At 62.4% G+C, this 57,671-nt stretch carries 41 protein-coding genes, 1 tRNA gene and 2 pseudogenes (2 of these 44 cut by a window edge); 29 read left to right on the top strand and 15 right to left on the bottom strand.

Features of this window, described 5'->3' with window-relative positions:
* The 8 genes from rfbA to ACVMIM_RS14690 all read left to right on the top strand — a co-directional run.
* Positions 1-274: the 3' end of a glucose-1-phosphate thymidylyltransferase RfbA gene (gene rfbA, locus ACVMIM_RS14655; RefSeq protein ID WP_476112761.1), read on the top strand. The gene continues 617 nt to the left of window position 1, outside the view; only the last 274 of its 891 coding nucleotides appear in the window; its start codon lies off the left edge, out of view; it ends in the stop codon at positions 272-274.
* Positions 267-821, top strand: coding sequence for a dTDP-4-dehydrorhamnose 3,5-epimerase (rfbC, locus tag ACVMIM_RS14660; protein WP_476112763.1), 555 nt, complete (start codon positions 267-269; stop codon positions 819-821). Before rfbA ends, rfbC begins: the two co-directional genes overlap by 8 nt.
* A gap of 14 nt (positions 822-835) precedes the next feature.
* Positions 836-2,005, top strand: coding sequence for a dTDP-glucose 4,6-dehydratase (gene rfbB, locus ACVMIM_RS14665; protein WP_476117229.1), 1,170 nt, complete (start codon positions 836-838; stop codon positions 2,003-2,005).
* The gene (gene rfbD, locus ACVMIM_RS14670; protein WP_476112765.1) at positions 2,002-2,910 is read left to right on the top strand and encodes a dTDP-4-dehydrorhamnose reductase; all 909 of its coding nucleotides are present in this window, start codon (positions 2,002-2,004) and stop codon (positions 2,908-2,910) included. The genes rfbB and rfbD overlap by 4 nt, the downstream gene beginning before the upstream one ends.
* Positions 2,907-5,555 (top strand): glycoside hydrolase family 99-like domain-containing protein, encoded by a 2,649-nt coding sequence (locus ACVMIM_RS14675; RefSeq protein ID WP_476112767.1) that lies wholly within the window; start codon positions 2,907-2,909, stop codon positions 5,553-5,555. Before rfbD ends, ACVMIM_RS14675 begins: the two co-directional genes overlap by 4 nt.
* On the top strand, positions 5,548-7,239 hold the full coding sequence (locus ACVMIM_RS14680; RefSeq protein WP_476112769.1) for a rhamnan synthesis F family protein: 1,692 nt from the start codon (positions 5,548-5,550) through the stop codon (positions 7,237-7,239). Before ACVMIM_RS14675 ends, ACVMIM_RS14680 begins: the two co-directional genes overlap by 8 nt.
* 73 nt (positions 7,240-7,312) lie before the next feature.
* The gene (locus ACVMIM_RS14685) at positions 7,313-8,092 is read left to right on the top strand and encodes an ABC transporter permease (RefSeq protein WP_476112770.1); all 780 of its coding nucleotides are present in this window, start codon (positions 7,313-7,315) and stop codon (positions 8,090-8,092) included.
* Complete coding sequence (locus ACVMIM_RS14690; RefSeq protein ID WP_476112772.1) at positions 8,082-9,635, top strand: ABC transporter ATP-binding protein; 1,554 nt, start codon at positions 8,082-8,084, stop codon at positions 9,633-9,635. Before ACVMIM_RS14685 ends, ACVMIM_RS14690 begins: the two co-directional genes overlap by 11 nt.
* Here ACVMIM_RS14690 and ACVMIM_RS14695 read toward each other — a convergent pair.
* Together ACVMIM_RS14695 and ACVMIM_RS14700 are read right to left on the bottom strand one after the other, a co-directional pair.
* Entirely contained in the window at positions 9,532-11,325 is a 1,794-nt protein-coding gene (locus tag ACVMIM_RS14695) for a capsular polysaccharide synthesis protein (RefSeq protein WP_476112774.1), read from the bottom strand. The genes ACVMIM_RS14690 and ACVMIM_RS14695 overlap by 104 nt on opposite strands.
* Before the next feature lie 92 nt (positions 11,326-11,417).
* Positions 11,418-12,146, bottom strand: coding sequence for a class I SAM-dependent methyltransferase (locus tag ACVMIM_RS14700; RefSeq protein ID WP_476112775.1), 729 nt, complete (start codon positions 12,144-12,146; stop codon positions 11,418-11,420).
* A gap of 269 nt (positions 12,147-12,415) precedes the next feature.
* Here ACVMIM_RS14700 and ACVMIM_RS14705 point away from each other — a divergent pair, with 269 nt between their 5' ends.
* The 3 genes from ACVMIM_RS14705 to ACVMIM_RS14715 all read left to right on the top strand — a co-directional run bounded on the left by ACVMIM_RS14705 (position 12,416) and on the right by ACVMIM_RS14715 (position 16,074).
* Positions 12,416-14,446: a UDP-N-acetylglucosamine 4,6-dehydratase gene (locus ACVMIM_RS14705; RefSeq protein ID WP_476112777.1), complete on the top strand. Its 2,031-nt coding sequence runs from the start codon at positions 12,416-12,418 to the stop codon at positions 14,444-14,446.
* A gap of 176 nt (positions 14,447-14,622) precedes the next feature.
* A complete protein-coding gene (locus tag ACVMIM_RS14710; RefSeq protein WP_476112778.1) occupies positions 14,623-15,534 on the top strand; it encodes a glycosyltransferase family 2 protein in 912 nt (303 codons plus the stop codon).
* Positions 15,535-15,537: 3 nt separating this feature from the next.
* A complete protein-coding gene (locus ACVMIM_RS14715; protein WP_476112780.1) occupies positions 15,538-16,074 on the top strand; it encodes a sugar transferase in 537 nt (178 codons plus the stop codon).
* Positions 16,075-16,190: 116 nt separating this feature from the next.
* On the opposite strand, the gene ACVMIM_RS14720 is transcribed toward ACVMIM_RS14715, so the two are convergent.
* Positions 16,191-17,135, bottom strand: coding sequence for an NAD-dependent epimerase/dehydratase family protein (locus ACVMIM_RS14720; protein ID WP_476112782.1), 945 nt, complete (start codon positions 17,133-17,135; stop codon positions 16,191-16,193).
* Entirely contained in the window at positions 17,132-18,424 is a 1,293-nt protein-coding gene (locus ACVMIM_RS14725; protein ID WP_476112784.1) for an O-antigen ligase family protein, read from the bottom strand. The genes ACVMIM_RS14720 and ACVMIM_RS14725 overlap by 4 nt, the downstream gene beginning before the upstream one ends.
* Before the next feature lie 451 nt (positions 18,425-18,875).
* On the opposite strand from ACVMIM_RS14725, the gene cysD reads away from it, so the two are divergent.
* The 3 genes from cysD to cysQ are packed head-to-tail and all read left to right on the top strand — an operon-like array spanning position 18,876 to position 22,508.
* Positions 18,876-19,781 (top strand): sulfate adenylyltransferase subunit CysD, encoded by a 906-nt coding sequence (gene cysD, locus ACVMIM_RS14730; protein ID WP_476112785.1) that lies wholly within the window; start codon positions 18,876-18,878, stop codon positions 19,779-19,781.
* 2 nt (positions 19,782-19,783) lie between these two features.
* Positions 19,784-21,721: a sulfate adenylyltransferase subunit CysN gene (gene cysN / locus ACVMIM_RS14735; protein WP_476112787.1), complete on the top strand. Its 1,938-nt coding sequence runs from the start codon at positions 19,784-19,786 to the stop codon at positions 21,719-21,721.
* Positions 21,722-21,731: 10 nt separating this feature from the next.
* Positions 21,732-22,508, top strand: coding sequence for a 3'(2'),5'-bisphosphate nucleotidase CysQ (cysQ, locus tag ACVMIM_RS14740; RefSeq protein ID WP_476117231.1), 777 nt, complete (start codon positions 21,732-21,734; stop codon positions 22,506-22,508).
* Between the two features lie 59 nt (positions 22,509-22,567).
* Here cysQ and ACVMIM_RS14745 read toward each other — a convergent pair whose 3' ends face one another.
* The 4 genes from ACVMIM_RS14745 to ACVMIM_RS14760 all read right to left on the bottom strand — a co-directional run bounded on the left by ACVMIM_RS14745 (position 22,568) and on the right by ACVMIM_RS14760 (position 26,548).
* Positions 22,568-23,710 carry a DegT/DnrJ/EryC1/StrS family aminotransferase gene (locus ACVMIM_RS14745; RefSeq protein ID WP_476112789.1) on the bottom strand — a complete coding sequence of 381 codons (1,143 nt, stop codon included), beginning with the start codon at positions 23,708-23,710 and terminating at the stop codon, positions 22,568-22,570.
* Positions 23,711-23,956: 246 nt separating this feature from the next.
* Complete coding sequence (locus ACVMIM_RS14750) at positions 23,957-24,880, bottom strand: carbohydrate kinase family protein (protein ID WP_476112790.1); 924 nt, start codon at positions 24,878-24,880, stop codon at positions 23,957-23,959.
* Positions 24,877-25,323 (bottom strand): RbsD/FucU family protein, encoded by a 447-nt coding sequence (locus ACVMIM_RS14755; protein ID WP_041002310.1) that lies wholly within the window; start codon positions 25,321-25,323, stop codon positions 24,877-24,879. Before ACVMIM_RS14755 ends, ACVMIM_RS14750 begins: the two co-directional genes overlap by 4 nt.
* A gap of 1 nt (position 25,324) precedes the next feature.
* The gene (locus tag ACVMIM_RS14760) at positions 25,325-26,548 is read right to left on the bottom strand and encodes an ROK family transcriptional regulator (RefSeq protein WP_041002308.1); all 1,224 of its coding nucleotides are present in this window, start codon (positions 26,546-26,548) and stop codon (positions 25,325-25,327) included.
* Positions 26,549-26,758: 210 nt separating this feature from the next.
* On the opposite strand from ACVMIM_RS14760, the gene ACVMIM_RS14765 reads away from it, so the two are divergent.
* The 10 genes and pseudogenes from ACVMIM_RS14765 (at position 26,759) to bglA (ending at position 43,014) form a co-directional block, all read left to right on the top strand.
* Positions 26,759-27,787 carry a sugar ABC transporter substrate-binding protein gene (locus tag ACVMIM_RS14765; RefSeq protein ID WP_278049642.1) on the top strand — a complete coding sequence of 343 codons (1,029 nt, stop codon included), beginning with the start codon at positions 26,759-26,761 and terminating at the stop codon, positions 27,785-27,787.
* A 94-nt stretch (positions 27,788-27,881) separates the two neighbouring features.
* Positions 27,882-28,958, top strand: a complete 1,077-nt coding sequence (locus tag ACVMIM_RS14770; RefSeq protein WP_476112793.1) for an ABC transporter permease — start codon at positions 27,882-27,884, stop codon at positions 28,956-28,958.
* A complete protein-coding gene (locus tag ACVMIM_RS14775) occupies positions 28,955-29,737 on the top strand; it encodes an ATP-binding cassette domain-containing protein (RefSeq protein WP_476112795.1) in 783 nt (260 codons plus the stop codon). Before ACVMIM_RS14770 ends, ACVMIM_RS14775 begins: the two co-directional genes overlap by 4 nt.
* 134 nt (positions 29,738-29,871) lie before the next feature.
* Positions 29,872-32,336, top strand: a pseudogene (locus ACVMIM_RS14780) (glycogen/starch/alpha-glucan phosphorylase).
* Between the two features lie 155 nt (positions 32,337-32,491).
* A complete protein-coding gene (glgB, locus tag ACVMIM_RS14785; protein ID WP_476117233.1) occupies positions 32,492-34,705 on the top strand; it encodes a 1,4-alpha-glucan branching protein GlgB in 2,214 nt (737 codons plus the stop codon).
* A 63-nt stretch (positions 34,706-34,768) separates the two neighbouring features.
* Complete coding sequence (gene glgC / locus ACVMIM_RS14790; protein WP_278049639.1) at positions 34,769-36,034, top strand: glucose-1-phosphate adenylyltransferase; 1,266 nt, start codon at positions 34,769-34,771, stop codon at positions 36,032-36,034.
* 74 nt (positions 36,035-36,108) lie between these two features.
* On the top strand, positions 36,109-37,554 hold the full coding sequence (gene glgA, locus ACVMIM_RS14795; RefSeq protein WP_476112797.1) for a glycogen synthase GlgA: 1,446 nt from the start codon (positions 36,109-36,111) through the stop codon (positions 37,552-37,554).
* A gap of 3 nt (positions 37,555-37,557) precedes the next feature.
* Positions 37,558-39,186, top strand: a complete 1,629-nt coding sequence (locus ACVMIM_RS14800; protein ID WP_476112799.1) for an alpha-D-glucose phosphate-specific phosphoglucomutase — start codon at positions 37,558-37,560, stop codon at positions 39,184-39,186.
* A 172-nt stretch (positions 39,187-39,358) separates the two neighbouring features.
* Positions 39,359-41,359, top strand: coding sequence for a glycogen debranching protein GlgX (glgX, locus tag ACVMIM_RS14805; RefSeq protein ID WP_476112801.1), 2,001 nt, complete (start codon positions 39,359-39,361; stop codon positions 41,357-41,359).
* Positions 41,359-43,014: a beta-galactosidase BglA gene (gene bglA, locus ACVMIM_RS14810; protein ID WP_476112803.1), complete on the top strand. Its 1,656-nt coding sequence runs from the start codon at positions 41,359-41,361 to the stop codon at positions 43,012-43,014. The genes glgX and bglA overlap by 1 nt, the downstream gene beginning before the upstream one ends.
* 8 nt (positions 43,015-43,022) lie before the next feature.
* Here bglA and ACVMIM_RS14815 read toward each other — a convergent pair whose 3' ends face one another.
* Positions 43,023-44,774: a TadG family pilus assembly protein gene (locus tag ACVMIM_RS14815; RefSeq protein ID WP_476112805.1), complete on the bottom strand. Its 1,752-nt coding sequence runs from the start codon at positions 44,772-44,774 to the stop codon at positions 43,023-43,025.
* On the bottom strand, positions 44,774-45,139 hold the full coding sequence (locus ACVMIM_RS14820) for a TadE family protein (protein WP_278049633.1): 366 nt from the start codon (positions 45,137-45,139) through the stop codon (positions 44,774-44,776). The genes ACVMIM_RS14815 and ACVMIM_RS14820 overlap by 1 nt, the downstream gene beginning before the upstream one ends.
* A 376-nt stretch (positions 45,140-45,515) precedes the next feature.
* Between ACVMIM_RS14820 and ACVMIM_RS14825 the strand changes: the two genes are divergently transcribed.
* The 4 genes from ACVMIM_RS14825 (at position 45,516) to ACVMIM_RS14840 (ending at position 50,956) form a co-directional block, all read left to right on the top strand.
* Entirely contained in the window at positions 45,516-47,108 is a 1,593-nt protein-coding gene (locus ACVMIM_RS14825) for a peptide ABC transporter substrate-binding protein (RefSeq protein ID WP_476112807.1), read from the top strand.
* A gap of 173 nt (positions 47,109-47,281) precedes the next feature.
* Positions 47,282-48,205, top strand: coding sequence for an ABC transporter permease subunit (locus tag ACVMIM_RS14830; protein ID WP_041002282.1), 924 nt, complete (start codon positions 47,282-47,284; stop codon positions 48,203-48,205).
* Complete coding sequence (locus ACVMIM_RS14835) at positions 48,198-49,322, top strand: ABC transporter permease (protein WP_278049631.1); 1,125 nt, start codon at positions 48,198-48,200, stop codon at positions 49,320-49,322. The genes ACVMIM_RS14830 and ACVMIM_RS14835 overlap by 8 nt, the downstream gene beginning before the upstream one ends.
* A gap of 17 nt (positions 49,323-49,339) precedes the next feature.
* Positions 49,340-50,956 carry an ABC transporter ATP-binding protein gene (locus ACVMIM_RS14840; RefSeq protein WP_476117235.1) on the top strand — a complete coding sequence of 539 codons (1,617 nt, stop codon included), beginning with the start codon at positions 49,340-49,342 and terminating at the stop codon, positions 50,954-50,956.
* 28 nt (positions 50,957-50,984) lie between these two features.
* Here the strand turns inward: ACVMIM_RS14840 and ACVMIM_RS14845 are convergent, their stop codons facing one another.
* Both ACVMIM_RS14845 and ACVMIM_RS14850 read right to left on the bottom strand, forming a co-directional pair.
* Positions 50,985-51,314 carry a hypothetical protein gene (locus ACVMIM_RS14845; RefSeq protein WP_476112809.1) on the bottom strand — a complete coding sequence of 110 codons (330 nt, stop codon included), beginning with the start codon at positions 51,312-51,314 and terminating at the stop codon, positions 50,985-50,987.
* Between the two features lie 180 nt (positions 51,315-51,494).
* Positions 51,495-51,571: transfer RNA gene (locus tag ACVMIM_RS14850), tRNA-Pro, on the bottom strand.
* Between the two features lie 191 nt (positions 51,572-51,762).
* Here ACVMIM_RS14850 and ACVMIM_RS14855 point away from each other — a divergent pair.
* Positions 51,763-54,003, top strand: coding sequence for an AGE family epimerase/isomerase (locus tag ACVMIM_RS14855; protein ID WP_476112811.1), 2,241 nt, complete (start codon positions 51,763-51,765; stop codon positions 54,001-54,003).
* Here ACVMIM_RS14855 and betB read toward each other — a convergent pair.
* The 3 genes and pseudogenes from betB to ACVMIM_RS14870 all read right to left on the bottom strand — a co-directional run.
* A complete protein-coding gene (gene betB / locus ACVMIM_RS14860; RefSeq protein ID WP_476112813.1) occupies positions 53,997-55,460 on the bottom strand; it encodes a betaine-aldehyde dehydrogenase in 1,464 nt (487 codons plus the stop codon). The two genes, ACVMIM_RS14855 and betB, sit on opposite strands and share 7 nt — an antisense overlap.
* Before the next feature lie 49 nt (positions 55,461-55,509).
* Positions 55,510-57,162: a choline dehydrogenase gene (gene betA, locus ACVMIM_RS14865; RefSeq protein WP_476112815.1), complete on the bottom strand. Its 1,653-nt coding sequence runs from the start codon at positions 57,160-57,162 to the stop codon at positions 55,510-55,512.
* A pseudogene (locus ACVMIM_RS14870) lies at positions 57,155-57,671 on the bottom strand (threonine/serine dehydratase) (it continues 489 nt past the right edge of the window). The gene betA and the pseudogene ACVMIM_RS14870 overlap by 8 nt, the downstream one beginning before the upstream one ends.

Consider the following 57,671-nt stretch of genomic DNA (forward strand, 5'->3'; position numbering starts at 1 on the left):
CGAGCGCGGCGAACTGCAGGTGCATCAACTCGGTCGCGGCTATGCCTGGCTGGACACTGGCACGCATGACAGCCTGCACGAGGCATCGTCTTTCGTGCGCACGATCGAGCATCGCCAGGGCATAAAGGTCGCTTGCCCCGAGGAGATTGCGTTCGAGCAGGGCTGGCTCGGCGCCGACAAGGTTCTGGAGCGCGCCGCGCGCCTCGGCAAGAACGAATATGCCGCCTATCTGCGCCGCCGGGTGGCCGATCTGATGGAGGAACAGGGTGCTTGAGGTCAGGCCGCTCGGCCTTGACGGCGTGCTGGAGATCGTGCCGAAGCGGCATGGCGACGCACGCGGTTTTTTCAGCGAGACCTGGAATGCCGAACGCTTCGCCGAAGCTGGCATCGACCTCGCCTTCGTGCAGGACAACCATTCCTATTCCGCCGCGGCCGGCGTGCTGCGCGGCCTGCACTACCAATTGCCGCCGCGCGCGCAAGCCAAGCTGCTGCGCGTCGTCAGGGGCAGTGTCTTCGATGTCGCGGTCGACATCCGCCGTTCTTCGCCCACTTTCGGCAAATGGGTGGCGCTGGAGGTGTCGGCTGAGATGGGCAACCAGATCCTGGTGCCGAAGGGCTTCGCGCATGGTTTCGTCACGCTCGTGCCGGATACCGAGGTGCTCTACAAGGTGACCGACACTTACTCGCCCGGGCATGACCGCTCGATCCGCTTCGACGACCCGGCGATCGGCATCAAATGGCCGGCGCTTCCCGGCGGCTTCCAGCTTTCGGACAAGGACCGCAACGCGCCGCTGCTCGGCCTGGCGGAGGTGTTCGCGTGAGGAAGGACGGCGGCATGAATTTCCTGGTCACCGGCGGCGCCGGTTTCATCGGCTCGGCCGTGTGCCGGCATCTGTGCGCCAATCCGGCCTACCGCGTCACCAATCTCGACAAGCTGACCTATGCCGGCAACCTCGCTTCGCTGAGGCCGATCGAGAACGCGCACAATTACCGCTTCGAGCAGGCCGACATCTGCGATGAGCGCGCGGTGCTGGAGATATTGCGCCGCGACGACATCGACATCGTCATGAACCTTGCCGCAGAGAGCCATGTCGACCGCTCGATCGATGGGCCGGGCGCGTTCATCGAGACCAACATCGTCGGTACCTACCGCATCCTGAACGCGGCGCTGGAATATTGGCGCGGCCTGCCCGAGGAGCGCAAAGCTGGCTTCCGCTTCCACCATGTCTCGACCGACGAAGTCTTCGGCGACCTGCCTTTCGACGGCGGCATGTTCGTGGAGGAGACGCCCTATGCGCCGTCCTCGCCCTATTCGGCCTCGAAGGCCGCCTCCGACCATCTGGTGCGGGCCTGGCACGAGACTTATGGCTTGCCGGTGGTGCTCTCCAATTGCTCGAACAATTACGGTCCCTACCATTTCCCGGAGAAGCTGATCCCGCTGGTCATCCTCAACGCGCTCGACGAGAAGCCGCTTCCGGTCTACGGCGCCGGCGCCAATGTCCGCGACTGGCTGTTCGTCGAGGACCACGCGCGGGCCCTCGAACTGGTGGCCACCAGGGGGCGGCCGGGCGAAAGCTACAATGTCGGCGGCAATTCCGAGCGCACCAATCTCGGCGTGGTCGAGGCGATCTGCGATCTGCTCGACCTGCGGCGGCCGCGCGCCGGCGGCAAGCGCTATCGCGAGCTGATCGCCTTCGTCACCGATCGCCCTGGACATGACCGCCGCTATGCGATCGACGCCTCCAAGATCGCGCGCGACCTCGGCTGGGCGCCGCGCGAGAACTTCGACAGCGGCCTGGCCAGGACCGTCGACTGGTATCTCGACAACAAATGGTGGTGGGGGCCGATCCGCGAGCAGCGCTACGCCGGCGAGCGGCTGGGCCGGACCCCGGCGGAAAAGCGCCCGGCCGAGAACGCCCCGATCGAAAACGCCCCGATCCAAAGCGCGAAAATCGAAAACAGCCCGGCCGAGAGCAAGGCCGGGAGCAGGAAGGTAACTACGTGAGGCTTGCCGTCACCGGACGCGAAGGCCAGGTCGCCGCAAGCCTGGTCGAGGCGGCGCGGGGCCGCGACGATCTCGAAGTCGTCGCCGTCGGCCGCCCGGCGCTCGACCTTGCGCGGCCCGACACGGTGTTCGCGGCCCTTGAAGCGGCTAGGCCCGACATCGTCGTTTCCGCCGCCGCCTACACCGCCGTCGATGAGGCCGAGGACGAGAAGGACCTGGCCTTCGCCGTGAACGCCGTCGGCGCCGGCAAGGTGGCGGACGCCGCGGCAAGGCTCGGCGTTCCCGTCATCCATCTGTCGACCGACTATGTCTTCGACGGCACCAAGGACGGCCCCTATGTCGAGACCGACCGGACCGCGCCGCTCGGCGTCTACGGCGCCTCGAAGCTCGCCGGCGAAGAGGCGGTGGCGGCGGCCAACTCGCGCCACCTCATCCTGCGCACGGCCTGGGTCTACAGCCCCTTCGGCAAGAACTTCGTCAAGACGATGCTGAGGCTGGCCGGCGACCGCGACGAGATCGCGGTCGTCGCCGATCAATGCGGCAATCCGACATCGGCGCTCGACATCGCCGACGCGATCCTGCATGCGGCGCCGAAGCTGGTCGACGGCCGGAATTTCGCCGCCTTCGGCGTCTACCACCTGGCGGGTCAGGGCGAGACCAACTGGAGCGCCTTTGCCCGTCACATCCTCGACACAAGCCGCGCGTTTGGTGGGCCGCACGCGAAAGTGCGCGATATCGCGACGAGCGACTATCCGACCAAGGCCAGGCGGCCGCAAAATTCGCGGCTGTCGAGCGCGAAGTTTCAGGGTGTGTTCGGGTGGAGCGCGTCGCAGTGGCGGGAGGCGGCGGAGAAGGTGGTTCGGCGGCTGGGGGGCAGCGAGACGAAACAGGCGTTGAGTGCATGAACGAAAATCCATCACCGGAGCAACTGCGCGATGCGAGCGCGCAGCCGGCCGATCAATCAGCGCCAAAGAAGCGCGCCAAGGCCAACTCAGGGAAGACCAAGCCGGCCAAGCGCACCTGCATCATGGTGCTCGGCATGCATCGCTCGGGCACGAGTGCGCTGACGAGAGCGATCAGCCTGCTTGGCGCCGAGCTACCGAAGAATTTGCTGGGGGCCAACCCGTCAAATCCGACGGGGCATTGGGAGCCGCAACGCCTTATCGAACTGAACGACCAGATGCTTGCCGAGGGTGGCAGCCGGTGGGACGACTGGCGCGCATTTGACCCCAATGACCTTGGAACCGCGCGCCTGCGGTTCTACAAGGCTGAGATCGCTAAAATAATCGACGAGGAGTATAGCGGCGCCTCGCTTTTCGTCCTGAAGGAACCCCGTATTTCGCGCTTCGTGCGGCTCTATGCGGAAGTTCTCGAACGAATGCATATCGATGTTCGCTACACGCTGGTCTCGCGCAATCCGTTAGCGGTGATCGCTTCATTGAAAAACCGGGACGGATTTACGGCGGGCTTCAGTTCTCTTCTTTGGCTCCGACATGAACTGGATGCCGAGCGCTCGACGCGGGGCAGACCGCGCATCTTCTTGTCCTATGAGGGACTGCTCGACGATTGGCGGCAGGGTATCCAGGGGATTACAAATTCCCTTGGCATCAACTGGCCGCGCCCCCCCACGGAGTGGAAGACGCCGCTCGCTGAACATTTCTCGGCGGATCATCGACATTTTGCCGCAAGTGCCGACTTGCTCGAAGCCGATCCGCGGATTGTGGACTGGGTCAAAGATGCCTATGCGGCTCTAACAACTCTGAAGAACGACGATGCTGACGTAGTTGCGCTCGAAAATCTTGATCGCATCAAGGCCGGATTCGACACCATGTCACCAATTTTCGGGGAAGCGTTCTTTCCCGAAATTGATGCGCGTCTTAGATTGGTAAATCAAGATAGGGCTGCGCAAGAGCATTTGGCTGAACAGCGTGGTGCCGAGCTTGTCAAACTTGCAGCGGAGTACGAGCAAAAAATTCTGGAGATTAGCGCTCAAGTGGAGAAACGGGCGAGTGAACAGGCTGAACTCCAGCGTCTGAAAGAAGAGACAAGAAATATATCGCAAGAACTTCTAAAGGCGAAAAGCCTAATTGACGAAAAAAGCCACCAGATACAAGCTTTTCAGGCCGAAAGACGAGCGCTTCAAATCCAATCTAATAAGACATCGAATGTACTGGGATTCGATGTTAGTTCGCCTTCCTATCAGGCTCTTTCCATAGAGCCAGAGAACCAAGAAGCGATAAGTATAGTTAATGACGAAACGAAGCTTATTGCGTTTTATCTCCCTCAGTTCCACCGCGTGCCGGAAAATTCAGAATGGTGGGGACCGGGTTTTACTGAGTGGTCAAATGTGGCTCGTGCGACTCCAAATTTTGCAGGCCATATTCAGCCAAAGATACCACGAGACCTCGGATACTATGACCTCACTCACCCTGGTGTAATGGGAGAGCAAGTAGAAATAGCAAAACTCTATGGTCTCCATGGTTTCTGTTTCTACCACTATTGGTTCAGTGGCAGAAGAATTCTAGAAAAGCCTGTCGATCTATTTATACAGAGTGACGTAAATTTCAAGTTTTGCTTATGTTGGGCTAACGAAAACTGGACGCGCGCTTGGGACGGTGATACCAAAAACATCTTACTTCACCAGAAATATGCTGAAGGGGACGCCGAAAGATTCATCGATGGGATGGTCGGCTACTTCAGGGATGACAGGTATATCAAGATCAAAGGGAAGCCACTGTTGGTGGTCTATCGGGCGAAGGACATACCCGACCCCAAGCGCTGGTTTTCGATATGGCGAGATCGTGTCGTCGCCCAGGGATTCCCGGGTATCCACATTAGTGTGGTGGATTTTTACGACATCACTTCACCAGAGGAAGTTGAAGCCGATTCTCTCGTCGAATTCCCGCCGCATAAGTTTAACGGGCCGCAAAATCATCCCTCTGAATTTCCTTCGATCACGAATCCAAACTTCTCTGGCGGCATAGTTGACTATCGCAAGATGATCGCCCAGAGCGCCAACCGCCCAAGGCCGCCCTTCGCTATGTTCAGAGGGATTATTCCAGGATGGGACAATACGGCTCGCCGCCAGAACAATCCCACCATAGTTGTTAACTCAACACCAAAACTTTATGGCGAATGGCTTCGCTTCTTGCGTTTCCAAGCACGGCAAGACCATCCCGATCCAGACAGTCGCCTTATCTTCATCAACGCTTGGAATGAGTGGGGCGAAGGCTGCTACCTGGAGCCCGACCAGCGATGGGGGCTCTCATATCTGGAGGAGACGCTTCGCGGGAAGCATTTTGATGAAGGCAGCGAGCCCGTTGGAATCGACGCTGCTCGGTCTCGCCTGTTCGACGAGATCGTTGCGCAAGCGGAGCATGAAGAAGTTCCCGGCGCCTCGTTGCCAAAAGAGGCGCTCGCAGCCATCGCCCCTCCTAGCCAGATGGCTGTAAGAACGTCAACTGTCCTGCGTAGGTGGCCGCTATTGCATTCTGCCGCCCGATACGTCTACCGCCGTTGGCATAAGAAGGCGCGCAGTTACCATGGATAAGGTGGCGATCGTAGCTCATTTTGACCCGAACGATTCTGTAGAGGCCAATTTTTTAGATTTACTGGTATGCCTTTCAACCACGTTCGATCGTACCGTTCTGGTCACGACTAGCAAGGTTGAACCTAGTTTAGTGTATAGTTTCCCTAATCTTACAGTAATAACTCGCCCAAATTTCGGATATGATTTCTACAGCTACCGTGTCGGGTTGACGTTTGCGCTGGAAAATTGGCAGATTGGAAGCGCGTTACTGGTAAATTCCAGCTTTGCGATCCTGTCGCGCGATGCTTTCTGTAATGCGCTGAAACGAATGCTGGAGCTGATCGATAGCCACGACGTCGTTGGGGCGACTGAGTCGCTGCAATTCTCGTGGCACATCCAATCATATTTGATGCTCTTGGGATCGAGCGTTTTGGGGCAGGCCTGGTTCCGCGCATTCCTTGCGAGCATAGAACCAACGAACTCGAAATTTGACACGATCGCGAGATTTGAGCTTGGGCTGTCCGTCGGGCTGAAGCACAACAACGCCAAAGTCACGACCCTGCTTCGGACAGAAATCGCGGAACTCGGCAGCGCCAACGATTACTGGGTTTATGGTAGCAAAGAAAAATATACCGTCGCCCCATCTGCCGTTTCCAGGGCCCATTCTTTGCAGCCGCAACTTAATCCGGTGCACCATTTGGCGGAACTTGTCGCGCGCCAACTAGGTTACGTGAAGTTTGAGGTGTTGAGAGACAATCCCCATAAGATTGATCTATCGTTTGTCGACGAGCTTTGCGAGTCAGCTCGTCTTGCCGCGATTCGGGAAATGGTTGGCCGTAGCCATCTAATGTATGCCCGAGGAACTGACAGCCTTTCTGCTCTGAAGTCAGATGGCGGGCCTATTCCGTCGTTCAAACTTGCACGCTGGCGCCAGACGAACGCTGGGGAGGTTGGTATCGCGGTAGTCTTGCATCTGTTTTATGCCGAAATGATTCCTGATATATATCGCCTCCTGAAGAATATCGTTTTGCCGTTCGATCTTCATGTTACGACGCCGTTTGAGGGCGATGCTACCGATATATTTTCAAATTTTTCCAAGTTGGCCCAAAGCGTTTCGATCTACTGTTCAGAGAATCGAGGTCGCGATATCGGTCCGTTCGTTTCGATCTATCGCAGCGGTGTGCTGGACCGATATGATGCCGTCTTAAAACTGCATTCCAAAAAGAGCACCTACAGCGCTAGCGGTTCCTTTTGGAGGGATCGATTATATCAATCGGTTGCTGGCGATTCCCTGACGGCCTTAAGATCCGTGGATCTGATCAAGTCCGGTAAGGTCGGCATAGTCGGCCCGCACCGTTACTACCTTACCAATGATCGTTTTTGGGGCGCCAACCGCGAAACGATGCGCCGGTTGCTTAGCGAGATGGGTGCGCTCAGCTTCGGGGAGGATCTAAAGCTGGGCTTCTTCGCTGGTTCGATGTTTTGGTTCGCGCCACGGGCGTTGAAGCCGTTGAAGGATATCCCCGAAACGAGCCTGACTTTCGAACAGGAAGACGGTCAGCAAGATGGCACGCTCGCCCATGCCATAGAAAGGGTGTTTTCCCCGATCGCACGCAGTCAAGGTTTCGCGGTATCCAGTGTCATTCTTGCTGGAAAGGATATGCGCGACTATTCGACGATCGAAAATGATGTTCCGGTGTTATGAAGAATTTGTTTAGTCGGCGCGAGCGTTTCGCCTTCATTTCGTCTTGGCCACCAAGAAAAAATAAGGTGAGGCGATGACGCTTATACTCTCTCTCATTCGCCGCGAGGTTGCCGGTCGCTACCGCGGATCGACGCTGGGGCTGTTATGGTCGTTCCTCAATCCACTATTTATGCTCGCGGTCTACACTTTCGTTTTTGGCGTGGTGATGAAATCGCGCTGGACAATTCCAGGGCAGCAGAACGCGGCGGATTCCACTGGTGAGTTTGCGGTCATCCTCTTTTGTGGCCTGATCGTCTTTCAATTTTTTGCGGAGGTCGTTTCACTGTCGCCTGTGCTGATCGTGAGTAACGTGAACTACGTCAAGAAGATCGTGTTTCCAATCCAAATACTGCCCTTGGTGTCGACCGGCGCCGCGCTGTTTCACGCCGCTGTCAATTTGGTCGTCCTGCTTGTCTTTGCATTTGTCGTGTTTGGCAACATTCCGCCGACGGTGGTTCTGGCTCCTTTGGTGTTCGCGCCATTGGTAATTCTCGTGCTCGGAATTGCTTGGATATTGGCATCGATCGGCGTCTATTTTCGTGACATGAGCCAGATCGTAGCGCCGCTCGTGACGGCTACAATGTTCCTGTCGCCAGTATTTTTCCAGAGAACGTCGCTACCAGCCTGGCTGCAGCCATGGCTTTCGGTCAATCCACTTGCCGTTCCAGTCGAGAATTTCCGAGCTGTGGTCCTCTTCGGCACGCAGCCCAGTTGGACAGCGCTCGGCTACTACGCATTGGTGGCGATTGCCATTGCATTTATCGGCTATCAGTTTTTCCAGAAGACCCGCAGGGGTTTTGCCGATGTCCTCTGACAAATTCGGGAGTGGCGATCGCGATCAAAATGTCGCTATCTGCGTGCGCAACGTGTCGAAGCACTACGTGATGTTCGAGCGGCCGGAAGATCGATTCAAACAGATGGTCGTGCCGCGGCTGGAGCAACTGGTCGGCCGTTCGCCGCGCCGGTATTTTCGTGATTTCGCCGCCCTGTCGAGTGTCACGTTCGAAATCGGGAGGGGTGAGACGGTTGGCATCATTGGTCGCAATGGCTCGGGCAAGTCGACCCTGCTGCAAATCATCTGCGGCACACTGCAACCGACCAGCGGCTCCGTCGAAGTCAATGGTCGCATCGCCGCGTTGCTCGAACTCGGCGCTGGCTTTAATCCTGAGTTCACCGGACGCGAGAACGTCTTCCTCAACGCGTCGATCTTGGGTGTGCCACGCAAGGAAATGGAATGGCGCTTCGACGACATCGCGCGCTTCGCCGATATCGGTCCCTTCATCGACCAGCCCGTGAAGACCTATTCGTCCGGCATGTATGTGCGTCTTGCTTTTGCTACCGCCATTAATGTCGATCCGGATATCCTAGTAGTGGATGAAGCACTTGCGGTAGGTGACGAAGCCTTCCAACGCAAGTGCTTCGCCCGTATCGAAGACATCAAGGACAGGGGCGGCACTATTCTGTTCGTTAGCCACGGTGCTCAGACGATCGTCCAATTGTGCACAAGGGCGATGCTGATCGATGCTGGTGAACTCATTTTGGAAGGTAGGCCGAAAACGGTCGTGGGACAGTATCAGCGGCTAGTGAATGCCAGCGCTGAAGCAGCGAAAGAAATTCGCGCGGGGATCACGGAGCTTAACACTGCCATATCGGCTCTGCAGGCAACAGGCATCGACGAATTCGCTGAGAGACATTCTGGGGCGAATCCTAAATTGGCATCTCGCGCGACGAACTCTCCAGCGGATGTCCCGGCGGGCTCTTCCAGCCTAGGTAACGTCGAGCCTGATGCTGTGATTGTGTCAACTGCCGAGGCGGAGGCAGAACCGATCAACGTAAGCGCGCAGTATGCAGACTACTACGATCCCAATCTGACGTCGAAGTCTACAGTCTATCTTGAAGAACGCGGTGCCTGCATCCGCGATATGCGGGTCACGACGCTCAGTGGCGAGCAGGTAAACGTGCTTCAGATGGGAAGGCGGTATGTCTTCGAATACACGGTTGACTTCACTGCTGATGCGAAGGAGGTTGGGTTCGAGTTTCTATTCAAGAGTGTCACAGGTCTCGTTCTGGCGGGCTCAGATACGCACAGAGCAAGGAGGGAACGGACCCAATTCGTCAGCGGTGGGACCTCGCTGCAAATAAGCTTCACCTTCAGTTGCCTAATGCTGCCGGGTGTCTATTTGGCAAGTGCAGGCGTGCGAGGCGTGGTCAATGAGGATTTCCGTATGCTTCACAAGATTGTTGAAGGGGTTCTCATCCGCGTCGCCAGCGAACCAGACCTTGTCGCAATCGGCTGCGTAAACTTGGACGCAACGCCGCAGGTGGCCTTGTCTCCAGCAAAGCCTCCAAGGCATTGAGAGTGTCCACAGCCTTCGATCTTGTGCGCTCGACAACGTCGAGCAACAAATCACTTTTACCGCCCTCGACCAGTTCCATCGCGGCGCGAGCCACGTCATCCCCCTCTGCGTGCTCGATGCTGTAAACGAACGGCCATCCAGAGCTTGAAAGCAAGTTCATCAGCTTTCCACCGCCACGAATTTGATCGATCGCGATAAAAGGAACTCTGTTTCGCATCGCCAAAATTGCGCCATGGAAACGGGACGTGAACACCAAGTCACAGGATGAATATAAACCCTCAATATCAAAGGGAGCCCGACCGGAGCGGGTCAAGTGATGTTCTATCTCTACCGTTTTGATTCGATACTTTGTGGTCAGGGTATCGAGTACGTGCGACGCTAGGGTGCTCGTTTGGTCATGGAGCGAACTGTCGGGTCCATATTCGCTTTGCTCCCCGCGAAGGACTAATCCAACGACAAGTGGTTCGTTCGATGCGCGTAACCGCTTTTGAGTGACTCGCAAAGGAGCAAGAATAGCGACGTCCTCAAAACGCTGAAGCCCTCCTTCCCTTGCCAACGCAATGTCGAACGGCTGGGCGTAGCTTGCGTGATCGGGCGCAAAAAGGCTGATGCTGATGCCGACTTTCCTGGCGGTCGGGAATCGACGAATTACCGTATCTATAATCGGGTGGTATTTAATAACCGGCCCACAAACGAAAATTATCTCAGCATAGTCGTCACAGGCAACTTCGTCCGGCGCGACTCTTTCGCCGGAAATTTCAAATTCGGAACTGGCGGTTAGATGCCTGAAATTCACCCCTAATGCTTTTAGTCGATCTGCAACACTCTGCAAGGCGTATAGATCTCCGACGGTTCCGTTGTCCTTTAACGATCCATACCAGCACAAAAGGATGGGTGCAGCTTTGGCTAACCGATCGGCGACCACAGTGTATCGGCCGTTCGAATGTTTGACGCCTTGCCGAGATCGGCGCCCGCCTAGATCGCAAAGAAATTGGTAAGCGCTTCCTTCGCGCGCCGCGCTGTGATCGACCTTGTGTGTGAGCTTAAGCAGGGGAAGCCTGGCAAAAGATATGACCGCTCGGTCCTCTTTTGACATTGCGCCAAGCAATCGTTTTTCATACGGCGCAAACATGTGCGGATCGGTTGCCGATACCTTCGGAACACGATCCCATAAAGCGCGAAATCTTTCGTCATCTTGATAGGCATGGCCGAATAGATGATGAAACCAGAAGTAATCAGGATCGTCTTTTCGCTCTTGCCAGTGCCAGTGAACCCGCCTCCGCCACTCGTGAACTATATGGGATGACTGGGTAGCTGCAAGAAACCATGACGATATCATTCGGGTGGGGACGGGCCGCTCGAAGGCAAAGAACCCCCCTGACAACATGCCATCAAGCCAGTTGTCGAGAGGTTGAAGGCAATAGCAAGTGGCGTCCACCCAAACGCCTCCGTATCTTGACAGCAATTCGATGCGAACAATATCGCTGTAAGTTGCGTCTGAAAGCTGCATCGACAGGATCGAATTTGGATCGCTCACTTCGGGCAGAAAATCCGCCAGACTCTCTCTGGTTAGGACATGAATCGTCCAAGTGGCATTGAGTCTCTGCCAAGAGGTAACGCAAGCCTTAACGATTGGCGGCGCGGTTTCGATGCCTTGCAGCCACAATATCCAGATGGTTTTCGGAAGCATTATTCTTCTCTCAGGGAATCTCTGGCTCCACGAACATAGCTAGGGTGACTTGTTCAAATCGCTGTCATGTCGATGCAGCGATCGAGGCGGAGCTAGATCCTCACCAGCCTTGCGAACATGTCTATCTCACCCCGCGGTGTTCGAGTGACCACCTCGAGCTTGAACGGAATAAAACCATCGCGGCACAGGGCTTCGACCTCGCCGTGGAGCGAGTCTGGATCGAATACCCAGCAGTGGCAATCGACATACTCGGTCATTGCCTTCGTCGCCATCTGGATGGTGTAGTCCAAGGTGTGAACCAAACGCCCATCGCGGTCGTGCCAAAGGAAGCTATCAAAGACCTGGATAGGAGCGGGCTTCTCCCTCTTTTCGATATATGCGGCAAAGAAATCCTTCCGTTCTGACAGGGATCGCCTGACATCAAATGTACAGTGCTTGTTGGGCACTATGACCGAAAGAATACCACCCACCTTCATAACGCTCCCAACGTCCTGAAGCCAGGAAATGATGTCCGGTACATGTTCGAGCACATGGGATGCTATCACATAGTCGAACCGCAGGCCGTCAGGAATGACGCGGCGGAGGGGGCCGCCGCCAGTGACAAAGTCCACATCAACGAAGCTGTCAACCGAAACGGTGGGGTTGTTTCGATGGTTTTCCCGTAACTGCGCTGTTGAGCAGTAGTCCGCGTAATAGATCTCGCCAACGGACCGCAAGGCAGCTGGATTCCCAAGTGCCCCGATCTCAAGTCCTATTCCTTTGCGCTGATCGATATTCTCGAACAATTGTGCAGGACGAGATAGCACGCGGTCGATGATCATCTGAAATTTCCCGTTTGCGGGATGGTCACGATTCTCACATCCCAATTTCAAAATCGCAAGTCGCATTAATGCAACCCAGAAGGCAACCCATAGAAGCGAGCAGATGAAATTCGCCGCAGGAAAAAAACCTCTGGCTCTCCCGCCCGCGCCGCGCTAAGGCGATAACCGGGCGACAGGGTAGTGGATTTGCAATCTGAAGTGGCGGTGGACGATGTTTTGTCCGCAGCCGATCTGATAGTATCTCCGCGCTTGGAGTTCAGTACTGCCCAATGACCGCCTACGTAGAAGCCGTATCGGAACTCCGACCGAGGATGCGGCGCGCCATTATCATGGTCCAGGATCTCGTCATGGTCCTGGTCGCGGTGGCGCTTAGTCTTGTCCTGTCGCAGTCGCGGCTTTCTTTCGACGCGTTCTCCACCGGCGGGCTGGCCTGCTGGGTGCTCATCGTGCTCGTCGCCCATCTTTTGTTCCGCACTTCCGGCCTTTACAGCACCGTCTGGCGCTTTGCCTCCACGCCCGACTTCTTCAACATCCTGAAGGGCTGCGGCAGCCTAACGGTGATCCTCTATCTGGCCTCGCTCGCCTTCCGCTCCTTCTTCCAGCCGGTCGCGGGCCTCAACGAGCGCCAGTTCATCGTCTTCTTCCTGGTCTCCTTCACCATCATCTCGGCGCCCAGGCTCTATTATCGCTTCCTGCGCGACGGCGCGAGCTGGCGCATCCTGCGCCGCGCCGCCGGCGATGCCTCAACCAAGCAGGCGCTGTTCATCGGCCGGCTGAGCGAGGCGGACGTGATCGTGCGCTTCACCCGCACGGCTCAGCCTGCCGAATATGCCATCGCCGGCATCATGGCCACCGAGAGCGACGCGCCGCTCGGCACGCAGATCCAGGGCGTTCCAGTCGTGGCGGTCAGGCCCCGCCTGGTCGAGGTGCTGGAAGACTATGTCAAGGGCACGCAAAGCCTCGATCTCCTGATCTTCGGCCAGGGCGTCGAGCGCGAGATCGAGGACTATGCCGAGCTGGTGCGCGTCGCCCGCCATAGCGGCATCGCCGTCGTCCAGTTTGCCGGCTTGTCGGAACTGGGGCAGGGCGGCAAGCTGGTTCTCGATGCCGTCGAGATGGAAACGATCATGCGCCGTTCGGCGGTCGCCACCGATACCATGCGCATCGGCGCCTTCGTCGGCGGCAAGCGCGTGATGGTCACCGGCGGCGCCGGCTCCATCGGCCGCGTGCTCGTCAAGCGCGCGCTGGAACTGGGCGCCGAGGCGGTGCTGGTGGCCGACAATTCCGAGTTCGGCATCTTCCAGCTCGACCAGCAGACCGACGACGCCGACCGCGACCGGCTGACCAGCCGCATCGTCGACGTCACCGACCGGCCTCACATGACGCGCCTCGTCAAGGAGTTCAAACCGGCGATCATCTTTCATGCCGCGGCGCTGAAGCATGTGCCGCTGCTGGAGGAGAACTGGGAAGCGGCGATCGAGACGAATGTCTTCGGCACGCTCGCCTGCGCCGAGATCGCCGCCGAATGCGGGGTGCCGCAGTTCCTGCTGATTTCCAGCGACAAGGCCGTCGACCCGACGTCGGTTCTGGGCGTCACCAAGCGGGCGGCCGAACAGATCGTCTCCTCGCTGCATGAGGCCCAGGCGGCGTCGCCGCCGGGTGCCGGCGCGGCGAACGGCCATGCCGCCACCCCCGATTTACGTCGTTCGGGCACGAAATTCATCGCCGTGCGCTTCGGCAATGTTTTCGGCTCCAACGGCTCGGTGGCGACCATCTTCCAGGCGCAGATCGAGGCCGGCGGGCCGGTCACCATCACCGACCGGCGCATGACCCGTTATTTCATGACCGTCGCCGAGGCCGTCGACCTCGTCATCATGTCGGCCGCCGATGCCGAGCAGCGCCAGGGCGCGGATGACTACGCCATCTACATGCTCGACATGGGCAAGCCCGTGCCGATCCTCGAAGTCGCCGAAACCATGATCCGCATGGCCGGCAAAAGCCCCTACACCGATATTCCGATCCGCTTCACCGGCATCAGGCCCGGCGAGAAGCTGCACGAGACGCTGCATGCCGAGAACGAGGAGGTGGTCAAGCTCGACATCGCCAAGATATTCGGCCTCAGGACAGGAGTCCTCGAATGGCCGAAGATCGAGGCGGCCCTGCCGGCGCTGGTGGCCGCCATGCACGATCGCGAGAAGGCCGCGGCGCTCGCCATACTGGCCGGGCTCTATAGGGCGGAAGAAGACATTGGCGGCCTGCGCGAAGAAGCGGCGCCGAAAGCGGCCGGACAGATCGGTTAAGCATGTCTCCGGAAAGTGGAAACCGGTTGCGGGGACAAAGGCATGCATGAAATCAAAAGCTTAAAGAATGCTGTGGGCTTTACACCTGTGCCGCGCGCCCGCAATTGGCTATTGGAACCTGTTCGAACATCCCGCTGGCAAGTGATTCCACAGCCGTGACCAGAAAAGATCAGCGCGTGGCCGTCCTCATGGGCACGAAGGATGGCGCGGCCTATATCGGCGAGCAATTGGAATCCTTGCTCGCGCAGTCCTGGCCGCGCGTCGATCTCTGGATCTCCGACGACGACTCGACGGACGCCACCACCGCGATCATCGAGACGTGGCGGTCCCGGTGGAACAAGGGATCTCTTACGCTTTTGCAGGGCCCGCGAAGAGGCTTCGCCGCGAATTTCCGCTCGATGATCATCGATTCGCGCATCGATGCCGCCTGGTATGCCTTTTGCGACCAGGACGATGTCTGGGAGCCGGATCGGCTGGAGAGTGCCATCCGCTGGATGGAGGGAGAGGACATGGACATACCGCTCCTGTTCTGCTCGCGCACGGCGACCATTTCGCAAACCGGCATTCCGGCCGGCTACTCGCCGCTCTTCCGTCGCCCGCCGTCCTTCCGCAATGCGCTGGTGCAGAGCATCGCCGGTGGCAACACCATGCTTTTCAACCGCGCCGCGCGCGACCTTCTGGCGAAAGCATCGGCCAGAACCGAATTCGTCAGCCATGACTGGTGGGCCTATCTCATCGTCACCGCCGCCGGCGGCAAGGTCCGCTACGAGCCGCGGCCGCTGGTCAGATACCGCCAGCACGCGGCGAACCTCGTCGGCGCTAATGTCTCGTGGAAAGCGAGGTTTTCAAGGCTGGGGCGCCTGTTCAAGGGCCAGTTCGCTACCTGGACGGACAGCAATCTGCGCGGCCTCGCCGTCAACCGCGACCTCATCGTGCGGGACGCCGCACTTTGCCTTCGCTTGTTCATCAGGGCGCGCAAAGGCAACATATTCAGGCGCTTCAGCCTGCTCGGGAAAAGCGGTGTCTACCGTCAGACATTCATGGGGACGCTCGGGCTCTACGTCGCTTTCCTCTGGCGCCGGATCTGAGCCATGAAGGCGAAGCGTGCGCTCGATCTAGCCGTTGCTGTTCCGATGCTGGCGCTGGCCTCGCCCGTCCTGCTTGTCGCGATGCTGGCAATCCGGGCAACGTCGGCCGGCCCGGCCATCTTCTCGCAGATCCGCGTCGGCCGGGGAGGAGCCCTCTTTGCCTGCCGCAAATTGCGCACGATGTATCGCGCAACGCCTTCCTTGCCTACGCACGAGGCGCCGGCCGGTTCGGTCACCGCGGTCGGCAAGGTGCTGCGCGCCACCAAGATCGACGAATTGCCGCAGCTCTGGAACGTGATCAAGGGCGAGATGAGCCTTGTAGGCCCTCGTCCATGTCTGCCGACGCAGACGGAACTGATCGAACGCCGCAAGGAACTGGGCGTGCTCGCAGCACTTCCAGGCATCACAGGGCTGGCGCAGATCAAGGGGATCGACATGTCCGATCCAAAACTGTGTGCCGAAACCGATGCGGCCTATATCAGGACCGCCTCGACCGGCCTGGACCTCAAGATATTGCTGGGTACGTTCTTCCGCGCCTAAGCAGCTTCCGCAAAAGTGTCTCGCGGTTTTGCGATCAAAACCTGCGAGAGAAATCAGGAATCCAAACAGATGTTCGTGGGGTATCTCACGAACATCTGCTTGGAGCGTTCGACCGTTCACGGACGCGACGGACCGCTCCCCTGTCGTGCCAGTTCTTCAAGCCGGCCGAGCGTATCCGTTTCGCGCTCCCAGCCTTCCGAGGCCAGCAACGACGAATCGCAGACCTGCGTCGCCACCAGAGCCTGCCACGCGGCCTGTCTGCCGGTGAGCGTGGCCAGCAGCCGGAACGGCCAGGCCGGTATGGGCAGAAGCCGCGCGGGCAGGCCGCATCCGCGCCGGAACGCGGCGATGATATCGGACATCGCAACCGGCGAAGCGTCGCCGAGCACATAGGTCGGGCGCGGCGGCGCGGGACGGGTCACAAGATGGGTCACCGCGCCGGCCACGGCGTCACCCGAGACGAGCGAACGAACCGCCGTCAGAGCGGCTGTCGGCAACGGCAGCCCGGTAGCCGCCAACCGTATAAGCCCACGCAGATTTCCCTTCATGCCTTCGCCATAGACCGGCGGCAGCCGCAGCGCCGTCGCGCCGTCGCGTCCGGCTGTCGCAAAAGCCTCCAGCATTGCGATCTCGCCTTCGCGCTTGGAGCGCCCATAGGCGCATTGCGGGGCAGGGGGCGTGGCTTCGTCGATGGTGCCGCTGAAACCGGGCCCCGCCACGGCGCGGATCGAGGAGAGATGGATGAAGCGCCCGTCGGTGCGCGTGGCGGCTGCCTGGGCGAGCCGTCCGGTAAGTGTCGCATTGGCAGTCCGAAAGTCGGCCGCGCCGGCGCTGCGATCATTGTTGAGCGCCGCGCAGTGGACGACATGCGTCACGTCGCGCATCAGCGCCAGAAACGCTTCCCGCGGCGCATCGGCGCCGGGCAGCGCGACGGCATCATTCGTGTCTGCCAGCCGTTGCGGCAGGCGCGAAGCGATCCGTATGTCGAATCCGGCTTCGTGCAACCGGCTGACGACCCGCCGCCCGATGAAACCTGTCGCGCCGGTGACTAGGACCTTCATGGTTGCGGGCTGGTGTCCGGCGCCATCGCGGGCGCGTCTTTGCCGGTCGGCGCGACCGTCCGGCCGGACGCAAGGTAGGTCCCGGAAATAAGGAACACCATCAGCACCGCGTCGAGGATATCGTGGCCGACAAGGATGCCGGCCATTCCGCCGATGAGATAGGTGATGACCGCGACAAGAACCATCGTCGCGCCGAACCGCTCCACCGGATCGGCGCGGATGCGCAGCGTCCTTGCCGCGTTCCAGGCGGCGACGATGAAGATCGACGCAAGGGCCAGCGCCCCCAGCAGGCCGGCCTCGACCATCGCGGTCAGGAAGCCGTTGTGAAAATGGCTGAAGCCTGCGCTTAGACCGAACCGGTCGTGAAGGCCCTGCTTCATCAGCGCGCGGCTGGCCGTGATGCCATGGCCGAAAATCGGCATCTCGCGAACCGCGGCAAAGCCGATTTCCCACATCGCCACGCGCAGGCCGAGCGCCGTCGAATGATCGCCATTGGCATTGAGCGCATCCCAGTCGCTGACCAGGAAGTCGGTTCGATCCAGCACGACGCGGGAGCCGATGACGGCGATCACAAGGGCGACCACGACGCCGATCGCCACGAAGCGCGCCATGCTGGCGCCGGTGAACCGGCGGCGGTTGATGAGAAGCACGACGATGCCGGCAATCGGCACGGCCACCCAGATCATGCGTGATCCCGAATAGACGATCGCCATGGTTCCGGCGATCGCCGCCAGGACCAACAGCTTCCAGCGTTTCTCGATACCCGACAGCGCGCCGGCGAGGCATGTCATGACGGTAAGGCAGGTAACGGTTGCGAAGACGATCGGGTTTCCGGCGCCGCCCTCGGCCCTCACGCCGAGCCAGTGATACTGGAATACGGCGATCGCCAGCGCGCCGAAGCAGGCCGCGGTGCTGGCCAGAATGGCGATGCGCGCGAGCGCATCCTTCTCCGTGATGCTCCAGGTCGAATAGGAAATCGGGAAAAGCAGGAAGGTGGTCAGCGGCAGGAAAAATCGCAAATCGGCGGCCAGCGTGCCGTTGACGATCGAAGCGAGAACCATGGCCGCGCAATAGGCGTAGATCGCGGCGGTCAAGGCGAGCATCGGCCCGTCGATGTTGAAGCGCCTCCGTTTCACGGCGAGCAGCAGCACGGACCACACGCCGCCGGCATTGAAGGTGATGCTGACCAGCGATCCAAGCACCGGCGGCGAAAAAAAGCAGACGATAGAGAAATAGAAATTGATCTGTGCGGGCGTGAGGTGGCGCCGGAGCTTTGTAAACGGGTTCAAATGCTTTGCTTCGCAATTTCCAGGTTGCGCCCGGATCTGCATCGAGCCAGCCAAAGGCCGTCTCGCCGATCTCCGCTTGCCGCGCCTTGCCCGTCCCCGAGCCCGTATAGCGGCTGGCGCCGCCTTGCGATAGTGTGGTCGACAATGTTCCGACAGAAAACCCTCGATCCGGCGAAGATCGGAAGCGCGGAATTCCCCAACGGCACGGCCTTTCCTCGCTTCGGCATTCTGACAGCCCGGCAGGATTTTCCGATTTGCCGGCCATGCTTGGAAAATTCGTTCTATAATGGCCTCGCGTCGCGCCGGTCTTGCATTGTTATTGGCGGCGCCGATCTGTTAGAACGCCCGCACGAAACAGTTTGTCCGAAGTGAAATTTGCGCCCGGGCGGCATGGAATTGCGCCTGCGATGCAAAATTTCCGATTGACGGCACGAGAGAACGCCCTCGCTCCATGAACATCGCGCTCACGCATCTGCAGCGGCTCGAGGCCGAATCCATCCACATCTTCCGCGAGGTTGCGGCGTCTTTCTCCAAGCCGGTGATGCTCTATTCGGTCGGCAAAGATTCTTCCGTGCTGATGCATCTGGCGATGAAGGCCTTCTATCCGGCCAAGCCGCCTTTCCCGTTCCTGCATGTCGACACCACCTGGAAATTCCGCGAGATGATCGCCTTTCGCGATCAGATGGCGCAGAAGCTCGGCTTCGACCTTTTGGTTCATGTCAACGAGGATGGCGTGCGCGAGGGCATCAATCCCTTCGACCACGGCTCCAACACCCATACCCACGTGATGAAGACGGTGGCGCTGCGCCAGGCGCTCGACAAATACGGCTTCGACGCGGCTTTCGGCGGCGCCCGCCGCGACGAGGAGAAGTCGCGCGCCAAGGAGCGCATCTTTTCCTTCCGCAACGCCCAGCATGCCTGGGACCCGAAAAACCAGCGGCCGGAAATGTGGAAGATCTTCAACACCCGCATCGCGCCGGGCGAATCGATCCGCGTCTTTCCGCTGTCCAACTGGACTGAGCTCGACATCTGGCAGTACATTCTGCAGGAGAACATCCCGATCGTACCGCTGTATTTCGCCAAGGAGCGGCCGGTGGTGGAGCGCGACGGCATGCTCATCATGAAGGATGATGACCGCATGCAGTTGCGCCCGGGCGAGACGGTCGAGAATCGCCTCGTGCGCTTCCGCACGCTGGGCTGCTACCCGCTGACCGGCGCGATCGAGTCCGACGCCGACACGCTGGAAGCGATCGTCGGCGAGATGCTGACCGCCCGCACCTCCGAGCGCCAGGGCCGCCTCATCGACCGCGACGAGGCCGGCTCGATGGAAAAGAAGAAGCGCGAGGGTTATTTCTGATAATGCGCCACATCATGGCCAAGAGCCTCGCCCCGACCGATCAGATCCGCAACTACATGGCCGCGCAGGAAAAGAAGTCGCTGCTGCGCTTCCTCACCTGCGGCTCGGTCGACGACGGCAAGTCGACGCTGATCGGCCGGCTGCTCTCCGACACCAAGCAGATCTTCGAGGATCAGCTTGCAGCGCTCGAGAAGGATTCGCGCAAGCATGGCACCACCGGCGACGACATCGACTTCGCGCTGCTGGTCGACGGGCTGGAGGCGGAGCGCGAGCAGGGCATCACAATCGACGTCGCCTATCGCTTCTTCGCCACGCCCAAGCGCAAGTTCATCGTCGCCGATACGCCCGGCCATGAGCAGTATACACGCAATATGGCGACGGGCGCCTCGACCGCCGATCTCGCCATCGTGCTGATCGATGCGCGCCAGGGCGTGCTGCGCCAGACCCGGCGCCATTCGATCATCGCCTCGCTGCTCGGCATCCGGCATATCGTGCTTGCGGTCAACAAGATCGACCTTGTCGGCTTCGATAAGGCCGTGTTCGACCGGATCGTCGCGGAGTATGACCAGTTCGCGCGGAAACTGGGCTTCGTGAGTGTCGTGCCGATCCCGATGTCGGCGCGTTTCGGCGACAACGTCACCAGCCGCTCCGAGCGCACGCCCTGGTATTCCGGGCCGTCACTGATCGAGCACCTGGAAACCGTGTCGGTCGACGAGGCCGCCGTCGAGCTGCCGTTCCGCTTCCCGGTCCAATATGTGAACCGGCCGAACCTCGATTTTCGCGGCTTTGCCGGCACCATTGCCTCAGGCACCGTTTCGCAAGGCGACGAGGTCGTCGTCGCGAAGTCCGGCAAGGCGTCCCGGGTCAAGCGCATCGTCGCGCAGGGCGGCGACCTCGAGCAGGCGGTGGCCGGCCAGGCGATCACGCTGGTCCTCGAGGACGAGGTGGAGGTGTCGCGCGGCAACCTGCTGGTGTCGCCATCCGCGCGGCCGCAGGTCGCCGACCAGTTCGCCGCCAACATCGTCTGGTTCGACGAGCAGGCCCTGCTGCCCGGCCGTTCCTACATCCTGCGCACCGAAACCGATCAGGTCAGCGCCACAGTCACCGAGCTCAAATACCGGGTCAACGTCAACGACTTCGCGCATGAGGCGGCGAAGTCGCTCGACATCAACGAGGTCGGCGTCTGCAACCTCTCGACGCGAGCTCCGATCGCCTTCGATCCGTTCGCCGAGAACCGCAACACCGGCGCCTTCATCCTGATCGACCGCATCACCAACGCCACCGTCGGCGCCGGCATGATCCTGCATTCGCTGCGCCGTGCCGAAAACATCCACTGGCAGTCGCTCGATGTCGGCAAGCGCGGCCGTTCCGATTTGAAGAACCAGCGCCCGGCCGTGTTTTGGTTCACCGGACTCTCCGGCTCCGGCAAGTCGACCATCGCCAACCTCTTCGAGAAGAAGCTGTTCGCATCCGGGCGCCACACTTATATCCTCGACGGCGATAATGTCCGCCACGGCCTTAACCGCGATCTCGGCTTCACCGACGCCGACCGCGTGGAGAACATCCGCCGCGTCGCCGAGGTGGCCAAGCTGATGGCCGACGCCGGACTGATCGTCATCGTCTCCTTCATCTCGCCTTTCAGTGCCGAACGGCGCATGGCGCGCGAATTGATGGCCGAGGGCGAGTTCGTCGAGGTCTTCGTCGACACGCCATTCGAGGAATGCGCACGCCGCGACCCGAAGGGCCTTTACGCACGCGCCTTGAGCGGCGAGATCAAGAATTTCACGGGCGTCGATTCTCCTTATGAGGCGCCAGAGAACCCGGAAATCCATCTCAAGACCCTCGGCAGGAGCCCGCAGGAAATGGCGGAAGCCCTGGAACGCTGGCTGACCGAGCGCGACATCGCCGAGGAGCAGTATGACAATGGCGGCGGCATCTGACGACGAGGCGATGCTGAGGGTCTTCGAACGCCTGGCGCTCGAGGCCGGCCGTGAGGTGATGCGAGTCTTCCACGAAGGCGGCGCTGTCGACAGCAAGCCGGATTCCTCGCCGGTCACGGAAGCCGACCGCGAAAGCGAGAAAATCATCCTGGCCGGCCTGCGCGCCGCCTACCCCGACATTCCCTGTGTGGCCGAGGAGGAGGTCGCCGCGGGTATCGCGACGCCCGACCTCGACGGCGCGTTTTTCCTGATCGATCCGCTCGACGGCACCAAGGAATTCGTCAACCGCCGCACCGATTTCACCGTCAACATCGCGCTCATCCGTCACGGCGTGCCGGAAATCGGCGTCGTGTTCGCGCCGTGCACCGGACGCTTCTTCAGTGGACGGCCGGGCAAGGCCGAGGCGCTGGAGGTCGATGCCGGTTATCGCATCACCGAACGCCGGCCGATCAATGTGCGCGAAGGCGGCACGCCGCTCGCAGTCGTGGCCAGCCGCTCGCACAACACGCCGGAAACCGAGGAATTCATCCGTGATCTCGGCGCCGCCGAGATCGTCTCGATCGGCTCGTCGCTGAAATTCTGCCTGCTCGCAGCGGCGGAAGCCGACGTCTATCCGCGCTTCGGCCGTACCATGGAATGGGACACGGCGGCAGGCGACGCGGTGCTGCGCGCCGCGGGCGGCATGACCCGCACGCTGGACGGCCAACCGCTAATCTACGGCAAGCGCAACCAGGTCGGCGACAGCGATTTCGCCAACCCGCATTTTATTGCGAGGGGGAAACGATAGGACCGGCCTGAAACCTACTCCGCCGAGGGTCCTTCCCCTCTGTCCGCCAACGTCTCGGCTTAAGCAGCCGCGACATGCGCCGAGTTCGATCCGATATAATTTCGGATCGTCTCGATGATGCGGTCCTGGTCGGCTTCGCTGAGATAGGCGTGCATCGGCAGGCAGAGGATCTGCTTCGGCAGTTCCTCCGAGACGGCAAGGCCGGTCGGCGTGCGCGCATAATGCTTGTAGGCGACCTGCTCGTGCAGCGGCTTCACGTAATAGATGACCGACGGGATGCCCTTTTCGCCGAGATGGGCCTTGAGCCCGTCGCGCTTCGGCGTCTCGATCGCATACTGCGCCCAGGCCGAGCGGCCGTGGCCGAGGTTGCGCGATGCCTTGACGATATCGCCGAGGCCCTTGGCATAGCGGTCGGCGACCGCTTGGCGCGCCACCATCTCTTCTTCGAGGATAGCGAGTTTCTCGATCAGGATCGCCGCCTGCAGCGTGTCGAGGCGCGAATTGATGCCGACGCGGACATTGTCATATTGCGTCTCGCCCTTGCCGTGGAAGGCGAAGGAACGGAGCTTGTCGGCCAGCGCGGCATCATTGGTGAACATCGCGCCGCCGTCGCCATAGCAGCCGAGGGGCTTCGCCGGATAAAAGCTGGTCGAGCCGACATGGCCGAAGGCGCCGCACATTTTGGCATCGGCGGAACCGCCCATCGACTGCGCGGCGTCCTCGATTACCAGGAGGTTCTCGCGCTTGGCGATCGCCATGATCGCCTCATAGTCCGCGGCAAGGCCGAACAGGTCGACCGGAATGATCGCCTTCGGCTTCAGCCTTCCTTCCTTCTTGATCATGTCGATCGCCGCTTCGAGGCTGGCGATGTCGATGTTGTAGGTGTCACGGTCGACATCGACGAAGATCGGCTCGGCTTTGGCCAGCGCCACCACTTCGGCGGTGGCCGCGAAGGTGAAGCTCGGCACGAACACTGCGTCCCCCGGACCGATGCCGGCGGCAAACAGCGGCAGGAGCAACGCATCGGTGCCGTTGGCGCAGGCGACCACATGCTCGACGCCCACATAGGCCGAGAGCTTATTCTCGAATTCGGTGACCTGGGGGCCGAGAATGTAGCGGCCTTCTTCGACCACCTTGTCGATAGCGGCCTTCAGCCGGTCGCGGATTCGTTCGCGCTGCGCGCCAAGATCGATGAACTGCATGTCGCCTCAAAATGCCAATGAACCGGCCCGCTGGTATCAGACTTGGTCGGGACGAGAAAGCCGGCCCGGGGCAACGCCAATTGCGCAAGTGTCGCAGCCTGTTACCGCCTTTTGCCGGCGCATTGCCCGAAGAAGCCGGAAAACCGGGCTAAACGAGCATTTTCAACGCCTTTTATCGCGCCGTCCCCCTTTTTGGAAACATAAAGTGATCGTCTGGGGAGCCCTTCGGCCAATCCGGACAACCGCTCAGGCGATCTCGTGCCGCCAGGGCGGGTTGGCGCCGGCCCGCGACACCGTCACCGCAGCCGCCTTGGCGCCGAGTTCCAGCGCCTTGCGGATTGCGTCCTCGGAGAGGCTGCCGATCGCTGCCTTGGAGAGCACGCCCTGTTCATGCAGCGAGGCCAGAATGCCGGCATTGAAGGTGTCGCCGGCGCCGACCGTGTCGACGACCTTCACCTTCTGCGGCATGACCATGACCTTGTGCGCCTTGCTGTAGCCGACGGCGCCTTCGCTGCCATGGGTAACGACGATAAGTTTCGGCCCGCGATCCAGCCAATTGCGCACCACGTCCTCATGTGAGCCGGCCTCGTCGAACCAGTTGAGGTCCTCGTCCGAGAGTTTGACGATGTCGGCCATCGCCATCATCTCGCGGATACGCCTGAGATGCTTCGCCTTGTCCGGGATGAAATTCGGCCGGATGTTGGGATCGAGCATCATCACCCGGCTTTCGTGCTCGCGCCGCATGAACTCCTCATAGGCGGACCCGGCCGGCTCGGAGATCAGGCTGATCGCGCCGAACAGCATCGCCTCGATCTCGGCGCCGAGCTTCGGCAGGTCTTCGATGGTGAGCATGCGCCCGGCGGTGTTCTCGTCATAGAAGGTGTATGTCGCCTGGCCGTTGGTGAGCCTCACGAAGGCAAGCGTGGTTGGCCGCGGCGAGGTGTGCGCATAGGTGGAGCTCACCTTGCTGGCGCCGAGCGCCTCGCGGAACTGCCCGCCGAACAGGTCGGAGGAGAGGCCGGAGAAGAAGCCGGCCGGAGCGCCGAGCCGGCCGAGCGCGATCGCCGAGTTGAACACCGCGCCGCCGACATAGGGCGCGAAGGCCGCTTCACCTTCCGTCGTGGTGCGCGGCAGCATGTCGATCAGGGCTTCGCCACAGCAAAGGATCATGTCGTCTTGGTCTCCGGCGGATGAATCACGCCCTTGCGGATGATGATGTTGGCAAAGAGCCTGGGTTCGCTGGTCGCCACGATCGCGTGCGCGGCCTTGACGCGTGCATAGAAGTCGGGCCCCGCCAGCGCAACCACCTTGCGGCCCGGCGCGCGCCTGGCGCAGACCGCTTCCATCTCGCGATGCACGGGGTCGGCCAGCGCCGGGTCTCCCTTCACCGAAGCGCGGAACAGTGCCTCCGGCACCGCCTCGTCCACCGGGAGCACACTGAGCACGGCGTCGAGCACCGGAATGACATGATGGCCATCCGCGCGGATCAGCCGTCGCGCCTGTTCCTCGGCCGGATAATTGCCGTCGACGATCGCGATTTCGTCGCCATGGCCCATTGCCCTAAGCGTCGCCAGGAACTGGGGCCCGAGCAGCGACGGGATACCGATCAACATGTCAGGCGCCCCCGGACGTGTTCGGTCCGATCAGGAAGCGCTCGGAAAGCGGCAGGCTGGCGCCGCCCATAGCGCGTGCGTGGATGCCGACCGTCCCCTCGCGAACGACAGGCAGCTTCAGCCCTTCGGCGTCGATGGTGGCGATCGCTTCCGTCACGGCATCGACCAGCCGGCGCCGCACATCGAGCGGCATCCAGCCGTCGATGACCGCCGCTTCGAAATCGATGACCGACGAGGCCGCGACAATGGCGTAGGCAAGCGCCCGCGAGGCGCTGGCAATCCACTCGTCGAGATCGGCGCCGATCTCGCCCCATTCCTGCGGCGAGGTCCAAAGATACGAGCCGTCGATGCCCTTTGCGGAGATCGCCCGTTCCAGCATCGCGATCGAAGCGACGTCGATGAGTTGCGTCGGCTTGCCGTCCGGGCCTGGCACCGGCATCGAGCCCAGCGCGCCGGCGTTGCCTTTGGGACCACTGTAGAGGCGGCCGTTGAGCACTATGCCGCCGCCGGCAAAGGCGCCGATGTAGAAATAGACGAAGTCGCGCGCTCCGCCCGCTCGCCCGAAGACGAGTTCCGCGCCGCAGGCCGATGTCGCGTCGTTCTGCAGGTAGACGGGGAACTCGCACTGCGCCTGGATGTCGGCACGGATGTCGCGATGGCGCCATTCGTCCATGATCTCGCGCGGCGCGCCCGCCGTGTCGGCCCAGTTCCACAGCTCGAACGGCATGGCGATGCCGAGTCCCGCAATGCGCTTGTCCTGAGCCGGCGTAAGCTCGCTTCGCATCGCCTTGATGCCGGCGGTGACGAACTCGACCGTCTCGCGCGGCGCGGGATAGCGGTAGGAATGCTGCAGCATGGCGCGCACATTGCCGAGGAAGTCGATCAGCACGAGCTCGGCCGAGCGCCGGCCGATCTTGAGGCCGATGAAGAAGGCGCCTTCCGGGTTGAGCGCCATCGGTATCGAAGGCTGGCCGATCTTGCCGCGCAGCGGCGCCTGGCGCACGAGCAGCTTGTCTTCCTCGAGCTCGCGCATGATGACCGACACCGTCTGGGCCGACAGCCCCGTCATGCGCGCAATATCGGATTTGGCCAGGCTGCCGTGCTGGCGCACCAGGGACAGCACGAGCCGCTCATTGTGGTCGCGCATGCCGCTCTGGTTGGTGCCGCGATGCAGCCGGCTTTCCATAGCCTCGGGCGAACCGTGCCTCGCAATGCCGGTCTCCACCCTGTTCCTCCCGTCTGTTTCCCCGCGACGCTTTTCGTTCAGAATGAGTGAACAACGCAAGTGTGTCAATAATAAATAAGAGTGATTTAATTATTGACAGCGGTTGCGGACTGGTGTCTTTTGACATTGCGCCCATGCTGGGAGAACTTCGGTGGGCGCTCCGCAGGCGCCGGTTGGCCGGCGCCGAAGGTGGTTCACTGGGAGGAAATCATGCGTAAATGGACTATCCTGAAGGCGGCCGTTGCCGGCCTTGCCTTTTACGGCGCGATGGCCACGGCCTCGTATGCCGCCGACATCGTCGGCCTGATCACCAAGACCGAAGGCAATCCGTTCTTCGTCAAGATGCGCGAGGGCGCGCAGGCCAAGGCCAAGGAGCTCGGCCTCACTCTGCAGACCTTTGCCGGCAAGTTCGACGGCGACAATGACAGCCAGGTCGCGGCCATAGAGAATCTGATCTCGGCCGGCGCCAAGGGCTTCGCCATCGTGCCGAGCGATTCCAGCGCCATCGTGCCGACGATCAAGAAGGCGCGAGAAGCCGGTCTCCTGGTCATCGTGCTCGACACACCGCTCGACCCGATCGATGCCGCGGATGCCACTTTCGCAACCGACAATTTCAAGGCCGGCGAACTGATCGGTGAGTGGGCCAAGGGCACGCTGGGCGACAAGGCCTCGAGCGCCAAGATCGCCTTCCTCGATCTCGCCACCAACCAGCCGACCGTCGACTATCTGCGCGACCAGGGCTTCATGAAGGGCTTCGGCATCGACATCAAGGATCCGAAGAAATACGGCGACGAGGACGACGCGCGCATCTGCGGCCACGAGATGACCGGCGGCGCCGAGGATGGCGGCCGCACCGCCATGGAGACGCTGCTGCAGAAGTGCCCGGACGTGAACGTCATGTACACGATCAACGAGCCGGCGGCGGCCGGCGGCTACCAGGCGCTCAAGGCGGCCGGCAAGGATGACGGCTCGGTGCTGGTGGTTTCGATCGACGGCGGTTGCCCGGGCGTCAAGAACGTCGCGGCCGGCGTCATCGGCGCGACCTCGCAGCAATACCCGCTGAAGATGGCCGCCATGGCCATGGAAGCGATCGAGAAATTCGCCAAGACCGGCGAGAAGCCGAAGCCGACCCCCGGCAAGGAATTCTTCGACACCGGCGCCACGCTGATCACCGATAAGCCCGTCAAGGGCGTCGAGTCGATCGACAGCAAGAAGGGCGCGGAACTTTGCTGGGGCTGATGCCTTCCTAAGACCCGCGATAAAGGACTAAGCTCACCGAAAGGGCGGCTCCGGCCGCCCTTTCCCGAAAACACGGGATCCTGGGAGGGGATAAATGAGTGACGACGCAACCGGCTCGGTCTCGGCCGAGCGCGGCCTTCAGGGCCACGACCAGTCCGTGGCGAGCTTCGACGAAGACCGCGGCTCGGCACTGAAGAACATCCAGCGCTTCCTGCATGAATATCCTACGGCCATCCCGTTCATCGTCCTGGTCATCGGTATTCTGATCTTTTCGATCGTGGCGGGCGGACGCTTCTTTGCGCCGTTCAATCTTTCGCTGGTGCTGCAGCAGGTCACCATCATCGCCTTTCTGGGCATCGCCCAGACGCTGGTCATCCTCACCGCCGGCATCGATCTTTCGGTCGGAGCCATGATGGTGCTGTCGTCCATCGTCATGGGCCGGCTGACCGTCACCTATGGCGTGCCGGTCGAACTGAGCTTCGTGCTGGGCCTGCTGACCGGCCTTGTCTGCGGCCTGATCAATGGCGTCCTGGTGGCGGTTATCAAGCTGCCGCCCTTCATCGTCACGCTCGGCACCTGGAGTGTCTACGGCGCGATGGTCATCTACGTCTCGCATTCCGAGACCGTACGCGCCCAGGACATTGAGGCGGCAGGACCGCTGCTGCAATGGCTGGGCCACACGATCAGACTGGGCGGCGGCGCCGTGCTGACCTACGGCGCCATGGCCATGATCCTGACGGCGTTGATCATCTGGTATGTATTGAACCGCACCGCCTTCGGCCGCCATGTCTACGCGACCGGTGACGACGACGAAGCCGCCCGTCTCGCCGGCATCAACACGCGCGGCGTGTTCATTGCCGTCTATACGCTCGCCGGTTTCATCTGCGCCGTCGCTGCCTGGGCGCTCATCGGCCGCATCGGTGCGGCAAGCCCGCTCGGCAACCAGACCGCCAACCTCGATGCCATCACGGCCGTGGTGATCGGCGGCACCTCGCTGTTCGGCGGCCGCGGCTCGCTGGTCGGCACGCTGTTCGGCGCGCTGATCGTCGGCGTCTTCCGCAATGGTCTCGCGCTCGCCGGTGTCGATTCGCTCTGGCAGGAGTTCACCGTCGGCATCCTCATCATCCTCGCCGTCACCATCGATCAGTGGATCAGGAAGATTTCGGCATGAGCACGCAGCAGCCAATTCTTCAGGCCAAAGGCCTCAACAAGCGCTACGGCAGGGTGGTCGCGCTCGACAACGCCGATTTCGATCTGATGCCCGGCGAGATCCTCGCCGTCATCGGTGACAACGGCGCCGGCAAGTCGACGCTGGTCAAGGCGCTGTGCGGCGCGGTCATCCCGGACTCCGGCGCGATCGAGCTCAACGGCCAGCCGGTGCATTTCCGCTCGCCAATCGAGGCGCGCATGGCCGGCATCGAGACCGTCTACCAGAACCTGGCGCTGTCGCCGGCGCTGTCTATCGCCGACAACATGTTTCTCGGCCGCGAGCTGCGCAAACCCGGCTTTGCCGGGCAATGGCTGCGCCGGCTCGACCGCTCGGCCATGGCGCGCATCGCCCGCGAGAAACTGTCCGAGCTCGGGCTGATGACGATCCAGAACATCAACCAGTCGGTCGAGACGCTGTCGGGCGGCCAGCGCCAGGGTGTTGCTGTTGCCCGCGCGGCCGCCTTCGGCAGCCGCGTCGTCATCATGGACGAACCGACCGCGGCGCTAGGCGTCAAGGAAAGCCGCCGCGTGCTGGAGCTGATGCTCGATGTGAAGAAGCGCGGCCTGCCGATCGTGCTCATCTCGCACAACATGCCGCATGTCTTCGAGGTGGCCGACCGTATCCATATTCACCGCCTGGGCCGTCGCCTCGCCGTCGTCGATCCGAAGCAATATACAATGTCCGATGCCGTCGCCTTCATGACCGGAGCCAAGGCTCCGCCGGAGGTTTTGGAGGTCTGATCGCGCCGTATCGTCGCGGTGGCCGGGGCAGGGGCGGTTGCTTAAATCGATTGAACCTATGCTGCAACGCGGTAAGATAAGCTGGGAGGAACGGTTAAAGCCGCTATGTTCAGGTCAGTTGAATGAGAGGCGAAATGAAATCCGCCATGACGATCGAAGCCCCGGTTCTCGACAATCCCGATCCCAAGACCCTTGCCGAAGAGGTCTTGATGTCGCTCAAATACCGGGTCGGCAAGGACACCACCGTCGCGACGCCCTATGATTGGCTGACGGCCTCGATCAAGGTTGTGCGCGACCGCATCGTCGACAACTGGATGCAGGCGACCAAGGAAGCCTACGACCAGCAGGAAAAGCGCGTCTATTATCTTTCGCTCGAATTCCTGATCGGCCGCCTGATGCGCGATGCCTTCTCCAATCTTGGCCTGATGGAGAACATGCGCGAGGCGCTGTCCTCGCTCGGCGTCGATCTCGACCTGATCGCTGGCCTCGAACCGGACGCGGCACTCGGCAATGGCGGCCTCGGCCGTCTCGCCGCCTGCTTCATGGAAAGCATGGCGACCGTCGACATTCCCGCCCATGGCTACGGCATCCGCTACGCCAACGGCATGTTCCGCCAGGAAATCCAGGGCGGCTGGCAGGTCGAGCTGCCGGAAACCTGGCTCGACCACGGCAATCCCTGGGAATTCGAACGGCGCGAGCGCTCCTTCGAGGTCGGCTTCGGCGGCTCGGTGGAATCGATCACCTCGAAGGATGGCCGGCTGGAACGCCATGTCTGGAAGCCGACCGAGCATGTCCTTGCGGTCGCCTACGACACACCGGTGGCCGGCTGGCGCGCCAGACGGGTCAACACGCTGAGGCTCTGGTCCGGCATGCCGATCGACCCGATCCTGCTCGACAAGTTCAACGCCGGCGACCACATCGGCGCGCTGGCCGAAAGCAACAAGGCCGACGCGCTGTCGCGCGTGCTCTACCCGGCCGATTCCCACGTGGCCGGCCAGGAGCTGAGGCTGCGGCAGGAATATTTCTTCTCGACCGCTTCGCTGCAGGATATCGTCCAGCGGCATTTGAGCCAGTATGGCGACCTGAAATCGCTGCCCGACAAGGCGGCGATCCACCTCAACGACACCCATCCCGCAGTCGCCGTGCCGGAGCTGATGCGGCTTCTGATGGACGTCCACGGCATGGATTTCGATCTTGCCTGGGACATCACCAAGCGCACCTTCGCCTACACCAACCACACGCTGTTGCCCGAGGCTCTGGAAAGCTGGCCGGTGCCGCTCTTCGAGCGGCTTTTGCCGCGCCACATGCAGATTGTCTACGCCATCAATGCGCAGGTGCTGCTCGAGGCCCGCGCCACCAACCAGTTCTCGGGCGATCAGATCGCCCGCATTTCGCTGATCCAGGAAAATGGCGACCGCCGCGTGCGCATGGGCAATCTGGCCTTCGTCGGCTCGCATTCGATCAATGGCGTCTCGGCGCTCCACACCGAGCTGATGAAGGAAACGGTGTTCGCCGATCTCCACAAGCTCTATCCCGACCGCATCAACAACAAGACCAACGGCATCACGCCCAGACGCTGGCTGATCCAGTGCAATCCCGGCCTGACCTCGCTTGCCCGCGAGGCGATCGGCGACCGCTTCATGGACGACATCGAGAGGATCAAGGATCTCGATCCGCTCGCTGACGACGCGGCTTTCCGCGAGAAGTTCGCCGGCGTGAAGCGGCAGAACAAGGCGCGGCTCGCCAACCTCGTCGCCGATCGGCTGGGCATCAGGCTAGACCCGTCGGCGCTGTTCGACATTCAGGTCAAGCGCATCCACGAATACAAGCGCCAGCTGCTCAATATCCTGGAGGCGATCGCGCTTTACGACCAGATCCGCTCGCATCCCGAGCGGGACTGGATGCCGCGCGTTAAATTCTTCGGCGGCAAGGCGGCGCCCAGCTACCACAACGCCAAGCTGATTATCAAACTGGCCAATGATGTCGCCAAAGTCATCAACGGCGATCCGTCGGTGCGCGGCTTGCTGAAGGTCGTGTTCGTGCCGAACTACAATGTCAGCCTGGCCGAGGCGATGATGCCGGCCGCCGACCTTTCCGAGCAGATCTCGACCGCCGGCATGGAGGCGTCGGGCACCGGCAACATGAAATTCGCGCTGAACGGCGCGCTGACGATCGGCACGCTCGACGGCGCCAATGTCGAGATCAAGGAACATGTCGGCGACGACAACATCTTCATCTTCGGCCTCACCACGGCCGAAGTCGCCGACCGGCGCAACAATGGTTACGATCCGCGCGGCGTGATCGAGGCCTCGTCCGAGCTGTCGCAGGCGGTGTCGGCCATTTCCTCCGGCGTCTTCTCGCCCGACGATCCCGGCCGCTATCGCGACCTGATGAATGGCCTGTACCAGAGCGACTGGTTCATGGTGGCGGCCGATTTCGATTCGTACGCTGCCTGCCAGCGCGAGGTGGATGCCGTTTGGCGCAACAGCCCCGACTGGTACGCGCGAGCCATCCGCAACGTCGCCCGCGCGTCGGCTGGTTCTCATCCGATCGCACCATCCGCCAATATGCGAAAGAAATCTGGAACGTACCCGTCTGATATGATTGCATGAGCCACAACCAATGTGGTCCAGGTGCATGTCGCCCAAAAGTGCGTAGCGGTTTTGGGGCCACGACATGCACCGAGCCAAAGAACAGCGCGTGCCGCACCAGGGTATGCGCCAGAACAAGGTGCCCGGGGAGGGCGACCGCTTGATGAGGAAGCCGCGCGCGACCGCTGCGACAAGCGGGCCGGACGGACTGGCGCCAGCCGGCGATGTCGCGGCGATTGTCGCCGGAACGCATGGCGATCCTTTCGCGGTTCTGGGCGTGCATGAAGCCGGCAAGGGCTTCGTCGCCCGCTGCTTCGTGCCCAACGCCGAATTCGTTACGGCCTATACGCTGACTGGCAAGGAGGCCGGCGAGCTTTCCCGCCGCGACGATGCCGGCTTCTTCGAGGGCAAGGTCTCGATCCGCAAGCGCCAGCCGCTGCGCTATCACGCCGGGAATGCCGGCGGCGACTGGTGGCTGACCGACCCCTATTCCTTCGGCCCGGTACTCGGCCCGATGGACGATTACTATATGGCCGAGGGCTCGCACTTAAGGCTCTTCGACAAGCTCGGCGCCCATATCATCGATCATGAAGGCGCCACCGGCGTGCATTTCGCCGTCTGGGCACCCAATGCCCGGCGCGTCTCCGTAGTCGGCGCCTTCAACGACTGGGACGGCCGCCGCCACACCATGCGCGACCGCAAGGACACCGGCATCTGGGAGCTGTTCATTCCCGATCTCGTCGCCGGCCAGCCCTACAAATTCGAGATCATCGCGCCCGACGGCGTGCGCCTGCCGTTGAAGGCCGATCCGTTCGCATTCGAGTCGGAACTGCGCCCGGCGACCGCCTCCGTGACGGCGCCGCCGATGGCGCATCAATGGGGCGACGAGGCGCATCGCAATTATTGGCAGAAAGCCGATCCCCGGCGCGAAGCGATCTCGATCTACGAGGTCCATGCCGGCTCCTGGCAGCGTCGCGATGACGGCACGTTCCTCACTTGGGACGAGCTCGCCGCGCGCCTGATCCCCTACGTGGTCGACACCGGCTTCACCCATATCGAGTTCCTGCCGATCTCGGAGCACCCTTACGACCCGTCCTGGGGCTACCAGACCACCGGCCTCTATGCGCCGACGGCCCGTTTCGGCGACCCCGGCGGCTTCGCCCGCTTCGTCGACGGCGCGCATCGCGCCGGCATCGGCGTCATTCTCGACTGGGTGCCGGCGCATTTTCCGGTCGACGAGCACGGGCTGGTGAAGTTCGACGGCACCGCGCTCTACGAGCACGCCGATCCGCGCCAGGGCTTTCACCCCGACTGGAACACCGCCATCTACAATTTCGGCCGCCGCGAGGTGGTGTCGTTCCTCGTCAACAACGCGCTGTTCTGGGCCGAGAAATACCATGTCGACGGCCTGCGCGTCGATGCGGTCGCCTCGATGCTCTACCTCGATTATTCGCGCAAGGCGGGCGAATGGATCCCCAATGAGAAGGGCGGGCGCGAAAACCTGCAGGCGGTCAGCTTCCTGCAGAAAATGAACAAGGAGCTTTACGGCCACCACCCCGGTGTGATGACGATCGCCGAGGAATCGACCTCATGGCCGAAAGTGTCGCATCCCGTGCATGAAGGCGGCCTCGGCTTTGGCTTCAAGTGGAACATGGGCTTCATGCACGACACCCTGGAGTATCTCTCCAAGGAGCCGATCTACCGCAAGCACCACCACAACGACATCACCTTCGGCCTGGTCTACGCCTTCTCGGAAAATTTCGTGCTGCCGCTTTCGCATGACGAGGTCGTGCACGGCAAAGGCACGCTGCTGCACAAGATGGCCGGCGACGATTGGCAGAAGTTTGCGACGCTCCGCGCCTATTACGCCTTCATGTGGGGCTATCCCGGCAAGAAGCTTTTGTTCATGGGCCAGGAATTCGCCCAGCGCCGCGAGTGGAGCGAGGAACGCGCGCTCGACTGGAGCCTGCTCGAATTCGCGCCGCATCGCGGCGTCTGGCAGACGGTGCGCGACCTGAACTACCTCTACCGCTCGCGCCCGGCGCTGCATGCGCGCGACTGCGAGCCGGAAGGCTTCTCCTGGCTGATCGTCGACGACCGCGACAATTCGGTCTTCGCCTGGCTGCGCAGCGCGCCGGACGGCAACCCGATCGCCGTCATCGCCAATTTCACGCCGGTGCCGCGCGAGAACTATCGCGTGCCGCTGCCGAAGGCTGGAAAGTGGCGCGAAATCATCAATACGGACGCCGCCGATTATGGCGGCTCCGGCATGGGCAATGGCGGCATGGTCGAAGCGAGCGGGGAAGGGGGCGGCATATCGGCGACGATGCTTCTGCCGCCGCTGTCGACGATCATGCTGGAATTCGCCACGGACTGAAGCAGATGGTGTCTCATCCTGACCTCGCAACGGTCCGGGCAGCTTGTTTGGGAGGGTAACAGAATGGCAGAGATCAAAAGAACCCAGCCGCTGGCACGCGATGCCATGGCCTATGTGCTGGCCGGCGGTCGCGGCAGCCGCCTCAAGGAACTGACCGACCGGCGTGCCAAACCCGCCGTCTATTTCGGCGGCAAGACGCGCATCATCGACTTTGCCCTCTCCAATGCGCTGAACTCAGGCATCCGCCGCCTCGGCGTCGCCACCCAATATAAGGCGCATTCGCTGATCCGCCACCTGCAGCGCGGCTGGAACTTCCTGCGGCCTGAGCGAAACGAAAGCTTCGACATCCTGCCGGCATCGCAGCGCGTCTCGGAAACGCAATGGTATGAAGGCACGGCCGACGCGGTCTACCAGAACATCGACATCATCGAGGCCTATGGGCCCGAATACATGGTCATCCTCGCCGGCGACCACATCTACAAGATGGATTACGAGCTGATGCTGCGCCAGCATGTCGACGCCGGCGCCGACGTCACCGTCGGCTGCCTGGAGGTGCCGCGCATGGAGGCGACCGGCTTCGGCGTCATGCATGTCGATGCCAAGGACAACATCATCGCCTTCGTCGAAAAACCGGCCGATCCGCCGGGCATTCCGGACAAGCCGGAATTTGCGCTCGCCTCGATGGGCATCTACGTCTTCAAGACCAAGTTCCTTATGGAGCAATTGCGCCGCGACGCGGCCGAGCCCGGCTCCAGCCGCGACTTCGGCAAGGACATCATCCCCTATATCGTCCAGCACGGTAAGGCGATCGCCCACCGCTTCGCCAAGTCCTGCGTGCGTTCCTCGCATGAGGCCGAGCCGTACTGGCGCGACGTCGGGACCGTGGACGCCTATTGGGAAGCCAATATCGACCTGACCGACGTCACGCCCGAGCTTGACCTCTACGACCGCGACTGGCCGATCTGGACCTATGCCGAATTGAAGCCGCCGGCAAAGTTCGTGCATGACGAGGATGGCCGCCGCGGCGAGGCGATCTCCTCGCTGGTGTCCGGCGATTGTATCGTCTCCGGCGCTTCGCTGCGCCGAAGCCTGATCTTCACCGGCGCCCGCATCAATTCCTATTCCAAGCTCGAGGAAGTGGTGATGCTGCCCGACGTCCAGGTCGGTCGCAACGCCCGCCTCAAGCGCGTCGTCATCGACCATGGCGTACACATCCCGGAGGGGCTGGTGGTCGGCGAGGATCCGGCGCTCGACGCCAAGCGCTTTCGGGTGTCGGAAAAGGGCATCTGCCTGATCACTCAGGACATGGTCAACAAGCTGTCAACCTGATCGATAGGCTGTCGGTTCGGTTAGCTGTCGGTCCCATCACCAAGTTGTCACTTTAGCAGTGGATCGTTAGACGCATGCAGGTTCTGTCGGTCACGCCCGAAATCTTTCCGCTGATCAAGACCGGCGGGCTTGCCGACGTGACCGGCGCCCTGCCGATCGCGCTGGCCGGGAAGGGCGTGGCGATGCGCACGCTGGTCCCCGGCTATCCTGTCGTGATGGCCGCCTTCGCCAAGAAGAAACCCGTCTACCAGTACCCGCTGCTGCAGGGCGGCAAGGCTTCGATCCATGCGGTCAAGGTCGGCGACCTCGATCTCTTCGTGCTCGACGCGCCGCATCTCTTCGATCGCCAGGGCGGCCCTTACGGCACCGCTTCCGGCGCTGACTGGCCCGACAATTGGCGGCGCTTCGCGGCGCTCAGCCAGGCCGGCGGCGACATCGCGGGCGGCGCGATCTCCGGCTACCAGCCCGACATCGTGCACGCGCATGATTGGCAGTCGGCGATGACGCTCGCCTATATGCGCTACGGCAAGGCAGTCGGCGTGCCGTCGCTTATCACCGTGCACAACCTGGCCTTCCAGGGCCAGTTCGGTGCCGGCATCTTCGGCGAACTCGGCCTCCCGGGCGTGGCTATGCAGCTCGACGGTGTCGAATATTACGGCGGCGTCGGCTTTCTCAAGGCCGGTCTCCAGGCGGCCTGGGCTATCACCACGGTGAGCCCGACCTATGCGCAGGAGATACGCTCGCCGGAATTCGGCATGGGCCTCGACGGCCTGATCAACATGCGCGCCAGCGACCTCTACGGCATCGTCAACGGCATCGATGTCGATATCTGGAACCCTCAGACCGACAAGCATCTGGTCGCCAATTATTCGGCCGAAACGCTTACAGCGCGGGCCAAGAACCGCAAAGCGGTCGAAGAGCGGTTCGGCCTGGAGGTGGACGGCAGCCCGATCGTCTGCGTCGTCAGCCGGCTGACCTGGCAGAAGGGCATGGACATTCTGGCGGCGGTCGTCGACGGCATCGTTCAGCGGGGGGCGCGGCTGGCGATTCTTGGGTCGGGCGATGCCGGCCTCGAAGGTTCGCTCCTTGCCGCGGCCGCGCGGCACCGGGGTCGCGTCGGCGTCGTCATCGGTTATGACGAAAGCCTCTCCCACATCATGCAGGCCGGCTGCGACGCAATCGTCATCCCGTCGCGTTTCGAGCCTTGCGGGCTGACGCAGCTCTATGGCCTGCGCTATGGCTGCGTTCCGGTCGTCGCCCGCACTGGCGGCCTCGCCGACACCATCATCGACGCCAACGAGGCCGCACTTTCGGCGGGCGTCGCCACCGGTTTCCAGTTCGCGCCGAACGATGGCGGCGCACTGCTGCATACCATCCGGCGGTTGGTCGAGGCGCATGCGCGGCCGGCGGTCTGGGCCTCGATCCAGCGCCAGGGTATGAAGGCCGATGTCTCCTGGGACAAAAGCGCCGAAAAATATGTCGAACTTTATCGCTTGCTGCTTTCGAAAAGGGCTGCCTGAGGCATGATCAAAACCGTCCCCACCAAACCCTATACCGACCAGAAGCCGGGCACCTCCGGCCTGCGCAAGAAGGTGCCCGTGTTCCAGCAGGAGCACTATGCCGAGAACTTCATCCAGTCGATCTTCGATGCGCTGGACGGTTTTCAGGGCAAGACGCTGGTGATCGGCGGCGACGGCCGCTTCTACAACCGCGAGGTCATCCAGAAGGCCATTGCCATTGCCGCCGGCAATGGCTTCGGCAAGGTGATGGTCGGGCAGGGGGGGATTCTCTCGACCCCCGCCGCCTCCAACATCATCCGCAAATACAAGACCTTCGGCGGCATCATCCTGTCGGCCAGCCACAACCCTGGCGGCCCGCATGAGGATTTCGGCATCAAATACAATGCCGGCAATGGCGGCCCGGCGCCGGAAAAGATCACCGATGCGATCTTCGCCAAGTCGAAGGAGATCAAGAGTTTCAAGATCGCCGATATCGGCGAGATCGACATCGATAAAATCGGCACCGTCAAGGCCGGCGACATGACGGTCGAGATCTTCGACCCGGTCAAGGATTATGCCGAGCTGATGGAAAGCCTGTTCGACTTCGAGGCGCTGCGGAAGCTCTTCAAATCGGGCTTCCGCATGCGCTTCGACGCCATGCACGCCGTGACCGGCCCCTATGCCAAGGAAATATTGGAGCATCGGCTCGGCGCCCCGGACGGCACCTGCCGCAACTTCAAGCCGTTGCCGGATTTCGGCGGCCATCACCCGGATCCGAACCTTGTGCACGCAAAGCATCTCTATGACGAGATGATGGGGCCGGACGCGCCGGACTTCGGTGCGGCCTCGGATGGAGACGGCGACCGCAATTTGATCATCGGCAGGGGCATCTTCGTTACGCCGTCGGACTCGGTGGCGATGCTTGCCGCCAATGCCAAACTGGCGCCGGGCTACAAGGACGGCCTGAAGGGCATTGCCCGCTCCATGCCGACCAGCGGAGCGGCCGACCGCGTGGCGGAAGAGCTCGGCATCGGCATCTACGAGACGCCGACCGGCTGGAAGTTCTTCGGCAACCTGCTCGACGCCGGCATGGCGACGATTTGCGGCGAGGAAAGCGCCGGCACCGGCTCCAACCATGTGCGCGAGAAGGACGGGCTGTGGGCCGTGCTTCTATGGCTCAACATCCTCGCCGCGCGCGGCGAAAGCTGCAAGGACATCGTCACCAAACATTGGGAGACCTACGGCCGCAACTACTATTCGCGCCACGACTATGAGGAGGTCGAGAGCGATCGCGCCAATGCGCTGGTGGATGAGCTGCGCGCCAAGCTCGCCTCGCTGCCCGGCACGACCGTGCGTGGCCTGAAAATCGCCAAGGCCGATGATTTCGCCTATCACGATCCGGTCGACGGTTCGGTAAGCGAGCATCAGGGCATCCGGATCCTGTTCGAGGGCGGCTCGCGCGTGGTGCTGCGCCTCTCCGGCACCGGCACGTCCGGCGCGACGCTGCGCGTCTATATCGAGCGCTACGAGCCGGACAAGCAAAGGCACGACCTCGACACCCAGGAAGCGCTCGCCGACCTCATCGCCGCCGCCGATGACATTGCCGGCATCAAGAGCCACACCGGCCGCAACAAGCCGAGCGTGATTACTTGAGGGGGGTGCGGAGCGCCTTCCCTTCCCCCCTTGTGGGGGAAGGTGGATCGGCGCGCAGCGCCGAGACGGATGAGGGGTGTTGGCCGGATCGCCGTCATCGCCAAGCTGGAGCACCCCTCATCCGTCGCCTTCGGCGACACCTTCTCCCACAAGGGGAGAAGGGGGAGCCTACATGACCCTCGGCGCCGCCACCGCCCCCGAAGGCATTCGCTTCGCCGTCTGGTCGTCATCGGCCCGGCGTCTCTGGGTCTCTCTTTTCGACGGCAAGGGGGCACGTGAGATCGACCGGCTGGAACTCAACCCGGAAGGCGAGGGTGTGCATACGCGCCTTGTCCCCGGCCTTGGCGACGGCACCCGTTACGGCTTTCGTGCCGACGGCGACTATGCGCCGGAGCGTGGCCGCTGGTTCGACCCGAACAAGCTTCTCACTGACCCCTATGCCGTCGAGGTCGATCGCCCATACCAATATCATTGGCGTCTTGCCGCCAAACGCAACGAAGGCGCCGACACGTCCCCGCTGATGCCGAAGGCGATTGCGCGTTCCCTGCCCAAGCCGGTGCCGCCCCAGCCGCCGCTGTTCCGGCCCGGCGGGCTGATCTACGAGCTCAACGTCCGCTCCTTCACCAGGCTGCATCCGGACGTTCCGGAAGCGCAGCGGGGCACCATCGCGGCGCTCGCCCATCCGGCCATCGTCGAGCACCTGAAGCGTCTCGGCGTCTCCGCCGTCGAGTTGATGCCAGTCACCGCGTCGATCGACGAGCGGCATTTGCCGCCGCTGGGGTTAAGCAACGCCTGGGGCTACAATCCCGTCACCTTCATGGCGCTCGATCCGCGCCTCGCGCCCGGCGGCCTCAAGGAATTGCGTGACACCGTCGCCGCGCTGCGCAAGTCCGGCATCGGCACCATCCTCGACCTCGTCTTCAACCACACCGGCGAGAGCGACCGGCTCGGGCCGACGCTGTCGCTGCGCGGGCTCGACGCGTTGGCTTACTATCGCCATCAGCCCGACGGCAGGCTGGTCAACGACACCGGCACCGGCAACACCGTCGCCTGCGACCATCCAGTGGTGCGCGAGATGGTGCTCGACACGCTCCGCCACTTCGTCCGCTTCGCCGGCGTCGACGGCTTCCGCTTCGATCTGGCGCCGGCGCTTGGACGCGTCGACGGCGCCTTCGATCCGGAAGCGCCGTTGCTTCAGGCCATCGGCGGCGATCCCCTGCTCGCCGACCGCGTGCTGATCGCCGAGCCCTGGGACATCGGTCCGAACGGCTACCAGCTCGGCAATTTCCGCCCGCCATATCTGGAATGGAACGACCGCTACCGCGACGATGTCAGGCGCTTCTGGCGCGGCGATGCCGGCGCGGTCGGCGACTTGGCGACCCGGCTTGCCGGCTCCTCCGACGTCTTCGGCAGGGACGACTGGCCGACGAGCCGCACGGTCAACTTCATCGCCGCGCATGACGGCATGACCTTGGCCGATATCGTCGCCTATGAGCGCAAGCACAACGATGCCAATGGCGAGCACAACCGCGACGGCCACAACGACAATCTGTCCTGGAACAACGGCGTCGAGGGCGAGGCGGGCGACGAGGCGATCGGCATGACTCGTTTCAATGACCGGCGCGCGCTGCTGGCGACGCTTTTTGCCTCGCGCGGCACCATCATGCTGACCGCCGGCGACGAGTTCGGCCGCACGCAAAAAGGCAACAACAACGCCTATGCGCAGGACAACGCCATCACCTGGCTGGACTGGGCGGGCCGAGATGAGGCGCTCGAGCAATATGCCTCGTCACTGGCCACGTTGCGCCGCGCCTTCCCGGCGCTGGCGGATCCACATTTCCTGACCGGCGAGCCTGCCGACGGATCGGAAAAAATCCCCGACGTGGCCTGGCTGGCCGAGACCGGCGCGCCGCTCGCCGAGTCGGACTGGAACGATCCCGCACGACATCGCTTCGTCATGCTGCTTTGCGACAACGAGGGCGGCCGCCTCGCCGTGATGATCAACGGCGATCGCCGGCAATGCGTCTTCACCTTGCCCACGCGGGAAGGCTTCGAGTGGCTCTCGGCGATCGAGACGCAGGCGGTCGACCTCACGCGGCCGCTGCCCGGCCGCAGCGTGAGTTTCATGATCGAAAGACGTGCCGCTAAAGTGCGCGTCAAGAGAGGTCCTTGATGGCTGACGGCAATTCCGGGCAAGGGAACGAATGGTGGCGCGGCTGCGTCATCTACCAGGTCTATCCACGCTCCTTCCAGGACACGACCGGCAACGGCAGCGGCGACTTGAAGGGCATCACCGCGCGGCTCGCCCATGTCGCGTCGCTCGGTGTCGACGCGATCTGGCTGTCGCCGTTCTTCAAGTCGCCGATGGCCGACATGGGCTATGACGTGTCGGATTATCGCGATGTCGATCCGATGTTCGGGACACTTGAGGATTTCGATGCGCTTATCGCCGAGGCGCATCGGCTCGGCCTGAAGCTCATCATCGACCAGGTGATCTCGCATTCTTCCGACAAGCACGAATGGTTCGTCGAAAGCCGCGCCAGCCGCGACAATGCCAAGGCGGACTGGTATGTCTGGGCCGATGCGAAACCGGACGGCACCGCGCCAAACAATTGGCAATCGCTGTTCGGCGGTCCCGCCTGGGAGTGGGACGCCACCCGCCGGCAGTACTACATGCACAATTTCCTGGCGTCGCAGCCGGATTTGAACTTCCACAATCCTGAGGTCCAGGACGCACTGCTCGAGACCGTGCGCTTCTGGCTGGAGCGCGGCGTCGACGGCTTCCGGCTGGACACCGTCAACTACTATGTCCACGACCGCTGGCTGCGCGACAACCCGCCCTTGGCGTCGAGTCTCGCCGGCACCAACGATTCGGCCAGCACTTATGGTTTCCAGGAGCATCTCTTCGACAAGACGCGTCCCGAGAATCTCGATTTCCTGAAACGCTTCCGCGCGCTGCTCGACGAATACCCGGATCGCGCCGCGGTCGGCGAGGTGGGCGACGAGGAGCGTTCGTTGCAGACGCTCGCCGCCTATGTCTCAGGCGGCGACAAATTGCAGATGTGCTACACGTTTGACCTGCTCAGCCCGCAATTTTCCGCTGCCCATGTGCGCGGCTGCGTGGAGGCGTTCGAGACGACCGCCCCGGATGGCTGGGTCTGCTGGGCCTTCTCCAACCACGATGTCGTGCGCCATGTCAGCCGCTGGACCCGGCCCGGCGAGAGCCGGGACGCGATGGCGAAGTTCTCGATCGCGCTGCTGTCATGTCTGCGCGGGTCGATCTGCCTCTATCAGGGCGAGGAACTGGGGCTGGAGGAAGCGGAGCTGGCCTATGAGGATCTGCGCGATCCCGTCGGCATCCGCTTCTGGCCGGGCGTGAAGGGCAGGGACGGCTGCCGCACGCCGATGGTCTGGGAAGCGGAGGCCGAAAATGCCGGTTTCTCGACGGCCAAGCCCTGGCTGCCGGTGCCGCCGGCGCATCGCGCCCGGGCGGTCGACGTCCAGAATGGCGAGGAGCGTTCGGTGCTTGCCGCCTATCGGTCGATCCTTGCCCTGCGCAAGAGCCATCCGGCATTGATCCAAGGCTCGCTCCGCTTTCTCGAGGCCGAAGGCGATGTGCTTGCTTTCCTGCGCGAGCGCGACGGCGAAAGGCTGCTTTGCGTCTTCAATTTCTCCACCGAGGCAACTAGCTGGGCGCTGCCCACGGAGATCGGCGAAGCCGAAATAACGGCATTCGACGTCGACGCCGCCGGCGTTCTTGCCGGTGTTGTCGAGGAGAGCGCCGTGGCGCTGCCGCCTCTGGGCAGTTTCGTCGGCAGGATTGGCTGACGGCTGATCTACTGGACGAGCACCGCGCGCCCGCAGGTCGCGCCGGTCACGCGCACATCGGCCTCGCCGACATGGACGCCCAGAGCTCCAAGCACGTTGTAGAGGAGGTCGTCGACCGGCGCGGTCACGCCGTTGAGCAGCGTCGTCACCGCCGGCTTCACCGTGCTGAGCAGGGCGGTCACGTCGAGGCCGAGCCCCAGCGCATTGACCGAAAGCGACAGGTTGTTGACCAGCGATGTCGTGAGCGACTGCGTCAGGTTTTTCGTCGACACCGTCTTGATCGCCTTGTTGGCAATGTCGGTGGCGTTGTAGGTCAGAGTGGTCGGCGTCATGTTGGTGACCGAGAAGGCAGACGAGCCTGTCACCCGCAGCAACGGGACGAGCAACAGCCTTAGGTCTGCGATGTCGGCTTTGGAGAAGGACTGCGGTTGGGTGAAGTCGGCAAAGCCGCTGGCATTGCTGTTTGCAAGGTGCGCCGCGACGACGCCGGGCTGCGCGGCGATTGAAACCTTGATGCTGGAGGGCCCGGTCGGGCAGCTGATGTCTGTCAGCTTGGCTTCGGCATAAGCCACCTCGACATTGAGCGGCAGATGGACGGCGAGGAGGCTGGTGCCGCCGCCGAGATTGGAATTGCCGACGGTGACGCTTGCATTGAGCTTGATGCGCGTCTGAGCGGTGCGTACCACCGTGCCCGATCCTCCCACAGCCAGCCAGGGTGAACACTGCAAGGGCTCACCTATGGCGACGGCAAGGGTGGCGGATGTCAGCCCCGGAATGGTGGCGCCGAGATTGACCTGGACCTCGTTGTTGCCGTTCGCCAGTGCCGCCGCCGCCGTCAACATGCTCATGGCACTGGCACCGACAGAAAGCCCGGCCGGCTTCTGTCCGAGGCCGAGGCTACCCACCGAGCCGAGACTGACGAGATTGCAGAGCGGAACCTTGACGTTGTTGGTGGCGCTGGAAGCCATGGACTCCAACGCAATTTTGGCCGTGCGGTCCAGCCCCGGCACGTTGGCCATGGCGGTGGCGATCTGGCCGATCGTTGCCTTGGACGCGAGCACGTCGGAATAGCTCACACCGGTCAGATGCAATTGTGTCGCCAGCGCATCGGTGAACGAAAGAACGTCGACATCGGCCGACACCAGTGAATTGTAATCCATCACGCTGAGCGAGATGTTGCCGCCGAGAAGGCCGCCGAGAAGCGCATTGAGAATGCCGCCATTGAGGCTGGCAAGCCGCGAGCCGATCGAAAAAGCCGCTTGCGGCTGCGCGCTGGCGATTGCCGTCGTGCCGAGGGTGGGCGGCGCCATGATCGAGCCGGCGAAATAGAGCGTGCCTTGCTTCTTCAGCGATACCTGGACGGCATTGTAAGGCAGCTTGCCCGCCTCGAACCGGCTCCCGGCGGCAATGGCGCTGACGCCCGTGTATCGCCCCGGCACGATCTGGACGACCGCTTTGGTGGCGGTCGGCGCGACGGTGGTGCCTTGTTGCTGCACGGCGACCGAGGTGATGCCATTGTCGGCAAGCGTCGTCAGCACAGCCTGCTGGGCATTGGTGATGTTCGAGGCGGCGGTGATGGCGGCGAGGTCGACGATCGACTGCGCGGCCCGGCGCTCGTTGTAAAGCGAGCCTTCGTCGATCGCGAAGGCGGTCAGCGCCAGCGCCACGGGCGTGCAAAGGGCCGTCATGACGGCGAAATTCGCCCTACGGTCGGCGAGCAGCCTCCGCGTCGCCGCCATCAATCCCCCCTTGATGGCCATCATATGCCTCCGACGCGGATCGTCGACTGACGCTGGATCGTCGTGCCCGGCAGCGGCAGCGTTTTGAACAGGTTCCAGATCGGCAGGTTGCGCGCATCATAGGTGACCGACACGACGAACTGGCTTCCGTCGGCGATACTGTCCTGTGCGTTGACGGTCAGCTTGTTGGGATCGACGAAGGGATAGCCTGAGACGTCGTGCGTGATGAAATCGGTGACCAGTGCCTGCCGCTCGGTCTGATTCAGGCCGGCAATCGCCGTACGCGCCGCATCGGCCGCGATCTGCTGCACGGAGTGGCTGGCGCCGAAATAGATCCCGTATGCAACCATGCCGAGCAGAAGCAGGATGAAGATCGGTGCAAGCATGGCGAATTCGATTGCCGACGTGCCCGTGGCGTCAGCCCGGAAACGAGACCAAGAAACAGCGAGTTTTCGGTTTTTCAGCATGATGTGGAGAATGCCAAACCCCGACTGCAAAAACAGAAAACGCGTCGAACAACCGGCAGGTGTGCCAAGTTGAAGGGAAGCTCAAAGCTTTAGGTTTCGCTGTTTTAGCGTGATGACGCTCACTCTGCGTCAAGCAGGCAATGGTTGAAATAAGATTTCGCTCTGTCTAGTCTCCTGCCACCAGCCGCCGGAAGGGACCGGCGGCACGCCTAAAACGGGGCCGTTTCAACGGTTCCGAGGTGTCAAAACTTAAGAAAGGCGCGGCTGAGGGGCTGCGCCGACAGGGAGAGACTTCATGCTGAAAAACATGCTGAAGGCGACGGTGTTCGCCACCACCATGGCCTTGGCCGCTGGCACCTTCTACGCGCCGGCCTTCGCCGAGACCGTCTACAACCGCGGCGCCGCCGCCGAGGCGGAGACGGTCGATCCGCACAAGACGTCGACAGTCTACGAAGCCGATATTATACGCGACCTGTTCCAAGGCCTGGTCATGCATGATCAGAAGACGAATCTCATTCCGGGCGCCGCCGAAAGCTGGACGGTATCGGATGACGGCACTGTCTACACCTTCAAGCTGCGCAAGGATGGCCTCTGGTCGGACGGCACCCCGGTGACGGCGGACGACTTTGTCTATTCGTTCCATCGACTGGAAGATCCGGCCACCGCTGCGGAATACGCCTCGATGCTCTATCCGGTGAAGGGCGCCGAGGACTTCAACACCAAGAAAGGCAAGGCCGAGGATATGGGCGTGAAGGCGATCGACGCCAACACGCTTGAAGTCACGCTGAAGGCTCCGACGCCCTACTTCCTGGAGATGCTGACCCACCAGGCGACCTATCCGGTCAACAAGGCTTCCATTGACAAGCTCGGCGCCGACTGGATCAAGCCGGGCAAGCTGGTCTCCAACGGCGCCTATACGCTGGCGGAGTGGGTCCCCAACGATCACATGAAATTGGTCAAGAACCCGAAGTTCTGGGACGCCGCGAGCGTCAAGCTCGACGTGGTCAACTACATCCCGACCGAGGATCGCTCGTCGGCGATGAAGCGCTTCGAGGCAGGCGAACTCGACAGCTATGGCGACCTGCCGACTGAACAACTCGCCGATCTCAAAACCAAATTCGGCGACCAGATCCGTGTCGGGCCATATCTCGGCACCTATTATTATGCGATCAAGACCGACAAGGCGCCTTGGGACAATGTCGAGTTGCGCAACGCCATCTCGATGGCGATCGATCGCGACTTCCTCGCCGAGAAAGTCTGGCAGAACTCCATGCTGCCTGGATATTCGATGGTGCCTCCGGGCATCGAAGGTTACACGCCGGCGCTGGCCAAATATGCCGACATGCCGCAGATCGACCGCGAGGATGCGGCCAAGAAGATCCTGGAAAAGCTAGGCTACACGCCCGAGCATCCGTTGAAGATGGAAATCCGCTACAACACCTCGGAGAACCATAAGAACACGGCGGTCGCCATCCAGGAACAGCTGAAGCCGCTCGGCGTCGAGGTGACGCTGCTCAACACCGACACCAAGACCCACTATGGCTTCCTCGAGCAGAAGGGCAATTACGACGTCGCCCGCGCCGCCTGGATTGCCGACTACAAGGATCCGGAGACCTTCCTAGGTATCTCGCGCAAGGCGAGCGGCAACAACTACTCGAACTATAACAGCCCGGCCTATGAAGCAGCCATGGACAAGGCCGCCGCCGCCGGCGGTAAGCCCGAGGAGCGCATGAAGGACTTGGCTGCAGCCGAGCGCATCCTCGTCGACGATGTCGGCGAGATCCCGCTTCTCTATTACAGCTACCACGACATCGTTTCCTCCAAGCTGCATGGCTTCGAGGACAATGTGATGGACATTCATCCGTCCCGCTTCATCTCCAAGGACTGACACGAAACCTTGGCCGTGCCGCCGCTCTCTTCTTGGGAGCGGCGGTCGCGGTCTGTCGTCGCGCCGGGCCGAAAGTCGGATTGGATTTCGGCAATCCCGGTGCGAAGATCAGAGATGCCAGCGCGCCACGGTCTCGTCTGGAGAGCTGTCGCCCTGGCTGAAGCGGGGCGCCGATGCTGCGTTATGTCTTCCGGCGGCTGTTGACCGCCATCCCGACACTGTTCGTTATCGTGACGGTGGCGTTCTTCCTGATCCGTGTCGCCCCGGGCGGCCCGTTCAACCAGGAGCGGGGCCTGAGCCCCGAGATCAGGGCCAATCTTGAAGCCCAGTTCGGTCTCAACGATCCGCTCTGGCTGCAATATGTCCACTATCTCGGCAATCTTTTGCGCGGCAGTTTCGGCCCGAGCTACAACTTGCCGGATTTCACCGTCACCGAACTCTTCGCCAAGGGCCTGCCGATCTCGGTGCAGATCGGCACCTCGGCGCTGGTGCTGGCGCTGCTGCTGGGCTCGATCCTCGGCACGATCGCGGCGCTCAACCAGAATAAAATAGCCGACTATTCGGTGATCGCGTTGGCCACCGCCGGCAGCACCATCCCGACCTTCGTCACCGCCCCGGTGATCCAGCTCGTCTTCGGGCTTTCCTGGAAGCTGTTGCCGATCGGCGGCTGGGGTGACGGCGCCTTGATCAACAAGGTCGGGCCGGTGCTGACGCTCGCTCTGCCGCAGATCGCCATCGTCGCCCGCCTGATGCGCGGCTCGATGATCGAGAGCCTGCGCTCGCACCATATCCGCACCGCGCGCGCGCTCGGCCTCTCCGACTGGTCGGTCGTGGTCAAGCACGCGTTGCGCGGCGCCGTGTTGCCAATCGTCTCCTTCACGGGGCCGGCGGCCGCCGCGCTCCTGACCGGCTCGATCATCGTCGAGACGATCTTTTCCATTCCCGGCGTCGGCCGCTACTTCGTCGATGCAGCGCTTAACCGCGACTACACGCTGGTCATGGGAACGGTGGTGGTGATCGCGCTCTTCACCATCGTCTTCAACCTGATCGTCGACCTGCTCTACGCGGTCGTCGATCCGAGGGTGCGCTATGACTGAGCTTGCCGTCGCCGTGCCCGAGCCGATCGTCGGCCGCTCGCTCTGGGGCAATGCCTGGGCGCGGCTCAAGCGCAACCGCGCCGCCATGTTCAGCCTCTATTATCTGGCATTCATTGCCGTCATCAGCGTGTTTGGCCCCATGGTCGTGCCGCATGAATACACCACCATCTATGGCGATTATGTGCGCACGCCGCCGAGCCTCTCGGCCTATCCGAAGCCGGACATGATCCAGGGTGCTCTGGGCGACGCTATCAAGCGCATGCGCGCCGACATCAAGGAATGGCACCAGGACGGCAATCGCGTCATCGTCACCATCACCGCGACCAAGCCCATCGATGATCGCAACATCCGCTATCTCGACCGCTCCGACGCCTTCGACGACACCAGGATCGAGAACAAGTCGCCCGACGGCCTCGAAATGACGATGAGCTCGGCCGTGAAGCAGCAATATTTCTTCTTCGGAACGGACAATACCGGCCGCGATCTGCTCTCGCGCACGCTGATGGCCGGACGCATCTCCTTGGCCATCGGCCTGCTTGCCGGCGTCGTCGCCGGCGTCATCGGCGTCATCTACGGCGCGATCGCGGGCTTCGCCGGCGGCCGGGTCGACGAGGTGATGATGCGCATCGTCGACGTGCTCTATTCGCTGCCTTTCATATTCTTCGTCATCATGCTGGTGGTGTTCTTCGGCCGCAACTTCGTGCTGATGTTCCTGGCGGTCGGCGCGGTGCTGTGGCTGGACATGGCGCGCATCGTGCGCGGCCAGGCGCTGTCGATCCGCAGGCAGGAATATGTGCAGGCGGCGGAGGCCATGGGCGTCGGCCAGCGCGGCATCCTGTTGCGCCATGTCATCCCCAACCTGCTCGGCCCGGTGGTCATCTACATGACGCTGCTAGTACCGCAGGTCATCATCCTGGAGAGCTTCCTCTCCTTCCTCGGTCTCGGCGTGCAGGAGCCGATGACCAGCTGGGGCGTGCTGATCTCGGTCGGCGCCAAGAACATCGGCTACGCCAACTGGCTGCTCCTGTTCCCGGCCTTCTTCCTCGTCTCGACGCTGTTCGCGCTGAATTTCGTCGGCGACGGCCTGCGCGATGCGCTCGACCCGAAGGATCGATAAAGATGGGGACCGCTGACATGGCCGCCGAAACGATCCTCAGCGTTAAGGACCTGCGCGTCCGCTTCCAGACCCTCGACGGCACGGTCGAGGCCGTCAAAGGCATCAACATCAAGGTCAATGCCGGCGAGACGGTCGCCGTCGTCGGCGAATCCGGCTCCGGCAAGAGCCAGACGATGATGGCGGCGATGAGCCTGCTGTCCTCCAACGGCGAGGCCACCGGCCAGGTCGACTATCGCGGCCGCAACCTTCTGGAGATGACCAAGAGTGAGCTCAACAAGGTGCGCGGTCGCAAGATCAGCATGATCTTCCAGGAACCGATGACCTCGCTCGATCCGCTCTACACCATCGGCAACCAGCTGATGGAGCCGATCCGCCGGCACCGCGGGCTTTCGGCGCCGGCTGCACGGGAAGAGGCGCTGAAGCTTTTGCGGCTGGTGCACATTCCCGATCCCGAACGGCGAATGAAATCCTACCCGCACGAAATGTCAGGCGGCCAGCGCCAGCGCGTCATGATCGCCATGGCGCTTGCCAATGATCCCGACATCCTGATCGCCGACGAGCCGACGACGGCGCTCGACGTCACCATCCAGGCGCAGATCCTGATGCTGCTCGCCGAATTGCAGCGCAAGCTTGGCATGGCGATCGTCTTCATCACCCACGATCTCGGCATCGTGCGCCGCTTCGCCGACCGCGTCTATGTCATGCGCCAGGGCGAGGTGGTGGAAGAGGGCGAGGTTGAAGCGCTCTTCGCCAACCCGCAGCATGCCTACACCAAGATGCTGCTTGCGGCAGAGCCGACCGGCACCAAGGCGGCGCCGCCCGCCAATGCGCCCGTGCTGCTCGAAGGCCGTAACGTCGAGGTCGTCTTCAAGATCGGGGGCGGCTTCCTAGGTGGCGAGCCGCTGATGCTGCGCGCGGTGGACAGGATCTCGATCCGGCTGAAGCGCAACCAGACGATCGGCATCGTCGGCGAGTCCGGTTCGGGCAAGTCGACGCTCGGTCGCGCGCTGCTGAGGCTCTTGCCCAGCGACGGCGTCATCCGCTTCGGCGACCGCGACATATCCGAGGCCGACCGCCAGGCGATGCGGCCGCTCAGGCGCGAATTGCAGCTCGTCTTCCAGGACCCGTTCGGTTCGCTGTCGCCGCGCATGACCGTCGGACAGGTGATCACCGAAGGGCTACTGGTGCATGAGCCCTCGCTCACCGGCAAGCAGCGCGACCAGCGTGCCGTCGAGGCGTTGCGCGAAGTCGGCCTCGACCCCAATGCGCGCAACCGCTACCCGCACGAATTCTCCGGCGGCCAGCGGCAGCGCATCGCGATTGCCCGCGCCATGATCCTGAAGCCGAAAGTGGTGGTGCTCGACGAGCCGACCTCGGCGCTCGACCGGTCGGTGCAGAAGCAGATCGTCGAATTGTTGCGCAAGCTGCAGGCCGACCACGAACTGTCCTACCTCTTCATCAGCCACGACCTCGCAGTGGTGCGCGCCATGGCCGACTACATCATCGTCATGAAGCAGGGAAAGATCGTCGAGGAAGGGCCGGCGCAGGAGATCTTCGACAATCCGCGCGAGGCCTACACGCAGACGCTGATGAACGCCGCGATCGATACGGCGCGGTTCAGGATGAGTGCCTGAAGCGGGCAAAAGCTTGGCCTCGCTTGCCTCACGGCGAGGATGGGCACCTCTGGTTCCGTGTCGCGACGATCACCTGCTGCTGTTGCTGCAGCCGTTCGATCCGGGCAGTTTCGCGGTTGGCGATCGCCGTCTTCACGCGCTCGCCGCCGAGCAGCCAGCTCGGCACGCTGGTGTTGGCGACCTTGCCGCGAGCGATGGCGGTGCGCGAAATATCGGTGGCGGTGTCGCCGACCGCATTGTTGAGTTCGGGGCAGTTCATTTTGTCGTATTTCGCCGGGCTGATCGACGCGGTCGTCGAAGAGCAGCCTGCCGCCAGAAGCAGTGTCGCGATCGAAAAGGCTGTAAACTTGAACGTCATTGCCTCAATTAGCCGCTCTGCGGCTCCGCGCTCCACGAACCAAGGACATGACGCCATTAGGTCAAAGTAAGGGCCGGCTGTCGAGAACAATGGGCGGCAGCAGCCAACCGGCTCGCTGTTCGACGATCAAAGGTTAACGCGGAAGGTCGGGATCGCAAGCATCCACGTGCTTGTTTTTTCTGGTCGGAGTGGCAGGATTTGAACCTGCGACCCCATCGTCCCGAACGATGTGCGCTACCAGACTGCGCTACACTCCGTGACCAGACCGCGGGCTTATAGCCGCCACTTTCCAATCCTGCAAGCGCCAATGACTGCACTTCTGTCGCATTTCCTTTCTTTCGCGAAGCTTGCCCGAACTGCATAGGATTTGGCTCTTGGGTAAAGGTGGGATTAAAGGCTTTTGTCGTAAGTCCAGGGCATCGGAGCCGGATTTCTGACAAGGTCGTTCATGAGCCAGCGCATCGTCAGTTTCGTCATGAGCGGCGGCGTCGGGTCGCGGCTGTGGCCGCTGTCGCGCGAGGACAACCCCAAGCAGTTCCACGACTTCTCGGGCGACGGCTCGATGCTGGCCAAAACCTTGCGCCGTCTGGCGGCGCGGCCGCAAGGCGAGACGCCGATTTTCCTCATCGCCGCGGAACGTCATGCCGAGCGCGTCCATGCCGACCTTGCCGGCGTCGATCTTGCCGGCGGGGGGCCGTTGTTCGAGCCGACGGGCCGCAACACGGCCGCCGCCGTCGCGCTGGCCAGCCTGCGCACGCTCTCCAAATATGGCGACGAGCTTGTGCTGGTGGTGCCGTCAGATCATGAGATTTCGACGACCGTTCAGTTCTGGCAAAGCATCGAGGCGGGCGCGGCCGCCGCAAATGCCGGGCGGCTCGTGGTGTTCGGCCTCAAGCCGACTCAGCCCGAGACGGGCTATGGCTATATCGAGGTCGGGACCGGCAAGGACGGCGTCTTCGACGTCTGGCGTTTCGTCGAGAAGCCCGATCTCGCCACCGCGCAGGCCTATCTCGACGCCGGCAGCTTTTTCTGGAACACCGGCATCTTCCTGTTCCGCGCCGGCGCCATGCGTGACGCCTTCGCGGCTCATGAACCGAAAATCTGGCAGGCGACGGAAGCCGCCTACAAGGCCGCGACCAGCGACCTGTCCGGCCTCTATATGCCGCTTGAGCTTTATTCCGCGATCCCATCGACCTCGATCGACTACGCCATCATGGAACGCGCGAAGGACATCGCCATGGTGCCGGCCGGCTTCCGCTGGAACGATCTCGGCTCCTGGCAGTCGCTCCTCGATGTCGGCCCGTCCGATGGTGAGGGCAACGTCATCGTCGGGGATGTCGTCGCTATCGACTGCCAGAACTCCTATATCCGCAGCGAGGGTCGCCTGCTGTCGGCCATCGGCATGAAGGACGTTGCCATCGTCTCCACCGCCGATGCCACCTTCGTCGCTCCGGTCAGCCACAGTCAGCACGTCAAGAAGATCGTCGAGCAGTTGGAGAAATCCGGCCGGCTGGAAACGAGATTCACGCCGGCGCATGACCGCGTCATCGAGAGCGGTGCCTGGCGGCGGCGCGTGCGCCACTGGCTGTTCGAGGAGACGCTGCCGCTGTGGTCGACGGTCGGCGTCGACGAGCGCCATGGTGGCTTTCACGAGGCGCTGGGCTTCGATGCTTCGCCGCTGATGAAGCCGAAGCGCATGCGCACGCAGGCGCGCCAGGTCTATGCCTTCGCGGTCGCCAAGGAGCGGGGTTGGGACGGGCCGGCCGACCGGCTGATCGCGCATGGCATCGACTTCATGGCGAGGCAGGGCCGCACCGGGCGTGGCGGCTGGGTGCGCACGCTGAACATCGACGGCTCGGTCGCCGATCCGGTCGAGGACGCCTACGATCATTCCTGCGTGCTTCTGGCGCTCGCCCACGCCCATATGTCTGGCCATCCCGACGCGTTGAGGCTGGGCGAGGAGACGTTCGGCTTCCTCGACGCGCATTTGGAGGATGCCCGCATGACCGGCTTTCTGGAAACTTCCGACGGTGCGGAAGAACGGCGTTCCAATCCGCACATGCATCTGCTCGAGGCCTTTCTCGCCTGGCACAAGGCGACGGGCGAGCGCGCCTATCTGCGCCGCGCCGCGCGCATCATCGACCTTTTCCGCAGCCATTTCTTCGATGCCGAAAGCTGGACGCTGGGCGAGTATTTCGACGAGGGCTGGAAGCCGGCCGCGAACGGGAAGGGCGGCTGGACCGAGCCTGGCCATCATTTCGAATGGGCCTCGCTGCTGGTCGACTTCGCCGCCCGCAGTGGCCAGGGCGAACTCACCGCCTTCGCCCGCAAGCTCTATGCCTCGGCCGTTGCGAACGGCCTCAACCGCGCCACCGGCCTCGCCTATGGCGCCGTCTCGCGCCAGGGCCTGCCGCTCGACACGGTCTCGCGCAGCTGGCCGCAGGCCGAGGCGATCAAGGCGGCGATCGCGCTGGACGGCTCGGGCGGGCCGGACCTCAAGCCTGAGATCGAGGCGCGCGTCGGCCGCCTGTTCCGCTGGCATATCGACCCGGCGCCGCTCGGACTGTGGATCGACCGCATCGACGAGCGTGGCCGCTCAATGGCGACCGAGGTGCCGGCAAGCATCTTCTACCATCTGGTCTACGCGCTGACGCAGTATCTGGATGGCACGGCGGAAAGGTCTCAATAAGGCGCCGCCACGTCCCCGGTCTCGACATAGACCGCCTTGAGCTGCGAGTAATGCGCCAGCGCCGCGAGCGAATTCTCGCGGCCGATGCCGGACTGCTTGACGCCGCCGAAGGGCATTTCCACCGGCGTCAGATTGTAGGCGTTGATCCAGCAGGTGCCGGCCTGCAACTCGGCGATCACCCGATGCGCCCGCGGCAGGTCGCGCGTGAACACACCGGCCGCCAGGCCGAATTCGGTGTCGTTGGCCCGTTCGATCACCTCGTCCTCGCTGTCGAATTTCAAGACGCTCATCACCGGCCCGAAAATCTCCTCGCGCGCGATGCGCATGGTGTCGGTGACATTGGTGAACACCGTCGGCTCGACGAAGAAGCCGCCCTCGAAACCTTGCAGCGACGGCACGTTGCCGCCGCAGGTGAGTGTGGCGCCGTCCTGCTGGCCGGCGGCGATATAAGAAACGACCTTGTCCTGCTGCGCCTTGTTGACCAGCGGCCCCATTTGGGTTTCCGGGTCAAGCGGATCGCCAATGCGGATCTTTTTCGTCCGCTCGACCAGCCGCTCGATGAAGCGGTCATGCAGGCCCTTTTGCACGAAGACCCGGGTGCCGTTGGAGCAGATCTGGCCGGTGGAGTAAAAATTGCCGAGCATGGCGCCGCCAATGGCGTTCTCGAGATCGGCGTCGTCGAAGACGATCAGCGGCGACTTGCCGCCGAGCTCCATCGTCGCGTGCTTCATTTTCGAGCCGGCAAGCGACAGCACCTTGCGGCCGGTCGGCACCGAGCCGGTCACCGAAACTTTTGCCACGACATCGTGGCCGACAAGGCCGGCGCCGACATCGCCATAGCCCTGCACGACGTTGAACAACCCGTCGGGCAACCCCGCTTCGCTGTATATTTCGGCCAACGCCAGCGCCGACAGCGGCGTGTTCTCCGAAGGCTTGAACACCATGGCATTGCCCATGGCCAAGGCCGGCGCCGACTTCCAGCCGGCGATTTGTATCGGATAGTTCCAGGCGCCGATGCCGACACAGACGCCGAGCGGCTCGCGCCGTGTGTAGGCGAAGGGTCCACCGAGATCGATCATTTCGCCATTGAAGGCAGCGACCGCGCCGGCGAAATATTCCAGGCAGTCGGCGGCCGAAGGCGCATCCGCCACCAGCGTCTCTTGAATCGCCTTGCCAGTGTCGAGCGTCTCGATCCGCGCAAGATCGGCATTGCGCGCGCGAAGAATGTCGGCAGCGCGGCGCAGGATGCGTCCCCGTTCGACCGGCTTCAGCCGCGCCCATGCCGGCTGCGCCGCGCGCGCGGCCTCGATCGCCAGCTCCAGCACGTTCGGCGTCGCCGAATGCAGCGTGGCGATGGTTTCGCCGGTAGCCGGATAGATCACCGGCAGTGGCGGGCCGCCTTCGTCCTCGATGTAGCGGCCGTTGACGTAGTGCGATGCCGTCGGTTGGGCGCGCATGGCTTTCTCCAGAACTATTGGCCGATCGGGCGGTCTGCCCGACAATGCCCTATCGGTCCGCCACCTGCCAGCGCGGATTGATCCAGGGTTCCTGGTTGGAGGGCGCCAGCGGCGTGCGGCCGAGAATGTGGTCGGATGCCTTCTCGCCGGTCATGATCGACGGTGCGTTGAGATTGCCGTTGGTCACCCGCGGGAAGATCGAGGAGTCGGCGACGCGCAGGCCTTCGACGCCGATCACCCGGCATTCCGGATCGACGACGGCGGTCAGGTCGTCGGCGCGGCCCATCCTGCAGGTGCCGCAGGGGTGATACGCGCTTTCGGCATGGTCGCGGATGAAGGCGTCAAGCTCGTCGTCGGTTTGCACATGGCTGCCCGGCGAGATCTCCCTGCCGCGAAAGCCGTCGAAGGCCTGCTGGCCGAAGATCTCGCGGGTCAGCCGGATGCAGTGGCGGAACTCGCTCCAGTCGTCCGGATGCGACATGTAGTTGAAGCGGATCACCGGCTTCGCCTTCGGGTCGGGCGAACGCAGCGTAACCGAGCCGCGTGACTTCGAGCGCATCGGTCCGACATGCGCCTGGAAGCCGTGTGACTTCGCCGCCGACTTGCCGTCATAGCGCACCGCCGCCGGGATGAAGTGGTACTGGATATCGGGATAGTCGACGCCGGCTTGCGAACGCACGAAGGCGGCTGCCTCGAAATGGTTGGTGGCGCCGAGCCCGCTCTTGAAGAACAGCCACTGCGCGCCGATCATCGCCTTGGAGAAAGGATTGAGCACCGAGTTCAGCGTGATCGGTCTTGTCGATTCCTGCTGGATATAAAGCTCCAGATGGTCCTGCAGATTGCCGCCGACGCCCGGCCGGTCGGCGACAACCTTTATGCCGTTTTCCTGGAGGTGCGCGCCCGGGCCGATGCCGGACAGCATCAGGATCTTCGGCGAATTGATCGACGACGCCGCGACAATCACCTCACGCCGCGCCTTAACGACCTGAATCTTTTTGTTAGCTTCGATCTCGACGCCGGTCGCGCGTTGATTCTCGATCACCACGCGCCGGGCGAAACCCTTGAGCAGGCTAACATTTCGGCGCTTCAGAGCAGGCTTGAGATAGGCATTCGCCGCCGACCAGCGGCGACCGCCTAGAATGGTCTGCTCCATCGGGCCGAAGCCTTCCTGCTTGGAACCATTATAGTCGTCCGTGAGCTCGAAACCGGCCTGGCGACCCGCCTCTATGAACGCACCGTAGAGCGGGTTCTTGCGTGTCCCGCGCTGCACATGCAACGGCCCGCCTTTGCCTCGCCAGCCGTCCTCGCCGCCGTCGGAATCCTCCATGCGCTTGAAATAGGGAAGCACATCGGCGAAGGCCCAGCCGGCTGCACCCTGTTCGGCCCAGTGGTCGAAGTCGTGCGCATGCCCGCGAACATAGACCATGCCGTTGATCGAGGACGAGCCGCCGATCACCTTGCCGCGCGGGGTGGCCAGCACGCGGCCGCCGAGATGCGGCTCCGGCTCGCTGGCGAAACCCCAGTCGTAAAGGCTCATATTGAGCGGGATCGACAGCGCCGACGGCATCTGGATCAGTGGTCCCATATCGGTGCCGCCGAACTCGATGACGATCACCGAGTGCTTGCCGTCTTCCGACAACCGATAGGCCATGGCCGAGCCGGCGGAGCCGGAGCCGATGATGACGAAATCCGCTTCAAGCATTGTTCATATGCGCCATAAAGTCGGCGAGCGAGACATTGCCGCCGGTAGCCACAACAAGGACGGTCTTGCCCGCCACATCCACATTGCCCCCGAGCAGCGCCGCCAGTGACGCCGCGCCCGAAGGCTCCAGCACCAGCTTCATCCGCTCGAAGGCTATCTTCATCGCCCGCCGCACCGAGGCGTCATCAACGGTGACGCCCCGAACGCCGGCAGCGCTTACCGCCGCAAAAGGCGCGTCGCCGGGCTTGCGCGCCATCAACCCGTCGCAAATCGATTTCGGCCCGATCGGCATGGTCTCGATCGCACCATGCGCCAGCGACGAGCCCATGCCGTTGAAACCCTCCGGCTCGACGGCGATGATCTCGGTCTTGGGCGACAGATAATGGAAGGCGAGCGAGACGCCGCCGATCAGTCCGCCGCCGCCGACCGAGCAGAACACCAGGTCGGCATGCGCCTTCTTCGTTGACAACTGGTCGAGCGCTTCAAGCCCTGCGCCGGCCTGGCCGGCG

The organism is Mesorhizobium sp. USDA 4413 (genome assembly GCF_056280365.1).

What these genes read in the sequence shown, in the direction of transcription:
- rfbB (WP_476117229.1), top strand. Translation starts at nt 836, where the DNA reads ATGAATTTCCTGGTCACCGGCGGCGCCGGTTTCATCGGCTCGGCCGTG.
- ACVMIM_RS14675 (WP_476112767.1), top strand. Translation starts at nt 2,907, where the DNA reads ATGAACGAAAATCCATCACCGGAGCAACTGCGCGATGCGAGCGCGCAG.
- ACVMIM_RS14680 (WP_476112769.1), top strand. Translation starts at nt 5,548, where the DNA reads ATGGATAAGGTGGCGATCGTAGCTCATTTTGACCCGAACGATTCTGTA.
- ACVMIM_RS14685 (WP_476112770.1), top strand. Translation starts at nt 7,313, where the DNA reads ATGACGCTTATACTCTCTCTCATTCGCCGCGAGGTTGCCGGTCGCTAC.
- ACVMIM_RS14690 (WP_476112772.1), top strand. Translation starts at nt 8,082, where the DNA reads ATGTCCTCTGACAAATTCGGGAGTGGCGATCGCGATCAAAATGTCGCT.
- ACVMIM_RS14695 (WP_476112774.1), bottom strand. Translation starts at nt 11,325, where the DNA reads ATGCTTCCGAAAACCATCTGGATATTGTGGCTGCAAGGCATCGAAACC.
- ACVMIM_RS14700 (WP_476112775.1), bottom strand. Translation starts at nt 12,146, where the DNA reads ATGATCATCGACCGCGTGCTATCTCGTCCTGCACAATTGTTCGAGAAT.
- ACVMIM_RS14705 (WP_476112777.1), top strand. Translation starts at nt 12,416, where the DNA reads ATGACCGCCTACGTAGAAGCCGTATCGGAACTCCGACCGAGGATGCGG.
- ACVMIM_RS14715 (WP_476112780.1), top strand. Translation starts at nt 15,538, where the DNA reads ATGAAGGCGAAGCGTGCGCTCGATCTAGCCGTTGCTGTTCCGATGCTG.
- ACVMIM_RS14720 (WP_476112782.1), bottom strand. Translation starts at nt 17,135, where the DNA reads ATGAAGGTCCTAGTCACCGGCGCGACAGGTTTCATCGGGCGGCGGGTC.
- cysD (WP_476112785.1), top strand. Translation starts at nt 18,876, where the DNA reads ATGAACATCGCGCTCACGCATCTGCAGCGGCTCGAGGCCGAATCCATC.
- cysN (WP_476112787.1), top strand. Translation starts at nt 19,784, where the DNA reads ATGCGCCACATCATGGCCAAGAGCCTCGCCCCGACCGATCAGATCCGC.
- cysQ (WP_476117231.1), top strand. Translation starts at nt 21,732, where the DNA reads ATGCTGAGGGTCTTCGAACGCCTGGCGCTCGAGGCCGGCCGTGAGGTG.
- ACVMIM_RS14745 (WP_476112789.1), bottom strand. Translation starts at nt 23,710, where the DNA reads ATGCAGTTCATCGATCTTGGCGCGCAGCGCGAACGAATCCGCGACCGG.
- ACVMIM_RS14750 (WP_476112790.1), bottom strand. Translation starts at nt 24,880, where the DNA reads ATGATCCTTTGCTGTGGCGAAGCCCTGATCGACATGCTGCCGCGCACC.
- ACVMIM_RS14755 (WP_041002310.1), bottom strand. Translation starts at nt 25,323, where the DNA reads ATGTTGATCGGTATCCCGTCGCTGCTCGGGCCCCAGTTCCTGGCGACG.
- ACVMIM_RS14765 (WP_278049642.1), top strand. Translation starts at nt 26,759, where the DNA reads ATGCGTAAATGGACTATCCTGAAGGCGGCCGTTGCCGGCCTTGCCTTT.
- ACVMIM_RS14770 (WP_476112793.1), top strand. Translation starts at nt 27,882, where the DNA reads ATGAGTGACGACGCAACCGGCTCGGTCTCGGCCGAGCGCGGCCTTCAG.
- ACVMIM_RS14775 (WP_476112795.1), top strand. Translation starts at nt 28,955, where the DNA reads ATGAGCACGCAGCAGCCAATTCTTCAGGCCAAAGGCCTCAACAAGCGC.
- glgB (WP_476117233.1), top strand. Translation starts at nt 32,492, where the DNA reads ATGAGGAAGCCGCGCGCGACCGCTGCGACAAGCGGGCCGGACGGACTG.
- glgC (WP_278049639.1), top strand. Translation starts at nt 34,769, where the DNA reads ATGGCAGAGATCAAAAGAACCCAGCCGCTGGCACGCGATGCCATGGCC.
- glgA (WP_476112797.1), top strand. Translation starts at nt 36,109, where the DNA reads ATGCAGGTTCTGTCGGTCACGCCCGAAATCTTTCCGCTGATCAAGACC.
- ACVMIM_RS14800 (WP_476112799.1), top strand. Translation starts at nt 37,558, where the DNA reads ATGATCAAAACCGTCCCCACCAAACCCTATACCGACCAGAAGCCGGGC.
- glgX (WP_476112801.1), top strand. Translation starts at nt 39,359, where the DNA reads ATGACCCTCGGCGCCGCCACCGCCCCCGAAGGCATTCGCTTCGCCGTC.
- bglA (WP_476112803.1), top strand. Translation starts at nt 41,359, where the DNA reads ATGGCTGACGGCAATTCCGGGCAAGGGAACGAATGGTGGCGCGGCTGC.
- ACVMIM_RS14815 (WP_476112805.1), bottom strand. Translation starts at nt 44,774, where the DNA reads ATGGCCATCAAGGGGGGATTGATGGCGGCGACGCGGAGGCTGCTCGCC.
- ACVMIM_RS14820 (WP_278049633.1), bottom strand. Translation starts at nt 45,139, where the DNA reads ATGCTTGCACCGATCTTCATCCTGCTTCTGCTCGGCATGGTTGCATAC.
- ACVMIM_RS14825 (WP_476112807.1), top strand. Translation starts at nt 45,516, where the DNA reads ATGCTGAAAAACATGCTGAAGGCGACGGTGTTCGCCACCACCATGGCC.
- ACVMIM_RS14830 (WP_041002282.1), top strand. Translation starts at nt 47,282, where the DNA reads ATGCTGCGTTATGTCTTCCGGCGGCTGTTGACCGCCATCCCGACACTG.
- ACVMIM_RS14835 (WP_278049631.1), top strand. Translation starts at nt 48,198, where the DNA reads ATGACTGAGCTTGCCGTCGCCGTGCCCGAGCCGATCGTCGGCCGCTCG.
- ACVMIM_RS14840 (WP_476117235.1), top strand. Translation starts at nt 49,340, where the DNA reads ATGGCCGCCGAAACGATCCTCAGCGTTAAGGACCTGCGCGTCCGCTTC.
- ACVMIM_RS14845 (WP_476112809.1), bottom strand. Translation starts at nt 51,314, where the DNA reads ATGACGTTCAAGTTTACAGCCTTTTCGATCGCGACACTGCTTCTGGCG.
- ACVMIM_RS14855 (WP_476112811.1), top strand. Translation starts at nt 51,763, where the DNA reads ATGAGCCAGCGCATCGTCAGTTTCGTCATGAGCGGCGGCGTCGGGTCG.
- betB (WP_476112813.1), bottom strand. Translation starts at nt 55,460, where the DNA reads ATGCGCGCCCAACCGACGGCATCGCACTACGTCAACGGCCGCTACATC.
- betA (WP_476112815.1), bottom strand. Translation starts at nt 57,162, where the DNA reads ATGCTTGAAGCGGATTTCGTCATCATCGGCTCCGGCTCCGCCGGCTCG.